At 59.9% G+C, this 54501-nt stretch carries 58 protein-coding genes (2 of these 58 only partly in view); 24 read left to right on the top strand and 34 right to left on the bottom strand.

What is annotated here, in order from left to right:
- The 3 genes from Q1A44_RS11480 to Q1A44_RS11470 form a co-directional block, all read right to left on the bottom strand.
- Positions 1 to 960, bottom strand: the 5' portion of a protein-coding gene (locus Q1A44_RS11480) for a 5-(carboxyamino)imidazole ribonucleotide synthase (RefSeq protein WP_299624715.1). It extends 108 nt beyond the left edge of the window; only the first 960 of its 1068 coding nucleotides appear in the window; the start codon lies at positions 958 to 960; the stop codon falls past the left edge of the window.
- Positions 953 to 1438, bottom strand: coding sequence for a 5-(carboxyamino)imidazole ribonucleotide mutase (purE, locus tag Q1A44_RS11475; protein WP_299624713.1), 486 nt, complete (start codon positions 1436 to 1438; stop codon positions 953 to 955). Before purE ends, Q1A44_RS11480 begins: the two co-directional genes overlap by 8 nt.
- A 93-nt stretch (positions 1439 to 1531) precedes the next feature.
- The gene (locus Q1A44_RS11470; protein WP_299624711.1) at positions 1532 to 1756 is read right to left on the bottom strand and encodes a DUF465 domain-containing protein; all 225 of its coding nucleotides are present in this window, start codon (positions 1754 to 1756) and stop codon (positions 1532 to 1534) included.
- 156 nt (positions 1757 to 1912) lie between these two features.
- Between Q1A44_RS11470 and Q1A44_RS11465 the strand changes: the two genes are divergently transcribed.
- Both Q1A44_RS11465 and Q1A44_RS11460 read left to right on the top strand, forming a co-directional pair.
- Positions 1913 to 2323, top strand: a complete 411-nt coding sequence (locus Q1A44_RS11465; RefSeq protein WP_299624709.1) for an Hsp20 family protein — start codon at positions 1913 to 1915, stop codon at positions 2321 to 2323.
- Between the two features lie 3 nt (positions 2324 to 2326).
- Complete coding sequence (locus Q1A44_RS11460; RefSeq protein ID WP_299624707.1) at positions 2327 to 2551, top strand: DUF1150 family protein; 225 nt, start codon at positions 2327 to 2329, stop codon at positions 2549 to 2551.
- A 178-nt stretch (positions 2552 to 2729) separates the two neighbouring features.
- Here the strand turns inward: Q1A44_RS11460 and Q1A44_RS11455 are convergent, their stop codons facing one another.
- From Q1A44_RS11455 to trxB, 3 genes are all read right to left on the bottom strand, one after another.
- The gene (locus Q1A44_RS11455) at positions 2730 to 4793 is read right to left on the bottom strand and encodes a bifunctional sulfate adenylyltransferase/adenylylsulfate kinase (protein ID WP_299624705.1); all 2064 of its coding nucleotides are present in this window, start codon (positions 4791 to 4793) and stop codon (positions 2730 to 2732) included.
- 127 nt (positions 4794 to 4920) lie between these two features.
- The gene (locus Q1A44_RS11450) at positions 4921 to 6609 is read right to left on the bottom strand and encodes an adenylate/guanylate cyclase domain-containing protein (RefSeq protein WP_299624702.1); all 1689 of its coding nucleotides are present in this window, start codon (positions 6607 to 6609) and stop codon (positions 4921 to 4923) included.
- Between the two features lie 164 nt (positions 6610 to 6773).
- The gene (trxB, locus tag Q1A44_RS11445; RefSeq protein WP_299624699.1) at positions 6774 to 7748 is read right to left on the bottom strand and encodes a thioredoxin-disulfide reductase; all 975 of its coding nucleotides are present in this window, start codon (positions 7746 to 7748) and stop codon (positions 6774 to 6776) included.
- Between the two features lie 200 nt (positions 7749 to 7948).
- Between trxB and Q1A44_RS11440 the strand changes: the two genes are divergently transcribed.
- Positions 7949 to 8449, top strand: a complete 501-nt coding sequence (locus Q1A44_RS11440; RefSeq protein WP_299624696.1) for an Lrp/AsnC family transcriptional regulator — start codon at positions 7949 to 7951, stop codon at positions 8447 to 8449.
- Here Q1A44_RS11440 and Q1A44_RS11435 read toward each other — a convergent pair.
- The 5 genes from Q1A44_RS11435 to lgt all read right to left on the bottom strand — a co-directional run bounded on the left by Q1A44_RS11435 (position 8446) and on the right by lgt (position 12508).
- Positions 8446 to 9195 carry a Hint domain-containing protein gene (locus Q1A44_RS11435; RefSeq protein ID WP_299624694.1) on the bottom strand — a complete coding sequence of 250 codons (750 nt, stop codon included), beginning with the start codon at positions 9193 to 9195 and terminating at the stop codon, positions 8446 to 8448. The two genes, Q1A44_RS11440 and Q1A44_RS11435, sit on opposite strands and share 4 nt — an antisense overlap.
- Positions 9196 to 9422: 227 nt before the next feature.
- Complete coding sequence (locus tag Q1A44_RS11430) at positions 9423 to 9563, bottom strand: hypothetical protein (protein ID WP_299624690.1); 141 nt, start codon at positions 9561 to 9563, stop codon at positions 9423 to 9425.
- A gap of 247 nt (positions 9564 to 9810) precedes the next feature.
- On the bottom strand, positions 9811 to 10566 hold the full coding sequence (gene pgeF / locus Q1A44_RS11425) for a peptidoglycan editing factor PgeF (protein ID WP_299624687.1): 756 nt from the start codon (positions 10564 to 10566) through the stop codon (positions 9811 to 9813).
- Positions 10563 to 11624, bottom strand: coding sequence for an SAM-dependent methyltransferase (locus Q1A44_RS11420; protein ID WP_299624684.1), 1062 nt, complete (start codon positions 11622 to 11624; stop codon positions 10563 to 10565). Before Q1A44_RS11420 ends, pgeF begins: the two co-directional genes overlap by 4 nt.
- Positions 11621 to 12508: a prolipoprotein diacylglyceryl transferase gene (gene lgt, locus Q1A44_RS11415; RefSeq protein WP_299624681.1), complete on the bottom strand. Its 888-nt coding sequence runs from the start codon at positions 12506 to 12508 to the stop codon at positions 11621 to 11623. The genes Q1A44_RS11420 and lgt overlap by 4 nt, the downstream gene beginning before the upstream one ends.
- A gap of 96 nt (positions 12509 to 12604) precedes the next feature.
- Between lgt and Q1A44_RS11410 the strand changes: the two genes are divergently transcribed.
- The 5 genes from Q1A44_RS11410 (at position 12605) to Q1A44_RS11390 (ending at position 15818) form a co-directional block, all read left to right on the top strand.
- A complete protein-coding gene (locus Q1A44_RS11410) occupies positions 12605 to 12844 on the top strand; it encodes an accessory factor UbiK family protein (protein WP_299624678.1) in 240 nt (79 codons plus the stop codon).
- A 345-nt stretch (positions 12845 to 13189) separates the two neighbouring features.
- The gene (locus Q1A44_RS11405; protein ID WP_299624675.1) at positions 13190 to 13690 is read left to right on the top strand and encodes a YbjN domain-containing protein; all 501 of its coding nucleotides are present in this window, start codon (positions 13190 to 13192) and stop codon (positions 13688 to 13690) included.
- A gap of 31 nt (positions 13691 to 13721) precedes the next feature.
- The gene (gene proC / locus Q1A44_RS11400) at positions 13722 to 14534 is read left to right on the top strand and encodes a pyrroline-5-carboxylate reductase (RefSeq protein ID WP_299624672.1); all 813 of its coding nucleotides are present in this window, start codon (positions 13722 to 13724) and stop codon (positions 14532 to 14534) included.
- A complete protein-coding gene (locus Q1A44_RS11395) occupies positions 14527 to 14865 on the top strand; it encodes a tRNA-binding protein (protein WP_299624669.1) in 339 nt (112 codons plus the stop codon). The genes proC and Q1A44_RS11395 overlap by 8 nt, the downstream gene beginning before the upstream one ends.
- Positions 14862 to 15818, top strand: a complete 957-nt coding sequence (locus tag Q1A44_RS11390) for a D-glycerate dehydrogenase (protein WP_299624666.1) — start codon at positions 14862 to 14864, stop codon at positions 15816 to 15818. Before Q1A44_RS11395 ends, Q1A44_RS11390 begins: the two co-directional genes overlap by 4 nt.
- A 137-nt stretch (positions 15819 to 15955) precedes the next feature.
- Here the strand turns inward: Q1A44_RS11390 and Q1A44_RS11385 are convergent, their stop codons facing one another.
- On the bottom strand, positions 15956 to 16534 hold the full coding sequence (locus Q1A44_RS11385) for a thymidine kinase (protein WP_299624663.1): 579 nt from the start codon (positions 16532 to 16534) through the stop codon (positions 15956 to 15958).
- A 409-nt stretch (positions 16535 to 16943) separates the two neighbouring features.
- On the opposite strand from Q1A44_RS11385, the gene Q1A44_RS11380 reads away from it, so the two are divergent.
- Both Q1A44_RS11380 and arsH read left to right on the top strand, forming a co-directional pair.
- Positions 16944 to 17402 (top strand): hypothetical protein, encoded by a 459-nt coding sequence (locus Q1A44_RS11380; protein ID WP_299625235.1) that lies wholly within the window; start codon positions 16944 to 16946, stop codon positions 17400 to 17402.
- Positions 17395 to 18117, top strand: a complete 723-nt coding sequence (gene arsH, locus Q1A44_RS11375) for an arsenical resistance protein ArsH (RefSeq protein ID WP_299624660.1) — start codon at positions 17395 to 17397, stop codon at positions 18115 to 18117. The genes Q1A44_RS11380 and arsH overlap by 8 nt, the downstream gene beginning before the upstream one ends.
- 69 nt (positions 18118 to 18186) lie before the next feature.
- Here the strand turns inward: arsH and Q1A44_RS11370 are convergent, their stop codons facing one another.
- The 3 genes from Q1A44_RS11370 to Q1A44_RS11360 form a co-directional block, all read right to left on the bottom strand.
- A complete protein-coding gene (locus tag Q1A44_RS11370; RefSeq protein WP_299624657.1) occupies positions 18187 to 19314 on the bottom strand; it encodes a beta-ketoacyl-ACP synthase III in 1128 nt (375 codons plus the stop codon).
- Between the two features lie 120 nt (positions 19315 to 19434).
- Positions 19435 to 19896 (bottom strand): ribose 5-phosphate isomerase B, encoded by a 462-nt coding sequence (rpiB, locus tag Q1A44_RS11365; RefSeq protein ID WP_299624654.1) that lies wholly within the window; start codon positions 19894 to 19896, stop codon positions 19435 to 19437.
- Positions 19897 to 19969: 73 nt separating this feature from the next.
- Positions 19970 to 20737 carry an SDR family oxidoreductase gene (locus Q1A44_RS11360; protein WP_299624651.1) on the bottom strand — a complete coding sequence of 256 codons (768 nt, stop codon included), beginning with the start codon at positions 20735 to 20737 and terminating at the stop codon, positions 19970 to 19972.
- Between the two features lie 153 nt (positions 20738 to 20890).
- Here Q1A44_RS11360 and Q1A44_RS11355 point away from each other — a divergent pair, with 153 nt between their 5' ends.
- From Q1A44_RS11355 to Q1A44_RS11340, 4 genes are read left to right on the top strand one after another with little or no spacing between them, the layout of a single operon-like run.
- Positions 20891 to 21919, top strand: coding sequence for an L-idonate 5-dehydrogenase (locus Q1A44_RS11355; protein WP_299624648.1), 1029 nt, complete (start codon positions 20891 to 20893; stop codon positions 21917 to 21919).
- Positions 21920 to 21971: 52 nt separating this feature from the next.
- Complete coding sequence (locus Q1A44_RS11350; protein WP_299624645.1) at positions 21972 to 23018, top strand: pyridoxal-phosphate dependent enzyme; 1047 nt, start codon at positions 21972 to 21974, stop codon at positions 23016 to 23018.
- The gene (locus Q1A44_RS11345) at positions 23015 to 24163 is read left to right on the top strand and encodes a Xaa-Pro peptidase family protein (RefSeq protein WP_299624642.1); all 1149 of its coding nucleotides are present in this window, start codon (positions 23015 to 23017) and stop codon (positions 24161 to 24163) included. The genes Q1A44_RS11350 and Q1A44_RS11345 overlap by 4 nt, the downstream gene beginning before the upstream one ends.
- Positions 24164 to 24880 carry an Asp/Glu racemase gene (locus tag Q1A44_RS11340; protein ID WP_299624639.1) on the top strand — a complete coding sequence of 239 codons (717 nt, stop codon included), beginning with the start codon at positions 24164 to 24166 and terminating at the stop codon, positions 24878 to 24880.
- Here the strand turns inward: Q1A44_RS11340 and Q1A44_RS11335 are convergent.
- From Q1A44_RS11335 to Q1A44_RS11315, 5 genes are read right to left on the bottom strand one after another with little or no spacing between them, the layout of a single operon-like run.
- Positions 24877 to 26355 carry an aldehyde dehydrogenase gene (locus tag Q1A44_RS11335; protein ID WP_299624636.1) on the bottom strand — a complete coding sequence of 493 codons (1479 nt, stop codon included), beginning with the start codon at positions 26353 to 26355 and terminating at the stop codon, positions 24877 to 24879. The two genes, Q1A44_RS11340 and Q1A44_RS11335, sit on opposite strands and share 4 nt — an antisense overlap.
- Positions 26356 to 26372: 17 nt before the next feature.
- A complete protein-coding gene (locus Q1A44_RS11330; protein ID WP_299624634.1) occupies positions 26373 to 27407 on the bottom strand; it encodes an LLM class flavin-dependent oxidoreductase in 1035 nt (344 codons plus the stop codon).
- 2 nt (positions 27408 to 27409) lie between these two features.
- Positions 27410 to 28303 carry a flavin reductase family protein gene (locus Q1A44_RS11325; protein ID WP_299624631.1) on the bottom strand — a complete coding sequence of 298 codons (894 nt, stop codon included), beginning with the start codon at positions 28301 to 28303 and terminating at the stop codon, positions 27410 to 27412.
- The gene (locus Q1A44_RS11320) at positions 28300 to 29091 is read right to left on the bottom strand and encodes an alpha/beta fold hydrolase (RefSeq protein ID WP_299624628.1); all 792 of its coding nucleotides are present in this window, start codon (positions 29089 to 29091) and stop codon (positions 28300 to 28302) included. The genes Q1A44_RS11325 and Q1A44_RS11320 overlap by 4 nt, the downstream gene beginning before the upstream one ends.
- On the bottom strand, positions 29063 to 29662 hold the full coding sequence (locus tag Q1A44_RS11315) for an amino acid synthesis family protein (protein WP_299624625.1): 600 nt from the start codon (positions 29660 to 29662) through the stop codon (positions 29063 to 29065). Before Q1A44_RS11315 ends, Q1A44_RS11320 begins: the two co-directional genes overlap by 29 nt.
- Before the next feature lie 101 nt (positions 29663 to 29763).
- Between Q1A44_RS11315 and Q1A44_RS11310 the strand changes: the two genes are divergently transcribed.
- The 3 genes from Q1A44_RS11310 (at position 29764) to Q1A44_RS11300 (ending at position 32603) form a co-directional block, all read left to right on the top strand.
- Positions 29764 to 30627: a LysR family transcriptional regulator gene (locus Q1A44_RS11310; RefSeq protein ID WP_299624622.1), complete on the top strand. Its 864-nt coding sequence runs from the start codon at positions 29764 to 29766 to the stop codon at positions 30625 to 30627.
- Between the two features lie 93 nt (positions 30628 to 30720).
- Positions 30721 to 31956 (top strand): 3-oxo-tetronate kinase, encoded by a 1236-nt coding sequence (gene otnK / locus Q1A44_RS11305; protein ID WP_299624619.1) that lies wholly within the window; start codon positions 30721 to 30723, stop codon positions 31954 to 31956.
- A complete protein-coding gene (locus Q1A44_RS11300; RefSeq protein WP_299624616.1) occupies positions 31953 to 32603 on the top strand; it encodes an aldolase in 651 nt (216 codons plus the stop codon). Before otnK ends, Q1A44_RS11300 begins: the two co-directional genes overlap by 4 nt.
- A 94-nt stretch (positions 32604 to 32697) precedes the next feature.
- Here the strand turns inward: Q1A44_RS11300 and ugpC are convergent, their stop codons facing one another.
- The 5 genes from ugpC to Q1A44_RS11275 form a co-directional block, all read right to left on the bottom strand.
- Positions 32698 to 33756 (bottom strand): sn-glycerol-3-phosphate ABC transporter ATP-binding protein UgpC, encoded by a 1059-nt coding sequence (ugpC, locus tag Q1A44_RS11295; protein WP_299624613.1) that lies wholly within the window; start codon positions 33754 to 33756, stop codon positions 32698 to 32700.
- Positions 33757 to 33758: 2 nt separating this feature from the next.
- Complete coding sequence (locus Q1A44_RS11290; RefSeq protein ID WP_366942604.1) at positions 33759 to 35027, bottom strand: hypothetical protein; 1269 nt, start codon at positions 35025 to 35027, stop codon at positions 33759 to 33761.
- Entirely contained in the window at positions 35024 to 36238 is a 1215-nt protein-coding gene (locus tag Q1A44_RS11285; protein WP_299624610.1) for a carbohydrate ABC transporter permease, read from the bottom strand. The genes Q1A44_RS11290 and Q1A44_RS11285 overlap by 4 nt, the downstream gene beginning before the upstream one ends.
- 118 nt (positions 36239 to 36356) lie before the next feature.
- On the bottom strand, positions 36357 to 37589 hold the full coding sequence (locus tag Q1A44_RS11280) for a carbohydrate ABC transporter permease (RefSeq protein ID WP_299624607.1): 1233 nt from the start codon (positions 37587 to 37589) through the stop codon (positions 36357 to 36359).
- Positions 37590 to 37649: 60 nt separating this feature from the next.
- A complete protein-coding gene (locus Q1A44_RS11275) occupies positions 37650 to 39008 on the bottom strand; it encodes an extracellular solute-binding protein (protein ID WP_299624604.1) in 1359 nt (452 codons plus the stop codon).
- Between the two features lie 289 nt (positions 39009 to 39297).
- Here Q1A44_RS11275 and Q1A44_RS11270 point away from each other — a divergent pair, with 289 nt between their 5' ends.
- Positions 39298 to 40314 (top strand): LacI family transcriptional regulator, encoded by a 1017-nt coding sequence (locus Q1A44_RS11270; RefSeq protein WP_299624602.1) that lies wholly within the window; start codon positions 39298 to 39300, stop codon positions 40312 to 40314.
- Here the strand turns inward: Q1A44_RS11270 and Q1A44_RS11265 are convergent.
- The gene (locus tag Q1A44_RS11265) at positions 40311 to 41906 is read right to left on the bottom strand and encodes a choline dehydrogenase (RefSeq protein ID WP_299624599.1); all 1596 of its coding nucleotides are present in this window, start codon (positions 41904 to 41906) and stop codon (positions 40311 to 40313) included. The two genes, Q1A44_RS11270 and Q1A44_RS11265, sit on opposite strands and share 4 nt — an antisense overlap.
- Positions 41907 to 42025: 119 nt before the next feature.
- Here Q1A44_RS11265 and Q1A44_RS11260 point away from each other — a divergent pair, with 119 nt between their 5' ends.
- The 4 genes from Q1A44_RS11260 (at position 42026) to Q1A44_RS11245 (ending at position 46190) form a co-directional block, all read left to right on the top strand.
- Positions 42026 to 43258, top strand: a complete 1233-nt coding sequence (locus Q1A44_RS11260; RefSeq protein WP_299624596.1) for a TRAP transporter substrate-binding protein — start codon at positions 42026 to 42028, stop codon at positions 43256 to 43258.
- Positions 43259 to 43369: 111 nt separating this feature from the next.
- Positions 43370 to 44041: a TRAP transporter small permease subunit gene (locus tag Q1A44_RS11255; RefSeq protein ID WP_299624593.1), complete on the top strand. Its 672-nt coding sequence runs from the start codon at positions 43370 to 43372 to the stop codon at positions 44039 to 44041.
- Complete coding sequence (locus tag Q1A44_RS11250; protein WP_299624590.1) at positions 44041 to 45396, top strand: TRAP transporter large permease; 1356 nt, start codon at positions 44041 to 44043, stop codon at positions 45394 to 45396. Before Q1A44_RS11255 ends, Q1A44_RS11250 begins: the two co-directional genes overlap by 1 nt.
- 8 nt (positions 45397 to 45404) lie before the next feature.
- Positions 45405 to 46190, top strand: coding sequence for an IclR family transcriptional regulator (locus tag Q1A44_RS11245; RefSeq protein ID WP_299624586.1), 786 nt, complete (start codon positions 45405 to 45407; stop codon positions 46188 to 46190).
- Here the strand turns inward: Q1A44_RS11245 and Q1A44_RS11240 are convergent.
- The 8 genes from Q1A44_RS11240 to Q1A44_RS11205 are packed head-to-tail and all read right to left on the bottom strand — an operon-like array spanning position 46187 to position 53964.
- A complete protein-coding gene (locus Q1A44_RS11240) occupies positions 46187 to 46837 on the bottom strand; it encodes a hypothetical protein (protein ID WP_299624583.1) in 651 nt (216 codons plus the stop codon). The two genes, Q1A44_RS11245 and Q1A44_RS11240, sit on opposite strands and share 4 nt — an antisense overlap.
- The gene (locus tag Q1A44_RS11235; RefSeq protein ID WP_299624580.1) at positions 46834 to 48141 is read right to left on the bottom strand and encodes a TRAP transporter large permease subunit; all 1308 of its coding nucleotides are present in this window, start codon (positions 48139 to 48141) and stop codon (positions 46834 to 46836) included. Before Q1A44_RS11235 ends, Q1A44_RS11240 begins: the two co-directional genes overlap by 4 nt.
- The gene (locus Q1A44_RS11230) at positions 48138 to 48851 is read right to left on the bottom strand and encodes a TRAP transporter small permease subunit (RefSeq protein WP_299624577.1); all 714 of its coding nucleotides are present in this window, start codon (positions 48849 to 48851) and stop codon (positions 48138 to 48140) included. The genes Q1A44_RS11235 and Q1A44_RS11230 overlap by 4 nt, the downstream gene beginning before the upstream one ends.
- A gap of 57 nt (positions 48852 to 48908) precedes the next feature.
- On the bottom strand, positions 48909 to 49886 hold the full coding sequence (locus Q1A44_RS11225) for a TRAP transporter substrate-binding protein (protein ID WP_299624574.1): 978 nt from the start codon (positions 49884 to 49886) through the stop codon (positions 48909 to 48911).
- 25 nt (positions 49887 to 49911) lie between these two features.
- Positions 49912 to 51162: an FAD-dependent oxidoreductase gene (locus Q1A44_RS11220; RefSeq protein ID WP_299624571.1), complete on the bottom strand. Its 1251-nt coding sequence runs from the start codon at positions 51160 to 51162 to the stop codon at positions 49912 to 49914.
- 41 nt (positions 51163 to 51203) lie between these two features.
- Positions 51204 to 51869: a GntR family transcriptional regulator gene (locus Q1A44_RS11215; RefSeq protein ID WP_299624568.1), complete on the bottom strand. Its 666-nt coding sequence runs from the start codon at positions 51867 to 51869 to the stop codon at positions 51204 to 51206.
- Positions 51869 to 52885: a Gfo/Idh/MocA family oxidoreductase gene (locus Q1A44_RS11210; RefSeq protein WP_299624565.1), complete on the bottom strand. Its 1017-nt coding sequence runs from the start codon at positions 52883 to 52885 to the stop codon at positions 51869 to 51871. Before Q1A44_RS11210 ends, Q1A44_RS11215 begins: the two co-directional genes overlap by 1 nt.
- Positions 52882 to 53964, bottom strand: a complete 1083-nt coding sequence (locus tag Q1A44_RS11205; RefSeq protein WP_299624561.1) for an isocitrate/isopropylmalate family dehydrogenase — start codon at positions 53962 to 53964, stop codon at positions 52882 to 52884. Before Q1A44_RS11205 ends, Q1A44_RS11210 begins: the two co-directional genes overlap by 4 nt.
- A 135-nt stretch (positions 53965 to 54099) precedes the next feature.
- On the opposite strand from Q1A44_RS11205, the gene Q1A44_RS11200 reads away from it, so the two are divergent.
- Together Q1A44_RS11200 and Q1A44_RS11195 are read left to right on the top strand one after the other, a co-directional pair.
- On the top strand, positions 54100 to 54393 hold the full coding sequence (locus Q1A44_RS11200) for a putative quinol monooxygenase (RefSeq protein ID WP_299624558.1): 294 nt from the start codon (positions 54100 to 54102) through the stop codon (positions 54391 to 54393).
- A protein-coding gene (locus Q1A44_RS11195) for an N-acyl homoserine lactonase family protein (RefSeq protein ID WP_299624555.1) crosses the window boundary here: on the top strand, positions 54390 to 54501 show its 5' portion. The gene runs 686 nt beyond the window's last position; 112 of the gene's 798 nt are visible here — the first part of the coding sequence; the start codon lies at positions 54390 to 54392; its stop codon lies beyond the right edge, outside the window. The genes Q1A44_RS11200 and Q1A44_RS11195 overlap by 4 nt, the downstream gene beginning before the upstream one ends.

Here is a 54501-nt window from a genome sequence, read left to right as displayed (position 1 = left end):
GTCGATATCGTCACCGATCAGGTTTTCCATCACCACATCCGTATGCCGTTTGCCGTCGCCCAAGGGCCAACCAGCCACTGCCCGAATATGCTGTTCAAACTGATCCACGGCGCAGCCATTCTGCGTCCAGTGCCCAGAATTGTGCACCCGCGGTGCAATCTCGTTCACGATCAAACCTTGGGGCGTGACGAAAAGCTCGACCCCCATCACGCCCACATAATCCAAGGCGTTCAGGATGTTGGCGGCGATCAAAATCGCATCGGTGCGCTGGCTCGCGCTGAGCCGCGCGGGCAGGGTGGTCGTGTGCAAGATGCCATTTTTGTGCACGTTTTCACCGGGATCATAGCAGGCGACCGAGCCATCCGGTCCGCGCGCTGCAATCACGGAAACTTCGTGGCTGAACTCCACGAAACCTTCAAGGATGGCGGGGGCGTCTTTCATGTCGGCGAGAGCGCGACCTGCCTCTGACGCATTCATGATCCGGGCCTGGCCCTTGCCGTCATAGCCAAAGCGGCGTGTTTTCAGGATCGCGGGCGCGCCGATTTGGGCAAGGGCTGTGGCCAGCGCAGGCATGTCCGGTACATCAGCATAGGGAGCCGTTTTCAGGCCAAGCCCGGCGAGGAAATCCTTTTCGACCAAGCGGTCCTGGCTGACTCTCAGCGCTTCGCGGCCCGGGCGGATCGGTGCGTGATCCTCAAGCGCATCCAGCGTCAGGGTCGGGATATTCTCGAATTCATAGGTAATCACGTCAACAGTGGTGGCAAAGGCAAACAGCGCGTCGTTGTCCTCGTAGGCGGCCGTCGTCACCATGTGGGCCACGTCACCGGCAGGGGGCATGGCGCCGGGCTCAAAAATGTGGGTTTTGAAGCCTAGACGGGCCGCCGCAACCGCCAGCATCCGGCCCAATTGACCGCCGCCAAGAATGCCTATGGTCGCGCCTTGGGCCAGCGGTTCAGTCATCACGGGGCTCCTCTGGGATCGAGGCTGAAAGATCGGCGCGCCATGTGTCCAGGCGAGCGGCCAGATCAGGATCGTTCAGGGCCAGAATGCCCGCCGCCATTAGCCCCGCATTTGCGGCCCCAGCGGCCCCGATGGCCATGGTCGCCACCGGAAAACCGCGCGGCATCTGAAGGATGGAGTAGAGCGAGTCGACGCCCGAAAGCGCCCTGGTCTGAACCGGTACGCCAATCACCGGCACCCGGGTTTTCGACGCCATCATGCCGGGCAGATGCGCGGCCCCGCCCGCCCCCGCGATGATGACCTGCAATCCGCGATCCACGGCCGTCTTGCCATAGTCCCAAAGCCGGTCGGGGGTGCGGTGCGCGGACACGATCCGCGCCTCGTAGGGGACGTTCAATGCGTCAAGTATTTCAGCGGCTTCGCGCATGGTCGGCCAGTCGGATTGACTGCCCATGATTATCCCCACCCGTACCGTCATGTCGCGTTCCCCGCCCAACAGAAAGCGCGAAATATAGGGGGTTTGGGATCAAGTGCAATCGTTTCCGAAATCGCCACAGCGCAGCGCACACAATCAGGCGATGATGTCGGGGGTCAACCGGTCTTCGATGTTGGAAATCATGTCCTTCAGGCGCAGTTTTTTCTTTTTCAGCCGCTGAATGGTGAGCTGATCCGCAGTGCTGCGTTCCTGCAGGGCGCGGATGGCATCATCCAGGTCGCGATGTTCGCGGCGAAACACCTCCAATTCGACGCGCAGCACTTCGTCAGCTTTCATAGACAGATCAGAAGGAGCGTTCATTGTATGATTCCAAGCCGTTGCAGAGCCCTTAATATAATCACGCCACTGCGATGCGCCTAGACCTTGTTCCGAACATGCTTTCCACCCATATTAAAATTGTTCGTCGCCAAAACGGGGCGGACAAATGACTGTCGCTTGCATCAAAGGACGTGTCTTATGACGAAAATGACTCTCGCCTCTTACCCACATATGCTTGGGTTCGAGCAACTTGAACGGCTACTGGAACGCACTGCCAAGGGCAGCGAAGGCTATCCGCCGTTTAACATCGAACAAACCTCCGACTACTCTTACCGCATCACGCTTGCGGTTGCCGGTTTCGCGGAATCTGACCTGTCCATCACCGTTGAGGATCGCCAGTTGGTCATCCGGGGCCGACAGAGCGATGACACTGAAGGGCGCGTATTTTTGCATCGCGGCATCGCCGGACGGCAGTTTCAACGCAGTTTTGTGTTGGCGGACGGCGTGGACGTGGGTGAAGCTGTGATGGAGAACGGTCTGCTGCACGTGGATCTGACCCGCTCCAAGCCTGAAACGATTGTGCAGACCATCAACATACGGAAAGGATAAGTCATGAATACGCCATATGATTTGAACGCGGATGTGGGTCGGATGGTCTATGTCAAACCGATCTCGGTCGATGCTTTGCCTCAGGATGTGCGCGCTCAGGCGGGTGAGTTGGAACAGCTCTTTGCCGTGCATGACGCGGAAGGCCAGCAATTGGCCCTGGTGGCTGACCGCAAACTGGCCTTTGCCTTGGCGGTGCAGAACGACTACGCGCCACAACCGTTGCATTGATCCCTGATTGGCCCCAACTCGGCCAGGGCCTTGCGCTTGAGCCAGGCTGTTCTGTTACTGGCCGCACAAGCAATTCTGTAACGCCAGCTGCGATTGAGGAAAAAAAGGGGCCCGCCTGAACAGCGGACCCCTTTTGTGTTTTAACGGTAATGCGCTTTTCGATGCGCCATACTCTGGCTTAGATCAAGCCCATCGATTCCAGTTTGAGCAGAACCTGGTGGGCGCAATTGTCGACGTCCACATTCTCGGTCTCAACGCTCAGCTCAGGGTTCGCAGGGACGTCATAAGGGTCTGAAATGCCTGTGAATTCCTTGATCTTGCCTTCTCGTGCCAGCTTGTAAAGGCCCTTGCGGTCCCGGCGCTCACATTCCTCGATGGATGTAGCCACGTGCACTTCGACGAAGGCGCCAAAGGCTTCGATGTCTTCACGTACGGCCCGACGAGTGGTCGCATAAGGTGCGATAGGCGCACAGATGGCAATGCCACCGTTCTTAGTAATCTCTGAGGCCACGTATCCGATGCGACGGATGTTGAGGTCACGGTGCTCTTTGCTGAACCCCAGTTCGGAGGACAGGTTTTTGCGCACGATGTCGCCATCCAGAAGCGTCACAGGGCGGCCACCCATTTCCATCAACTTGACCATCAAGGCGTTGGCGATGGTGGATTTGCCCGAGCCGGAAAAACCAGTGAAGAACACGGTAAAGCCCTGCTGTGCCCGTGGCGGTTTCGTGCGGCGCAGTTCCTTGACCACTTCGGGGAAGGAGAACCACTCGGGGATCTCAAGACCCTCTTGCAGACGTCGGCGCAGTTCGGTGCCCGAGATATTGAGGATGGTGATGTCATCCTTGTCCTTGATCTCGTCGATGGCCTCGTATTGCGCGCGTTCCTGGACCCAAACCATGTGTTTGAAGTCGACCATTTCGATGCCCATCTCTTCCTGATGCTCGCGAAAGAGGTCTTGGGCGTCATAGGGGCCGTAGAAATCTTCGCCCGCTGAGTTCTTGCCAGGGCCCGCGTGGTCGCGACCGACGATAAAGTGGGTGCAGCCGTGGTTTTTACGGATCAGGCCGTGCCAGACCGCCTCGCGGGGGCCCGCCATGCGCATCGCCAGGTTCAGCAGGGACATGGAAGTTGTTGCTTGGGGGTACTTGTCCAGAACAGCCTCGTAGCAGCGTACGCGGGTGAAGTGATCGACGTCGCCCGGTTTGGTCAGGCCGACAACGGGGTGGATCAGCAGGTTGGCCTGCGCCTCGCGCGCGGCGCGGAACGTCAGTTCCTGGTGCGCACGGTGCAGCGGGTTGCGGGTCTGGAAAGCAACAACCTTGCGCCAGCCCATTTTGCGGAAATAGGCGCGCAATTCGTTGGGTGTGTCGCGGCGCCCCCGGAAGTCATAGTGTACCGGCTGTTGGATGCCTGTGACGGGACCGCCGAGGTAAATTTTGCCAGCTTGGTTGTGCAGGTAGTTCACCGCAGGGTGCGCGTCGTCATCGGCGCCAAAGACTTTTTCGGCCTCGTGTGCCTTGTTGGGCTCCCAACGGTCGGTCACGGTCATGGTTGCGAGGATCACGCCTTCCTGATCGCGCAGGGCGATATCCTGGCCGATCTCAAGGCTTTCGGCGAAGGCGTCATTGACATCCAGCGTGATTGGCATGGGCCAGAGAGCGCCATCGGTGGTGCGCATGTTGTCAACGACACCATTGTAATCGGCCTCGGACATGAACCCTTTGAGCGGGTTGAAGCCGCCGTTCATCAGCAGCTCAAGATCGCAGATCTGGCGCGGTGTCAGGTCCCAGCTGGTCAGGTTGCCGGCTTCGGTTTTCAGCTTTTGTGCGCTGTCATATGACACGTAAAGCTCGGGGATCGGAGCGAGGTTGTTTTCCATCAATTTGTTCCTGTGGGTAATAGGGTTAAAGCCGGAGGTAGTGCCCGTCAGTTCGGCGTAGATCGCGTCATATTCGGCAAACTTGCGGGCAAGAAACTGGTCGGTGAGGCGGTTTTTTTCTGCGGCACCGCGGGTTGTGAGCGAATAGGCATAGCGCTGGCGCTTGTCAGGGCCGTCCAGATCACCGACAGAGACAAAGCCCGCCTGCGTCGCCTCGCGCAACAGCGCGTTGAACCGGCCAAGCGATACACCAATGGCCTGCGCCGTGGCGCGTTGCGAGCCTTGCGGCCCCTGATCAAGCTGACGCAGCAGCCGAAACAGCTGGTCTTCATGCTCTGGGTTGGCCTTTGGGGGTGTCATTGGGTCGCTCGGGGTTACTGGCAATCGTTCACGCGTGAACACATGTCAGAAAAAGTGTGTTCAACCAAGAACAATCTTTGGAGCGCGCCAGTTTTCTGCCACCGTGGTTAATTGGCAACGGCCGAAATCAGACCGCAGGTGCAGATTGCGAGAGATGATCGCGCAACGTGGTGGCATCCTTGATGGGCAAGGCTGCCAGGGCCGTGTCACGCCCGCGCAGTTCGAGCGAAACGAGGGCATCCGGCGCGGCCTGCAGGTCCGCCGCCTTCAGCACGTCTTGAGACAGGATGACCTGCACGCCCAGGTCCTTGGTCTGGCCTTCGAGTCGCGAAGCGGTGTTGACCGTGTCCCCGATCAGTGTGCGGGGGGCCTGGCCGCGTGCGCCGATCTCGCCAAGCACGACATTTCCCAGATGCACCCCCATGCCGATGGCGACAGTATCGCTGCCCTCATCCGAAAGGGTCTTGTTGAACGCGGCAAGCGCAGTGGCGATCCCCTTGACCGCCTTGAGAGCGGCCCGCGCCGATGCGCGGGGCGTGTCGGTTTCAAACACCGCCATCAGACCGTCGCCGAGATATTTGTCGACCGTCCCGCCTGCGGCGGTGATCGGCGGCACAATCTCGTCAAAAAAACGGTTGAGCAGAAACACCACGTCATAGGGCAGCTGGCCATGGGTCCGCGCAGTAAAGCCGCGCATGTCGAGAAAGAGGATCGCCAATTGCGCCTCCTTGCCCTGGCTTGCGTGGGCCCGGCTGCGCTTGCCGTCTTCGCGAAAAACGCGAAAAACGGTCGTGGGCCCCGTAGGTCGCACCTGACAGGCCAGCCGCGCATTGGGCGGCGCGCCCACCGCGGCAAGCGTGCGCGCCTCGGCGGTAGAAGGCGGCGGCAGATCGTCCAAACCATCCTCGACAATCACCCGGCAGGTCGTGCAACGCCCGCGCCCACCGCAAAGCGCGGTATGATCCACGCCGGAAGCCCGAGACGTTTCCAGAATTGTCTGGCCCCGCGCCGCGCGCACGGATGGCCCGTCTACATAGGTGATCCGCACGGGTTTGCGCACGGCGGCCACGATCTGGCGCAGCGCTACAGCGGCGATCAAGACCGCAAGGGCGACCCACATCACCTGATCCGCCCGATCATCGATGGCAGCCAACAGGTCAAAGCCTTGCCGGTCGGGGAAATTCCAGGCTTCAAAGGCCATGGCGCGCGTCTCGGGGTCTTGTAACACTTCAGTCAGCAGCCGTCCGGCACTGACAAAGCCGAGGGTGGCCAAGGTCGGGATCAGGACGGCAACAGCCAACAACCACGGCATGGAACGTTGCCACCATGCCGTGATCCGCAGCCACATATGCAGGCCAATGACGCCGTGGATCCACGTGATGGCCATCAGCACAATCTGCATCCACCCATCGGCCGTGTTCCAGATCAGCGTCGTCAGATAACCCAGCCGCGTCTCGACGCCCAAGGCTTCGGCGGCGATATGGGTATAGATCACATGGCTGGCGAGGATCAGCGGAATGGTCACGCCAAAGACGATCTGGATCGCATCGGTGGCCGACATCCTGAGCGACCGGCGCGCGATGATCTTGTAAAGCGCCAGCACGAGATGCGCCAAAAGGGCCAGCCCAACAACAGCTTCGCCTGCATCGCTACGCGTGAGGGCAAGCCGCGCATCCTGAAAGGCATTGGCAAATTCCGGTGAAATCAGAACGGAGGCCACATTCAACAGATGCAGCGTCACATAGAGCATTAGAATGAGACCTGAACCGATCCGTATCCGCGCGGCCCAACTGCCGCGCCAAAGCGCGCTTGCCATACTGCTTCCTAGCCTGTTGACGCTACGCGGGCAGGGTGGCCGCTGGGATGTGAGGCGTCAACAGGTCATTGCTGCACTTTATCTGTGCATTTGAATGGGGGTTTGCCCCACGGGTCGTGCTGGTTTTCCCGAAGGCTTTTGAACAGAGGACGGCCGGCCCGGGTTTACTCTGCCACGGCGGGCATCGGATCGGCCTCGGTTTCGTTTTCAGCGATGAACCGTTCTGCCTCCAACGCGGCCATACAGCCCATGCCGGCAGACGTCACCGCCTGACGGTATTTATGGTCTGTTAGGTCACCCGCGGCAAATACGCCAGGGATCGAGGTTTCGGTGCTGTCTGGTTTGGTGACCACATAGCCGCCCATGTGGGTCTCAAGCACGTCCTTGACCAACTCGTTGGCGGGCGCGTGTCCGATCGCGACGAATACGCCCTTGGCCGGGATGTCGGTAATCTCGCCTGTCTTGATGTGCTTGACCTTGATCCCTTCAACGCCCAACGGGCTGTCGGTGCCATAGACCTCGTCCAACTCATGAAACCACAGTGGTTCGATCTTGGGGTTTTTCATAAGCCGGTCGATCAGGATTTTTTCCGCGCGCAATTCGTCGCGGCGGTGGATAAGCGTCACTTTGGACGCGAAATTGGTCAAAAACAGAGCCTCTTCCACGGCCGTGTTGCCACCACCGATCACGACGATTTCCTGTCCGCGATAGAAAAACCCATCGCAGGTGGCACAGGCACTCACGCCAAAGCCCTTGAACTTTTCCTCAGACGGCAGGCCCAGCCATTTCGCCCGCGCACCCGTCGCCAGGATGATCGCATCGGCCACATATTCGGTGCCGCTGTCGGATTGTGCCACGAAAGGTCGTTTCGAAAAATCGACGGATGTGATGATGTCGCCGATAATCTCACAGCCCATGGCCTTGGCGTGATCCTGCATGCGGACCATCAGATCCGGGCCTTGCACCTCTGTGTCGCCCGGCCAGTTTTCGACCTCGGTCGTCGTGGTAAGTTGACCGCCCGGTTCGATGCCTTGGACCAGGATCGGGTTCAGCATGGCGCGGCTGGCATAAACGCCTGCCGTATAGCCCGCAGGGCCAGAGCCGATGATCAGAACTTTGGTGCGTTTCGTCTCGGCCATGTGGTAACCCCCGGTCCATTGGTGTGCAGCCCGGTTGATATAGACGCAGGTGCGCGTGGTTTGAACCCCGATTTTGGCAGGCCGGTTTGCGCGCCTTGCATGGGTTTTGAGCGGTCTGATTTCCAAAAGTTGCGCTTTGACGAAATAATATTGCGCGCAATTCGGGCGGTGCTATAAGAACCGCAAATTCAGGGGGACCTATGGCCAGCACGCGACTCGATCCGATTGATCGCAAGATTCTCGCAGAACTTCAGGCAGATGGCCGCATGACCAATGTGGAATTGGCCAAGCGGGTGGGCATTTCCGCGCCCCCTTGTCTGCGCCGCGTTCGGACCCTTGAGGAAAGCGGATATATCAAAGGCTACCACGCTGACGTCGACGCGCACGAGTTGGGGTTCGAGGTGCAGGTTTTTGCCAACGTGGGGCTGGCGAGCCAGGCGGAGGCTGATCTGAGCGCTTTTGAAGATCGTTGCAGGGCCTGGCCGTTGGTTCGAGAATGCCACATGCTGAACGGCGAGGTGGATTTCATCCTCAAATGCGTCGCCCCTGATCTGTCAAGCTTTCAGAGCTTTTTGACCGGCGAACTGCTGACGACGCCGAATGTGGCCTCGGTCAAGACATCGCTTGTGATCCGGCAGGCCAAGGATGCCCCCGGCGTGCCGTTTGGTGTGCTTGAAGCGCGGCTGAGCAAAGAGGCTTAGGCCACTTCCTCTTCCAACTCTGGTGCGCGCGGGTGTGCGAGCGGCCCGAAATCCGTGATATGGGCGATATGCGGAAACATCGAGAGGAACAGATCGCGCTGGGCGTGGGTCACCTGACGGGTGGCCGCCATGCCAGGGTGGAAGGTCTCCATTGCAATTCCGCCCACATCCACAGCCGCGTGCCGGGACAAGCAGATGTGAAACAGCCGGATGGGCGTCGGCGGAATCACTTCGATCACGTTCACATTGTCGACAAAAGCGCTGGCCGGGGTCAGTAGTTCAGTGCCGCCGGTGGTGCCGCGCAGGCTGGGCGGTGTTTGCAATAGCCGCGCCGCCGGACCGACAGTGACGAATGAACTGGGGCGCGCAGGCCCGAAACTGTCTGCCATGATACGGATCAGTGGCACGCGTCTGCCAGTGTCGGCGGGCACAAAGCTTGACGATCCAATCCAGAGCACTTGGGCCGGCTGGCCGGTCGTGGTGTTCAGCCAGTCACCCGGTTGCAGGTCTTCGACCGCAATGCCGCCATCCGGGCTGCCGAGCACAACGCCACGGGCGAAGGCCGAAAAGGCCGACTCAAAGAGCGGGATGGCTGGCGCCTTACAGGTCGCGATTGTGCGGCTGTTATCAGCGCGCAGGGCGGTAACTTCGAAAGTGCGCAAGGGCGGAAGATCGGGGCGGGCCATAGGCGCGGCGTAACGATCATATCCCACACGCGACGCGCGCAGAGCAGCAGAGTTCAGCATGTGTAACCTCATCGTTTTGGGTCACATCTGCGTCGGCCCCCACCGACGACGACAGATGGAACAGGTCCATGTGTCAAAGTAATGAGGGATAATTTGTGGATTTACCTCAAATTGTCAAAAAATGGATGACATTAAGCGCAAGTGGCGCACCAATGGCGCGCCCATGCAGGGATTGTTGCAGCTGCCCTTCGCCCGATTGCCACAATTTGATTCGTATTGCCTTTTGTTCAGGCTGATTTGGCGAGGGCTACCGGCGCTTTGCGTTTTGCGATGAAGGCGGCACGCCGCGCACCACGGGTCCAGGGCATCTGGGTGGTGGTTGCCTGTGCGGTTTTGATCACCGATTGGGTAAAGCGTGCGTTGGTCATGATCTGCGTCCTCGTCGTCATTGCATTGGGTCTGATGCCCGGTTGAGAACGATTATGGTGGATCAATCGGGCAGGTTTTTGACGTTGGTTCAAAAAACGCGCCGAATTTTTCCAAGGTACGGACACAATTGTGGCGGGCATGACACGTCTGAACGCCAAGGTTTTAAGGTGCCTGCCCCTCCTAATGATTTTGATCTGGAAACAAAGTGGCAGTGATGTGGCCTGAGCTGCCCGAATTGCGCCGGGATTACAGCCGGATCGTCGCGATCAAGCGACCATAGTCGGGGTCTTTGTCATGGACGGAACGCCGATAGGAATAAAACCGGTCCGGGTCATAATATGTGCAATGGCGAGTCCATTCCGCCGATCCAACGCCGGCCGCCCGCAATCGTGATAGCCCGTAACCCGGCAGGTCAAAATGCATCCGGTCACCATCACCACCGGCAAAAAACCGGGTATTGTGAGGGTCTTCATCTAGAAAGACGTCAAAAAACTCAGGCCCGACTTCATAGGCACGTTGGCTGATGGTGGGCCCGATCACGGCGTGTATGTTGTTGCGCGACGCACCAAGGTGGACCATCGCGTCAACCGTCGCCTCTAGCACGCCGGCCTGTGCACCTTTCCAACCGGCGTGTGCAGCACCGATGACACCGGCTGTGGCGTCGGCCATCAGGACAGGTTGGCAATCGGCGGTCAGCACCGACAGCGCAATGCCCGGCGTGGCAGTCACGAGGCCATCGGCCTTGGGTTTGTCGCCTTGAGGGCCAATGACATGCACGGCCTCGGCGGAATGGATCTGGTGCACGCCCACAAGGTGGTCTGAGGCCACGTCCATGGCCTCGGCCACGCGGTTGCGGTTGATCTCGACAATTTCGGTCTGGTCCGTGCTGCCGGTGCCACAATTCAACCCGGCAAAGATGCCTGACGACGCGCCACCCGCCCGGGTGAAAAAGCCGTGGCGCACGGGGGCCAGGGCGTCAGCAGTCAGGATTTCCAGCGTCATGTGTTCAATCCGGGTGGCGGGGCAGCGTCGGCCGGGAACAGCCCCAGCACTTTGAACAGGTTTCCCATTTCCTCAGGGTGCGTCAACCGTCGATGTGCCGCGATATGCGCGTCGAGCGCTTCGCCGTTCAGGTTCTGGGCAAGGGCCTGGGCCCGGGCGGTGATCCCGAGCCGTTCCAAAAACACGCCTTGTGGTGTAACGCGGCTGTGGGCGGCAGGCGCGGCTGCCCCGGCGAGGGCCTCGAAATCCACATGAGCGGTAAGATCGGCCTGTCCAGGGGTCGCAAACGGATCGACGGGCGTGTGATCCTGAACCGCCTGCAACGTGTCGCCGAGGCTGCGCCAATCGCCGTAATCAATGATCAGCGCGGCACCGCCGTGGATGGCAATCCGGCCGCTGACTTCCTGCAAGACTGATATCGCTGCAGGACAGGTTTCGACAATGTCGCCGTCATTTGTGTCGTCCATGCGGCGCGCGAGGGCAGCTTGGGGCGCGGGCGCACCAAGGCCCAGGGTCAATGCGCCGTCATTCACACCAACGTAGCGTTCGCGCCACCCGTGCCCTGCGCGCGCGAACTGATGGATGGGCAGGGCGTCAAAAAACTCATTTGCCACAAGCCAAAGGGGGCCGTCTGGCAAGTCAGTGACAGACCGGTGCCATGCGGGGTTGGAGCCCGCCAAAGTCGCGGCCTGCTGGGCCCGCAAGACGGGGGATGCTTCGAGCAGTGTGACGTGGGCGGCTGCGTGAAACCCGGGTACGCTGCGTGTCGCGCGCAGGATATCGGCCATGAGCGTGCCGCGCCCCGGTCCCAGTTCGGCCAATGTGAAGCGGTCTGGAGCGCCTTGATCCAGCCAAGTTTGTGCCAGGCACAGGCCGATCAGCTCGCCGAACATCTGGCTGATCTCGGGGGCGGTTGTGAAATCGCCGGATGTCCCCAGCGGGTCGCGTGTGGTGTAATACCCCTTGGTGGGATGCAAAAGCGCCTCTGCCATATAAGTGGCCAGTGAGATCGGACCGCTTTGGCTGATGCGGGCGATCAGGTCGTCACGCAGGCTCATGCCGCGCGGGCGCGGGCGCGCCGGATTAGCCACAGGCCCAGCAGAATCATCGGTACGGACAAAAGTTGGCCCATGGTCAAACCATAGCCGCCCAGATGCCAGGCCAGTCCCATTGGATTGCCGGGACCAATGAACTGAGCGTCGGGTTGGCGCACGAATTCGACAACAAAGCGGGCCAACCCGTAACCTGCGAGGAACGTGCCGCAGATCAATCCGGGCTTGTGGAACGCACCTCGCCGCCAGACCATCCACAACAAGAGGAAGAGAAGGACAAAGCCCTCTAGCGCTGCCTCGTAAAGTTGGGAGGGGTGGCGCGCACAGATGCCAATGATTTCGCCACAGCTTTGGGCTGCCTGGCCCGGAAAGGCCACGCCCCATGGCAGATCGGTGGGCCGCCCCCAAAGTTCCGCGTTGATGAAATTGGCGATCCGGCCCAGCAGAAGCCCGGGCGGAACGCCAAGCGCAATGGCATCCGCCGCACTCAGCCGGTTGACCTTGTGCCGCCCGGTATAGACCCACGCGGCAACGACCACGCCCAGCATACCGCCGTGAAAGGCCATGCCGCCTTCCCAGATGGCCAGGATGAGGGCGGGGTTCTCCAGGTAAAAGCCGGGCTGATAGAACAGGACATAGCCCAGACGACCGCCCAGAAGGACGCCGAGGATAATCCACGTCAGCATATCCTCGATCTGGGCCGGGGTCATGACGGGCGTATTGTTTGGCCAGAGCCGGGGCGATTTGACCGTCATCACCACCAGCCGCCAGCCGATCACAATGCCCACGATATAGGCCAGCGCATACCAGCGCAGCGCCAGTTCAAAGCCAAAAAGCGAGACCGAAAAGATCTCGGGCGCGATATCGGGGAAGGGGATCATGGCCTGCATCTGCGTCTGAATGCCTCTGTCATAGGGTGAGGTCAACCTTGCGAGAGGCCCCTTTGCGCTCCATATAGAGGGCAGCCATGAACGGGAGTAGAGACCATGCAGGCACGCGGCAAGATTTTTGACGACATTTCGCAGTTGATGACCAATGCTATGGGCGTGGCCCAGGGTGCGCGCGAAGAGGCAGAAACAGCGATGAAATCGATGATGGACCGCTGGCTGGCCGATCGTGATTTCGTGACCCGCGAGGAATTTGATGCGGTGCGCGCCATGGCCCAGAAGGCCCGCGAAGAGAACGAGGCCCTCAAGGCCCGTCTGGATGCGCTGGACGCCAAGTAATCCAGCGGTGGCGCTGCCGCGCCATTCCATAGTCTGCCAGTTTTGAATGATCGCCCGGTGTTCAGCCGGGCGTTTTGCGTTGCGGGCCGACCCATCGCGGAGAAATTTCTGGAACGCAGAAGGGAACGATGTGTGCTTCGCCGGAAACGTCCGCATTTTGCGCCCTTTGTCGGTTTGTCCCCAACTTATTGCGGTTATCCCCAAATAAAGGGTTGCCAGATCGCTGCGGCACATCCACCATATCTGGTATGAGGTTCGGGGGATCGCCCCGACATCTCAGAGCAGGCACCTAGCGCTTGGGGCGCTGCCAGCCCCTTTCGCTACAAGCGAATAAGAGGTGGCACAATGGCACTTTCCGAGCAGTTCCTGGAAGAAGACATCCATCCGATTGATATCGTCGAGCACTTGGCCGAGCATCACGAATGGGATTTCGACCGTATCGCCGATGATCAGATCGCAATGGCCGTTGAGGGCCAGTGGCGGACCTATTCCATTACTCTGGCCTGGTCCGGCTATGACGAGACCTTGCGCATGGTCTGTACCTTTGAGATGGAACCCCCGGCCGAAAAGTTGCCCGCGCTTTACGAATTGTTGAACCATGTGAATGATCAGTGTTGGGCGGGTTCCTTTACCTATTGGGAAGAGCAAAAGCTGATGGTCTACCGCTATGGATTGGTGCTGAGCGGGGGGCAGATGGCTAGCCCTGAACAGATCGACACCATGATCGGTGCCGCCGTCATGAGTGCCGAGCGGTATTATCCGGCGCTGCAACTGCTGGTTTGGGGGGATCGAACACCCAAGGATGCGATGCAAGTGGCCATTGCAGAGGCCTATGGCCGGGCGTAACCTGACCTCCTGATTTGTCGGGGGGATCTTTATGCAAGACACACGGATCGCAGCACAAGGCATCGTGCTTTTGGGCTGTGGCAAGATGGGGTCGGCCATGTTGGCCGGATGGCTGTCGCGCGGCTTGCCGACCGACAAGGTTTGGGTTCTGGACCCTGCGCCGTCGGAATGGGTGCGCGGCACTGGTGTTCAAGTGAATACCAACCTGCCCGCAGCCCCTGCCATTGTCTTGATTGCAGTGAAACCGCAGATGATGGGCGATGCTTTGCCCGCCATTACTGCGCTGGCGGGCGGCGATACTGTATTCGTCTCAGTGGCAGCCGGTACGTCGATCGCTGCGTTCGAGACCGCCTTTGGCGCGCAGACGCCAATTGTACGCGCGATGCCCAATACTCCCGCAGCGGTTGGGCAGGGGATTACAGCTCTATGCGCCAATGCTGCTGGGCTCTCTGCGCTGGATGAGGCCGCTTTGCTGATGTCTGCTGTCGGTGACGTCGTGCTGCTCGACGGCGAGGGGCAGATGGACGCTGTCACGGGCGTCAGCGGGTCTGGCCCGGCATATGTGTTTCACCTGATTGAAACCTTGGCTGCTGGGGGGGAGGCGCAAGGCCTGCCCGCTGATCTGGCGCTGCAGTTGGCCAAAGCGACAGTGGCGGGTGCTGGTGCTTTGGCGATGCAGGCGACAGAGGACCCAGGCCAGTTGCGCGTGAATGTCACCAGCCCAAATGGAACGACACAGGCCGCCCTTGAGGTACTAATGGACGCGGAAAACGGGTTTCCTGCCTTGTTGCCGCGCGCTGTGGCTGCGGCCACAAACCGGTCAAAGGAGTTGGCCAATGGATGAGATCAGCTTTGACGATTTTTTGAAGGTGGATGTACGTGTGGGCCGTGTGGTGCGCGCCGAACCTTTCCCAGAAGCGCGCAAACCCGCCATCAAGATGTGGATCGATTTTGGCCCTGAACTGGGAGAGAAGAAAACATCGGCACAGATCACGGTCCATTATACACCTGAGGCATTGGTGGGACAGCAAGTCATGGCGGTCGTGAACTTTCCTGCGCGCCAGATCGGACCGTTCATGTCCGAAGTGTTGGTACTAGGCTTTCCCGATACGGAAGGTGCAATTGTGCTGGCCAAACCGGATCTGGATGTACCTGCCGGGGGGCGATTGCATTGAGCCGGGTCCTGATTGCCCGGCCTTTGCCGGATGAGGTGATTGCAGCGGCAAGGGCCTGTTGCGATCACGTCGATGTGCGATCCGAGACATTGCCGATGACAGATGCAGAGTTGCGGTTAAGCTTGTCGGAGTATGATGCGGTATTGCCCACTTTGGGGGACATGTATTCGGCCGCGGTGTTTGCTGGTGTTCCTGAGATGCGCTGCCGGATGCTGGCAAACTTTGGCGTCGGATTTAACCACATCGACGTGGTGGCGGCCAAGGCCGCGGGCATTGTTGTCACAAATACGCCCGGTGCTGTGACCGACGCGACGGCAGATATTGGCGTGATGCTGATGCTTATGTCTGCGCGCCGGGCGGCGGAAGGGGAACGTCTGATCCGTGCAGGCGCTTGGCCCGGATGGCATCCGACGCAGATGCTGGGTCTGCATATGTCGGGCAAGCGCGTGGGCATTGTGGGAATGGGCCGGATTGGTCAGGCCATTGCGCAGCGCTGTCATTTCGGGTTCGGGATGCAGGTGGCCTACTTCAATCGTTCAGAAAAGGCACTGGCCTTTCCTGCGCACCGGGTCGCGACCCTCGCAGAACTTGCGGGCAGTGTTGATTTTCTGGTGGCTGCTGTACCGGGAGGTGGCGAAACCCGCCATTTGATTGATGCGGCTGTGTTTGAGGCGATGCAGAGCCATGCCCATTTCGTGAACATCGCGCGCGGGGATGTTGTGGAGGAAAGCGCCTTGATCGACGCCTTGCAGTCGCGTGCCATCGGCGGTGCAGGCTTGGATGTATACGAGTATGAACCACGAGTGCCGGAGGCCTTCCTCGGTTTGGATAACGTGACACTGCTTCCGCATTTGGGCACTGCTGCACTGGAAGTGCGAACGGCAATGGGACTGATGGCGGTCGACAATTTGCGGGCGTTTTTTGGGGGTGAGGCCGTGCCGAACCCCGTTTAGATCGGAAACCGACACGGTTTCCGGCTGCACTCCGGCGCGGAGTGCGTCGCTAATCCTGCTGGAACACGACATTTGCAATCGGTGCGCCGTGGACATCGCGCCGATGTCCTGCCGAGATCCGTGTCGGATCGCGGCTGTCAGGTGCCCACGGCTTCGCGCCAATGGCGGCGGCATAGCGAGACATAAGTTTCGTTCCCACCAATCTGGACTTGGGCGCCATCGGTGATTGCCATGCCATCGGGCCCCTGCCGGATCACCATTGTCGCCTTCTTTCCGCAATGGCAGATCGTGCGAACCTCTCGCATTTCATCCGCCAAGGCCAAAAGCGTTGACGAACCCGGGAAAAGCTTCCCCTGAAAATCGACCCGCAAGCCGTAACACATGACGGGCAGGTTCAGATCATCCACGGCACGGGCCAATTGCCAGACCTGGGTCTCGGACAGAAACTGCGCCTCGTCCACAAAGACGCAGGCCACCGGGCCATTGGCCTGACGCGCGACCAGCCTTTGAAAAAGGTCATCCTGTGGGCCGAACGTTTCGGCAGGTGCGTCAATACCGATGCGTGACGCAATATGCCCGGTGCCGGCCCTGTGATCGAGTTGCGCCGTCAACAGATAAGGTACCATCCCGCGTTCACGGTAGTTATGCGCCGCTTGCAGCAGAACCGTCGACTTGCCGGCATTCATCGTCGAGTAGTGAAAGTAGAGCTTGGCCATGGGCGCGATGCATAATTCCCCGCACGCAATGGGGCAAGAGGCGGGCGGGCCCGATATTCCCTGTAGCCGGGACTATCGGACCGCATCGGCACTTGCGCACACTGGGAACCGCGGGACGAACGCTTGTGCGTTCTTTTGGGGATGGTGCGGTCCCTGTTCACATAAACCTCCGACGGATCCACCACACCGACTGCCACCCAAGGCTGGCCTGTCGCCCCCACGCGACAGAGGTATTTGGCGGACCCCACCCGGTACCGACGCTGGGGGCGCCGGTTACTCGTTACATCCCGAAAACCGTTGGGACGATTAACAAATGACATTTCCCCCGTGGCCTATTAATGGGAAAAGACGGTGGTCATTCCCCAAACCTATGAGGGAATGCCGGGACATGATTGTTGGGGGTGGGCGCATGGTCGCAGCTGGTCGTTATCTGAAGAAGCATACCGAAGCCTTGGTCAAAGCCGTCGGGATCGAGCCCGCTTGCGAATTGACCGGAAAATCCAAGGCGACCCTAGGCCGCTATTACTCCGACAATCCCGAACATGCGGACCGCTTTATGCCCATCGACGCTGTCGTGGCCCTAGAGCGGGCAAGCAGCTACCCTCATGTCACCAGTGCGCTGGCCGAATTGCAGGGCATCACCCTCAGCCATGATGACCGCCTGCCCAACGCCGAACGCTCCGGCGGCGTGAATGCCGACGTGATCGCCCTCAGCCAGCGCTTTGCCATGTTGATGAGCGAATACCAGCAATCCATCGAAGACGGCGTGATTTCGGTCAATGAGGCCAAGCGTCTGTTGAAAGAGACAACAATGCTGCAACAGGTTTTGATCGACATGAAGCTGCATCTTGAGGATGAGCATGGCTGAGGCCGATCTGAGCGACCTGCCAGCCCTTGTTGCCCAGGCGCTGCCCCGGATCGACGTTGACGCCTTGTGTGCGCCGGATGATCCCGACCATCCGCCGCGGATATTGCTGCTCTATGGCTCTCTGCGCGATGTTAGCTACTCCCGCCGCGCGGCCGAAGAAGCTGCGCGTATCCTGCGCCATCTAGGCTGCGAGACGCGGATGTTTGACCCTTCGGGCCTGCCCTTGGTTGACGATGGCGAGGCGACCCATCCCAAGGTCGTGGAATTGCGCGATTTGGCGGTTTGGGCCGAGGGTATGGTGTGGTCGAGCCCGGAGCGCCATGGCGCTATGACCGGCCTGATGAAAACCCAGATTGATTGGCTGCCGCTGTCCATGACCGGCGGCATTCGCCCGACCCAAGGCAAGACCCTTGCGGTGATGCAGGTGTCAGGAGGCTCGCAAAGCTTTAATGCGGTGAACCAGATGCGCATTCTTGGCCGCTGGATGCGCATGGTCACCATTCCCAACCAGTCCAGCATCGCAAAGGCGTGGCTGGAGTTCGAAGGCGATCGTTTGCCAGCAGGCCCGTTTTATGCGCGCGTGGTTGATGTGATGGAAGAACTGGTCAAGTTCACTTGGATGGTGCGTGGACGCAGTGATTACCTTGTAGACCGCTACTCCGAGCGGGTGGAAAGTGTGGCTGAGGTCCACAACCGCGTATCCAGGAAAGACTGAGATCGCCGCGCGGCTCTGTTCCGGGCCATACGGCCCGAAATGCGCCCGCCCGCCGACCCCGGGCATCGCCTAGCTGTGCCGTTTCAAGATCACCGAACCCACGGAGTAGCCCGCGCCAAAGGAGCAGATCAGCCCGATATCGCCGTCGCTGAGGTCCTCGGAATATTTTGAAAAGGCGATGATCGACCCAGCCGACGACGTATTGGCATAGTCTTGCAGGATGTTGGGCTGTTCGCCGGGTTCCGGTGTTCGCCCCAGAACCTTTTTGCCGATGAAATCATTCATCGTCTTGTTGGCCTGGTGCAACCAGACCCGCTTGAGGTCATCAGATGTCACACCGTCATCCGCCATGTGATTGGCAATATGCCGGCTGACCATCGGCAGCACTTCCTTGAACACCTTGCGTCCGTTCTGCATGAACTGCATATCGCGCCGGTCGGCCACACCATCCGGGCGCGAGCGGCGCAGATAGCCATTGTTGTTGCGGATATTGTTGGAAAATTCAGTAGCGCAGCGGGTCGATTTGATTTCAAAATGGGGGCCGATAGCAGCCTCTTGTCGTTCAATCAGGATCGCCGTGGCCACATCACCAAATATGAAGTGACAATCCCGATCCCGCCACTCCAAGTGGGCTGAGCAAATCTCTGGGTTCACCACAAGCGCGGACCGGATGGAGCCGGATCTGACCATGTCGGCCGCCGCCTGGATGCCGAAGGTGGCTGACGAACAGGCCACGTTCATGTCAAATGCAAAACCCTGGATGCCCAAGAGGTCCTGAATTTCAATGGCCACGGCTGGATAAGCCCGTTCGAGGTTTGAGGCGGCACAGATGACCGCATCCACATCAGCGGCCGTCTTGCCCGCGGCAGCGAGCGCTTTCTGCGCGGCGTCCAGCGCCATTTCGGCCATGATCGAGGGTTCATCGTCGCTGCGCTGGCGCAAAAGCGGGTGCATCACGTCGGGGTCCAGAACACCGGATTTATCCATAACATAACGCCGTTCAATACCGGAGGCCTTGACGATGAATTCCTCGGAGGAATGCGCTTTGGCCTCAATGGTGCCAGCAGCGATGGCCTCGGCGTTTTTGGCATTGAACTTGTCGGCATAGGCGTTGAACGCCACAACCAGTTCCGCGTTCGAGATGGACAGTTCTGGCGTAAAAACGCCGGTTCCGGTGATGGCGGGTGTGAAGGTCAAGATGCGCCCCTTAGGCTTGTCGGATTGCGCGGCAACCTACAGGGGGCCTTGCGCACTCGCAAGGTTGCGCGCCCGCGCTGTGCCGAGCCTGACCTAGCGTCATGTGACGCTGAGCGCGATCTATCCGTGCGTTTGCGCGTCGCCGCCTTCGATCATGGCGACACGGGGGGCATGGCGCCCCCCCTCAAATTCGGTGCTCAGGAACGCATCCACGATGTCGAGTGCGAGCGCCTCGCCGATGACGCGTGCGCCCAGCGCCAGCATGTTGGCATCGTTATGGGCCCGGATCATGCGGGCGGAAAATGTGTCGCCGCACGCGCCGCAACGGATGCCGGGTACTTTGTTCGCGGACATCATGATCCCCTGACCGGTGCCGCACAGGATGATACCCATCGCGCATTCACCACTCGCAACCATCTCAGCGGCCTCGCGGCCGTGTTTTGGGTAGGGCGTGCTTTCCGTGGTGACAGGGCCGATATCGACAACGTCCCACCCCTTGGCACCGATATGGGCCGCAACCGATTGGCGCAGTGCAACGGCGCCGTGGTCGCTGGACAGGACAATACGTTTGGCGTTGGTCATGAGGGCAGCTTTCCGAATCCTAAGTGCAGATGCTGGATATGGATCAGATGCCCGGGCGCGGGTCAATCGCGGGTCAAAGCGATGCGGTGATCCCACCATCCACATAAAGCGTGTGCCCGTTTACGAAACTGGCCCCATCGGAGGACAGGAACACCGCCGCCCCCACCAATTCGTCCACCTGGCCCCAACGCCCGGCGGGGGTGCGCTTTTCCAGCCATGTGGTGAATTCCGGGTCTGCCACCAAGGCGGCGTTCAGCGGGGTGTCGAAATAACCGGGTGCAATCGCGTTGCAGTTCAGCCCATGTTTCGCCCAGTCTGTCGCCATGCCTTTGGTGAGGTTGGTGACGGCCCCCTTGGTTGCGGTATAGGGCGCGATGCCGGGGCGGGCGAGCGCGCTTTGCACGCTGGCGATGTTGATGATCTTGCCGGTACCGCGCTTGATCATGTGCCGGGCACAGGCCTGGCCCACGTGGAACACGGACGCGATGTTGGTTTGCAAAAGCCGCTCGAACGCGTCGGGGGGGAAATCCTCCAACGGGGTGCGATGCTGCATGCCGGCATTGTTGATCAGAATGTCGATGGGGCCGATGTCGGCCTCAAACCCGTCGACGGCTGTGCGGGCGGAGTCGTGATCGGTGACGTCAAAAGGCAGGGCATAAACGGTCGCACCGGTATCTTGCAATTCGGCCACGGCGGCCTCCAGTTTCCCCTCGTCGCGCCCGTTCAGCACTATTTCGGCCCCAGCGGCGGCCATTCCCTTGGCAAGGGCAAAGCCGATCCCCTGTGAAGAACCGGTGATCAGGGCGCGCCGCCCGGTGAGCGAGAAAAGTGCGTTGCTCATGACGGGAGGAGCCTTTCGTTCGAATGCTGATGTTTGCGGGAACGGTAGGGATGGGGCCGGGGGGCGTCAAGGCAAGGTGCCGCTTCCATCCGGGCCTTGTCTGACAGGCGACGCCAGCGCATGGTGTGTCAACCGCGCATAAAGGACACCGCCATGAAAGCCATCGTTGCCCATGCCGCCAAGGATCTTCGGATCGAAGAGCGGGACATGCCCAAGCCTGGCCCAGATCAGGTTCTGATCAAGCTGGCAGCCGGGGGCATCTGTGGCTCGGACCTTCATTATTACAACCACGGCGGATTTGGTGCGGTGCGCCTGCGCGAACCGATGATCTTGGGGCATGAAGTCTCGGGTCATGTGACCGAGCTCGGTGCGCAGGTGAGCGGTCTGGCCAAGGGCCAGCTGGTGGCGATTTCGCCATCGCGCCCATGCCGTACGTGCACATATTGCCATGATGGCCAGCCGCATCACTGTCTCAACATGCGGTTTTATGGATCGGCGATGCCCTTTCCGCACATTCAGGGCGCGTTTCGTGAATATGTCGTGGCGGATGTGGCCCAATGTGCTCTGGCGGACGGATTGACGGCGGCGCAGGCGGCGGTTGCCGAACCACTGGCAGTGTGCCTGCATGCGGCCCATCAGGCGGGCGATCTGGTGGGCAAGCGGGTCTTGGTCACGGGCTGTGGGCCTATCGGGATGCTGTGCATTCTGGTGGCCCGGGCCGCTGGCGCAACCGAGGTGGTAGCAACAGATATGACGCCTTTTACTCTCGACATGGCGCGCCGTTTGGGGGTCGATCTGGCCCTCAACGTCAAGGATGATCCCGAAGGATTGAACCGCTTTGCCGACAACAAGGGTCACTTTGATGTGCAGTTTGAGTGCAGCGGCGCCGCTGCGGCTCTGCGCGCCTCTATTCCGGCTTTGCGCCCAGGTGCTACACTGGTTCAGTTGGGGCTGGGCGGCGACATGAGCCTACCCGTGCAGGCCATGACGGCCAAGGAGATTGCCTTCAAGGGTTCGTTCCGCTTTCACGATGAATTCTTTACAGCCGTCAAACTGATGCAGAATGGCCAGATCGATGTGACCCCGTTGGTTACTCACGCCTTCGGCATCGACGATGCGGTGGCGGCCTTTGAAATGGCGGCGGACCGGACGCAAGCAATCAAGGCGCAAATTACCTTTTGATCTTGGTTTCTTGGGGGATTGACGCACCTGTCACACCCTTGCACGGTGCCTCATGGATATTTTGCACAACCCCTATCGCGGTGTCGGGCTCAGCGTGGATGCGCTGGCGGACATCCCTTTCCCAAGCAAGGATGCGCAGGCCCCGCTGGCCTTGTTGACGCGGTGCCCGCGTGCGGCCGAAACACCCTTGGTCGACGCGCTGGAATTGGCCGCCGAATGCGGTGTGGCCTCTATCTACCTCAAGGACGAACGGGGCCGTATGGGGCTGGGCAGCTTCAAGGCTCTGGGCGCGGCGTATGTCATTGCCCGTGATGCTGCGGAAGGCAAGGCGCGGGGACAGACCTATGTCACCGCCAGCGCGGGCAATCATGGGCTGTCGGTTGCAGCCGGGGCTGCCGCCTTTGGGGCCAGGGCGGTGATCTACATTGCTGATACCGTCCCCGAGACCTTTGCCGAACGATTGCGGGCCATGGGCGCAGATGTTGTACGCAGCGGCGCAGACTACGAGGCCAGCATGGCGGCCGCGATGGCAGCGGCAGACGCGCAAAGCGCAGTGCTTTTGTCGGACAGCTCCTGGGCAGAATATACCGACCGCCCTTATCGCGTGATGGAAGGGTATCTAGCGCTTATGGCCGAAGTGTTTACCCAAATGGAAACGGCCCCGACGCATCTGTTTCTGCAAGCTGGCGTCGGCGGATTGGCCGGCGCAGCGGCCGCGATTGCGCGCAGTGTTTGGGGCGATCAGACCCGCATGATCGTGGTTGAACCCGAAGCCGCCCCCGCCTTGATAGCTTCGATCAAGGCAGGGGCGCCGGTCGAAACATCCGGCCCCGTGTCGGCCATGGGTCGGCTTGATTGCAAAGTACCATCCTTGATCGCGCTCAAGGGGCTTGCGCGGGATGCGGACGATTTCGTGACCCTTTCCGAGGCCGAAGGAAACGATGGGGCTGCAAAGGCAGAGACCTTTGGGTTTGCCACAACGCCCTCTGGCGGTGCCGGCCTGTCGGCACTGTTGGCCAGCGAGCCCTATCGCGCGGCGCTGGGTCTGAAAGTGACGTCCCGCGTGCTCTGCATCCTGTCCGAGGGCCCCGAAGGGTGAGCGGCTTTGACGTATCGGAGTATCAGGCGCGCACTAGGCGCGCGCAGGCTTTGATGGGCAAGGCCGATCTTGACGCGCTGTTGCTGACCACCGAAGCGGAATTGCGTTATTTCACGGGCTACCTGACCCGGTTTTGGGAAAGCCCGACGCGCCCCTGGTTCCTGATCGTGCCTGCCAATGGCGATCCGATTGCGGTCATCCCATCCATCGGCGCGCCGTTGATGCAAGAGACGTGGCTTAGCGATATCCGAACTTGGCGTTCACCGGACTACGCTGATGATGGGGTGTCGTTAGTGATCGAAGCGCTGCGGGGTTGTGTAGCACTTGGCGGCCGCATTGGCGTGCCAAGCGGACGAGAGACCCACATTAGGCTGCCGCGCGACAGTTGGACCGCGATTGTAGCGGGCCTTGAGGGGCGGCACGTAACAAGCGACGCCCTGATCATTCAACAGCTGCGGATGGTGAAGTCGGGTGCCGAAGTGGCCAAGATCCGCGCTAGTTGCGCCATTGCCGACCGCGCTTTTGCCCGCGTGCCCGAGATCGCGGGCGTGGGTGCGCCTTTGGATCAGGTGTTTCGCAGGTTTCAGATGCTCTGCCTTGAGGAAGGGGCCGATTGGGTTTCTTACCTTGCGGGGGGGGCGGGACCGGGTGGCTACGGTGACATCATCGCGCCTGCAACGGCCCAGGCCTTGATGCCGGGCGACGTTCTGATGTTGGATACCGGCGCCGTGCACGACGGGTACTTCTGCGACTTTGACCGCAATTGGACGGTGGGGACGGCAGAGCCGAAAACCCGCGACGCTTATGCCCGCCTGATCGAGGCAAGCGATGCCGCCTTTGAAGCCGCAAGGCCCGGTATCACGGCGGCGGATCTGTTCCATGTGATGGACCGCGTCTTGACCGGCGGTGCGGGTGGTTCGGATGCGGTGCGATACGGCCATGGGTTGGGGATGCAGTTGACTGAATGGCCCTCGTTGATCCCGGATGATGATACTGTGCTTGCACCGGGCATGGTCCTGACGCTTGAGCCCAGCATCGAAGTGGGCGAAGGGCGCGGTCTGGTCCATGAGGAAAACATCGTTGTGACGGAAACCGGGGCCGAGTATCTGTCGACGCCCGCGCCGCGCAGTTTGCCGGTGATCTGAGTGACCCAAGTCTTTCCCTACACCAGCGCGCAGGACCGTCGTCGGAAACTGGGCCTTGTGGCGCTGCAATCGGATGAAAGCATCGAGGATGATATGCGCCGTCTGCTGCCTGCTGATGTGAGCTTTCTGGTGTCGCGGGTGCCCTCGGGCGAGGACGTCACGCCTGAAAGCTTGCGCGCGATGGAGGTACATCTGACCGGCGCCGCCGCACTTTTCCCGCGCGGTTTGCGCTTTGATGCCGTGGGTTATGGTTGCACCTCTGGCGCGTCGCAAATCGGGACGGCGCGCGTGGCGCAATTGGTTGGAGAAGGCACCGAAACCGCGCGGGTGACAGACCCGGTGTCTGCCCTCGTCGCCGCGTGCCGGGCGGCTGGTATCACGCGGCTTGCGATCTTGTCGCCTTACGTCGCCTCCGTCTCTGACCACTTGCGTGAGGTGCTGCGCGCGCATGGTATCGACACCCCAGTTTTCGGCACTTTCGCCGAACCGAACGAGGCCAAGGTTGTCAGTATTGATGGCCCGTCAATCATGGCGGCGGCAACGTCCATGATGGAGGGGGCCGAGGTGGATGGTCTCTTTTTGTCCTGCACCAATCTGCGAACGCTGGACGTGATCGCACCGCTTGAGGCAGGCTTGGCGCTGCCGGTTCTCTCGAGCAATCTGGTGCTGGCCTGGCACATGCTGGGCGGTCAGGGCGCGCCGCGCGATCTGCTTTAGCGCATCACAAACGGGTTGCTCATTGGCGCTTCTGAGGTGTTGATCCAAGTGGTTTTGGTCCGTGTATAGTCAAGGATTGCCTCCGCGCCCGCTTCGCGTCCGTATCCCGACTGGTTGAACCCGCCAAAGGGCGCGATGGGCGAAATGGCGCGATAGGTATTGACCCACGTGATCCCTGAGCGGATGCGCCGCGACACCCGATGGGCGCGGGCCACGTTTTGGGTGAACACGCCTGATCCGAGGCCGAAATCGCTGTCATTGGCCAGGGTTATTGCCTCTTCCTCGGAGTCGAAGGGCAGGAGTGACATGACAGGTCCAAACATCTCGACCTTGAGTGTCTCGACCTCGGGCGAATTGCACAGAATGAGGGTTGGTTGCATGTAATGTGCGCCCGCACTCGCTCGCGCCCCACCAAATGCAATCTGCGCACCCTGGGCTTTCGCCGTGGCGAGAGTTTTTTCGATGACCTCGACCTGCGCCCGGGTGCACAGTGGCCCCAGATGGGTGGCTGGATCATGCGGATCGCCCACTACCAGCCCTTGGGCCTTTTCAGTGATGGCGGCGACCAACTGGTCAAAAATGGGCCGGTGCACCAGCCCGCGCGTGCCTGCCACGCAAGACTGACCGGACGCCCCGAAATTGCCCGCAATCAGCCCGTTTGCCGCAGCGTCCAAATCGGCATCGTCAAAGACAAGAATGGGCGATTTGCCACCCAGTTCCAGCGTGGTCACGGCAAAGTTCTCGGCTGAATTGCGGACCACATGACGTGCGGTGTCTGGCCCGCCGGTAAATGCAATACGGTCTACGCCGGGGTGCCGGGTCAGCGGGATGGCGCAGTTCTCAGCGTTGCCTGTGACGACGGATACAACGCCCTTGGGAAAGCCGACTTTGTCCAGCAGACGCGCAAAGGCGATCATAGGGGCAGGTGCTATTTCCGATGCTTTGAGGATCACGCAGCAACCTGCGGCGAGGGCAGGTGCCAGCTTGGTCGCGGCCAAGAACATCTGGGCGTTCCATGGCACCACGGCGGCCACAACGCCGATTGGCAGTCGTTGGGTGAACACATGCATATCCGGTTTGTCGATGGGCAGCACAGCGCCCTCGACCTTGTCCGCGAGGCCCGCGTAATAGCGATAGTAGTCCGCCACATAGCCAGTTTGAGCTGTCGTCTCAGCGGCCAATTTGCCGCTATCTGTCGTTTCGATCCGACCCAGTTCGTCCGCGTTTTCTGCAATCAGATCGGCAAGACGATACAGCAGCCTGCCCCGCGCCGTGGCCGTCATGTCGCGCCATTCAGGTGCATCCAAGGCCGCTTGCGCTGCAGCAACAGCGCGGTCGATATCGGCGGCAGCGGCACAGTCGAATGTGGCCCACACATCGCCCGTGGCGGGGTTGATACTGTCCATCACTTGGCCCTTTGCGCCAGCCGTGAATTCACCTGCGATATAGAGCGGATAGTGGGGAAGGTCGGTCATATCTTTGGTCCTCTGCCTCACGTGAATGCGGGCATGACATCGTCAATGAAGCGGGCCAGTGAGGCGCGCTTGCGCTCCGTGCTCATCCCGCTGTCGATCCAGAACGAAAACTCGTCATAGCCCAGATCCTCATAGCGTTTCAGCCTGTCTATCACGTCTTGGGCCGTACCGATGGTCAAATCCCGGCGCAGGGTTTCGGCGGCCATCATCTTGTTGCCCGCAATGTCGTCGTCGCTGATCTCTTCCATCAGCCCTTGGCGCACGGGCCTCTTGTTTTGAAACCAGGCTCCGAAATAGTTGTAAAATCGGCTGAGTTCACGGGCGCCGCGATCCGCATCTTCGGCGTCTGCGGCCACATAGGTGTGGTGCAACAGCATGATCTTGGGCCGGGGCCCGTCATAGTCGTTGCAGGCGGTGTTGAACTTGGCCATCAAGTCGTCGATTTCCGCATCGCCTTGCCAGAGCGGGGTCACCTGCACGTTGAACCCATTTTGGACGGCAAAGGCGTGGCTGTTGGGATCGCGCGCGGCCACCCAAATGGGAGGGCCATCTTCCTGTTTCGGGCGCGGGGCGGTCGTGGTTGCGGGAAAGCTATAAAACTCCCCCTCATGCGCGCAGTCGCCGCCCCACAGGTCGCGCAACAAGGGCAGTGTTTCACGCATCCTTTGCCCGGCCTCCCAGGCATCCAGGCCCGGCATCATCCGCTCGTATTCATAGCTGTATGCGCCTCGTGCGGCCCCAATCTCCAGTCGACCGCCCGTGATCAGGTCGGTCATCGCGGCCTCACCAGCCAGCTTGATCGGATGCCAGAAGGGAACGACAACCGTACCGGTGCCCAGCCGCACATTCTTGGTGTGGTGGGCCAGGTCGGCAATCGTTGTAAATGGGTTGGGTGCGATGGTGAACTCCATCCCGTGATGCTCGCCCGTCCAGATCGCCCGCATCCCGCCGTCATCGGCCATTTTGCACAGTCCAATGAATTCATCATAAAGATCGCTGTGGTTTTGTTCCGGGCTCAGCCGTTCCATATGCGCAAAGAGCGAAAAATCCATGACTATCCCCTGGTATCTGCGCGCAGCACGTCGCCTGCGCGGTTGGAGCCGACATAAAGGCCAAAGGCCTGGGTTTTGTGTTCCTGGGCAAAGCGTTTGAGCAACGCGTCGAGCGCCGGATCGGCGGCGGTTGCCGTTGCAATGGGTGCTTGCGTCAATCCGGCGGGTGCTGTGGCAACGTGCCCCCGAAACACGATCTCGCGCCCGCCGTCGTCCTGATCGTACAGCGCATAGACGACGCCCAAATCCGCCTTGATGTGTTGCGTCGCCAGATGGGCTTCGATCCCTTGCAAAGGGCTGGCATCCGGCCCGATCTGGACGGATGGCAGATCGCCATGCGCAGTGAGGTAGATATGCTGCCCGTCATCTAGCAGAACGCATGCGCGGGTGTGCTTGGCCGCTGGAGCCTCGGCCCGGCGTTCTTGGCCCAGTGCAAAATAGCCGTCGGGCCCATAGCCCAATCCGGGTGCGTTATTTGCATCAAAATCGACAACGCGTCCGATCAAAACCGTATGATCTCCCGCAGGCACTCTTTCGAACACTTCGCAGACAAATCCGGCCGCCCGTCCGTCAATCAGGGGCATGTCCGCGTGCCCGGACGACCAGCCGCCTGGCCCAAATCGGTCCGCCTTGCTGCTCGCAAACCGGTTCGATACGTCCTCTTGCCCCTCGGCAAGGATGCTGACAGCGAAATGGTTTGTGGTCTGAAAATCGGGATAGCTGGACAGGTGCTGGCCTGGGCAGACCAGCAACAAAGGCGGATCAAGCGACACAGAGGTGAAGGAATTGGCCGTAAAGCCAATGGGCGCCCCGTCATCACGGCGGCTGGTCACGATGGTTACTCCGGTCATGAATCGGCCAAAAGCGACACGGAGGGCTTGGGCGTCGTGGGTCATGGCGTCATCAATGCCCGGATCGCGGTGGCGATGGATGGTGCGTGGGTCATTGGTGCCATATGCGCGGCATCTGCCTCGATCTGCGCCCGGCCGTTGGGGGTGAGGCGTGCCATCTCATGACTCATGGCGGGGGTGGAGTTTGGGTCCTGACTACCGGTCAGAAACAGAGTTGGTGTTTGCAACTCTGCGAGCGCAGCGCGGTTTGGCCCGTCGTGATGCGCAAATACACGATAGGCCTGCGCATAGCCTTCAGGGTCGACCGAGGTCAGCCACGTTCGGCAAGCTTTTGCCGCCGCTCCCACAGAGCCATGCGGCGATGCGCCGAACCAACGTTCCAGAGGGGCCAACGGATCTGCACCGCTGCCGCCGTCCAATGCCTTGGCGCGCGCTTGGACGGCCGATGCCGCGGCGTCTGAACGTTCAAAGACCGCGTTCAGAGCGGCGACGGCACGTAAGGCGTTGGCCCCGCGGGTCGCAAGATCAAGCGCGATGAACGCACCCATGGAATGACCTGCAACGATTGGGGCTGCGTCCAAACCATCGATGAAGACGGAAAAACGCGCGGTATAATCGCTCAGGCTGCGCGCCCTATCCAAAGGCGACGCGCCATGGCCCGGCATGTCCACCGCATATACGGTGAAATCCTTTGCCAAAAGAGGCGCGATGCCCCCCCACGCCTCAGCCCGCAGGCCAACACCGTGGATCAGGACAATCGGCGGCCCTGCCCCTTCCGTCCAATAGTAAAGGCCACCCGGCCCCTCAGATCGCGGCCGGATTGTCCAGGTCATGTCCCAGGTCCTTGAGGTCTTGATACCGGTCACCGATACGGTGATGCGGACGGCCCGAGGTCGCCGCACCCAAGGCCACCACAACCTCGTCCGCGCGCGGCGCGTCGGGAATCGAAAAATGGACGGTCAGGTAATGCGAACGGCGACCCGCATCGTGTTTGTCCATCAGCGGGATCTGAATCGGCGCATTCGCGGCGCCTCGTGTGTTGGTAAAGGCCAGATAGGACGTGGCCTGCACAGCTTCACGGAAGTGATTTCCGAACCGCAGGGTGTGGATCAGGCCGGAGGCGTGCTCGATCTCTCCATCTAGCCCGACAACAGCGGATTTGCCAAAGGCTTCGATCTGGTCGCCCCCACCGCATATTTCGGTAATGCGGGCGGTCAATTCGGCCCCGAGGATCGGCCCAAAGGCCATGATTTCGGGTTTGAGGTCCGAGACAAATCGGCCTGCCCACGGATTGGTCAGCACGGCGGCGACAGCACACATGCGCCAAGGTGTGGCGGCGGCTTTGAACCCTTCGATCAGGATATCCTCCTGATAGGTTACGATCTTGCGGATTTCGGGTGTCATCGGGGCTCCTTCCTCGGGGCAAGGATAAAAGCAGATAGGATTTTACCAAAGCGATAGAAAAGTATATGACTTCATAAGTTAATCTTATGTCTTAGTTCGCAATGCCCAAAAGCCTGCCCCCCCTGACCTGGTTTCGCGCCTTTGATGCGGCTGCCCGGCATCTGAGTTTTACCGCTGCAGCAGATGAGCTGGGCTTTACCCAATCCGCGATCAGCCAACATGTGCGCGCGTTGGAGCAACGGCTGGGAGCACCGCTGTTCATTCGGGGCAAACGAGCGTTGATCCTGACCGAGGCGGGGCGAGGCCTCGTACCTGATGTGGCTGCCGCCATGGCGCAATTGGCCCAAGCGACAGAGCGGTTTGTGCCGACGCAAGAGGTCCCAAAATTGACCATCGCCACCAGCGCCAGTGTGTCGCAATGGGTGCTGGCGCCGGGGCTGCGCCACTTTCACGCTGCGCATCCCGGTGTGGCCTTGCAATTGGTGTCCACGATTTGGCCTGATGACTTCAGCGCCACGCGTGCCGATATCGATATTCGCTTTGGCGCACAGGCGGTCGTGGGGAGGAACGCACAACTGCTTGAACCGTCAGAGCTGTGCGCCGTGGTCGCCGAGGGGCAGCCGATCGATTGGGATCGAGCGGTGCACTTGCCGATGATCCAGCCCGTTGGCCTTTCAACCGGCTGGCAAGACATCGGGCGCGCCATGGGGCGAAGGAACTGGCCCGCACCCCTGATTGAGGTGGACACCCATGGGCTGGCTGTTGATCTTGCATTGCAAGGTGCTGGTGTCGCGCTTACCCACAGCCTGATCGCCCGACGTGCCCTGCAAGACGGGCGGCTTGTGGCACTCGACATTCCCCAAACACGTGCCATTGAGGGCTACTATCTGGCTCAAAATGCCACGAACTTGCCCATCGCGCAGCAAGCCTTTGTCGATTGGTTTCGGCACTGGGTCCAACCCTGAAATCTCGAAATTTGGACCGCGACGGCAAAGCCGCTTGCGAAGGGGGGCACCAAAATGTTTGTCTGGCGCAACCAAATTTTAAGGACCTGACATATGAAACTGGGCTGCATCGGCGATGATTTCACGGGCTCCAGCGATCTGGCGAACACGCTGGCCAACGGCGGGATGCGGGTAACGCAATATACTGGCGTGCCAACGGGCCCGGCTGATTCAGGCGTTGAGGCCGGCGTCGTCGCGTTGAAGTCCCGGTCCATTGATCCGGCAGAGGCTGTTGCGAAGTCGTTGGAGGCGCTCAAATGGCTGCAAGCGCAGGGCTGCACGCAGTTTTTTTTCAAGTATTGCTCGACATTTGACAGCACGGCCGAAGGCAATATTGGCCCCGTGGCAGATGCCCTGGCCGATGCGCTGGGCGCTCACAAGGTGATCGTTTGCCCGGCCTTCCCGGGGACCGGGCGGTCGGTCTATCAGGGGCATCTGTTCGTGAATGATATGTTGCTGAGCGAAAGCGGGATGCAGAACCATCCTCTGACGCCTATGACAGACCCCGACCTGCGCCGCTGTATGGCGGCGCAATCGACTTATTCGGTGGGCCACGTCGCAGCAGGGGATGTGTTTGAAGGGGCAGGGGCCGTCGCCGCCGCACTGGACGCACAGCACAAGGCAGGGCACCGACACATCGTTTTGGACGCCATTCGCGATGCCGATTTGCGTGTGATCGGTGAGGCCGCGCGCGATTTGCCATTGATCACCGGGGGGTCCGGAGTGGCGCTGGGACTGCCCGCGAACTTTGGCTGCACTGCGGGCAAGGTCGCGTGGACGGGGCAATCAGGCAAGGCGGTGGCGCTTTCGGGCTCGTGCTCCAACGCGACGCGGGCGCAGGTCGCGCGCCATGGCAAAGGCAATCCCGTTCGGGAGATCGTGGCGGCTGATGTGATCGAAGGACGATTGCACGCCTCTGACATGGCATCGTGGTTGCTGGCCCAAGAGGGTCTGCCGCTGGCCTACAGTTCGGCGGATCCCGCTGTGGTGCGCGCGGTACAAGACACATACGGGCGCGAACGGTCCGCTGATGCGCTCGAAGGGTTCTTTGCAGACGTGGCACGGCTGTGCCGAGACGGCGGTGCGACCCGGATCATCACCGCGGGAGGCGAGACATCGGGCGCCGTGATCGAAGGATTGTCGCTCGATACGCTTGAGATCGGGCCAGAAATCGACCCGGGTGTGCCCGCCCTGCGGACCGGGCCTGACCTGGTGGTTGCGCTGAAATCCGGCAACTTCGGTGCCGACGACTTCTTTGATAAAGCAGACAGAGTACTGGCCGACCAATGAGCAACGAAAACGCCCTGCGCGAACAAATCTGCCTCTTGGCGCGGTCCTTGTTCGAGCGGGGATTGACCCATGGTAGTACAGGGAACATATCGGCGCGGACCGAGGATGGAGGCTTGCTTGTCTCGCCCACTGGCACGAGCTTTGGCCGCCTTGATCCTGCGCGCCTTAGCCGCTTTGACGCCGCAGGTCAGCTGATCCATGGCGACAAGCCGACCAAGGAAATGCCGTTGCACAGCGCGTTTTACGACACGCGCAGCACGGCGGGCGCGGTGGTGCATCTGCACAGCTGCCATTCGGTCGCCCTGTCGATGTTGCCCGGCGCCGATCCCGATAATTTTCTGCCGCCACTGACACCATACGGGATTATGAAATTGGGCAAGGTCACGCTCTTGCCGTTCTTCCTGCCCGGTGATCCCGCGATGGGGGACGCAGTACGCGGTCTGGCGGGTAAACGCAGCGCTGTGATGTTGGCCAATCACGGCCCTGTCGTTGCGGGTCAGGATGTCGAAGCGGCCTGCAATGCCATCGAAGAGTTGGAGGACACCGCCCGCCTCGCCCTCATGACGCGGGGCATGTCACCCCGGGCGCTGAGCGAAGAGCAGGTTCAAACCGTCGTGACCAAGTTTGATATTCCGTGGGGCGATTGAGACGGGATTGATCAGTGGTTTGGGAACACTGACGAAACAAAGCGCCTTGTAATTCTCCTGAAAAATACTCGATCCTAGGCGCTTGGCAAAGCGCCTAGGTTGGGCGCAGAGCGTCACCATTCGCATCAAAGAAATGTGTATGCTCGGGCTGAAAGTGCAGACCGAGCGCATCGCCAACGGCCAGATCAGCCTCACCCGAAATACGCACATTGATCCGGCCTGCCGCCCCACAATCAAAAAGCACGAAAGTGTCTGCGCCCAGGTATTCGATCACGTCAACCTTGCCATCGCACTGGCCGGTCCCGGCAGTATCTACGCCAATGTGCTCTGGCCGAATGCCGACTTGGGTGGCGCCGGGCGCGCCCGCCGAATAAGGGCCGCTGCGTCCACCCGGAACGACATAGCCGTCACCTGTTGTTTCGCAGGAAACAACGTTCATCTTGGGGCTGCCGATGAATTGTGCGACAAAAGTGTTTGCCGGGCGCGCGTAAAGTTCACGGGGCGAACCGACCTGAATGATGCGACCCGCATCCAAAACCACGATGCGGTCGGCCAGGGTCATCGCCTCGATCTGATCATGGGTCACGTAGATCATCGTGGCCCCAAGGGACTGATGCAATTTTGAAATCTCATAGCGCATCTCGACGCGAAGGGCGGCGTCGAGGTTGGACAAAGGTTCGTCAAAGAGGAATGCAGTAGGGTCGCGCACGATTGACCGGCCGATGGCCACGCGCTGGCGCTGCCCGCCCGACAGGTCTTTGGGCCGTCGGTCGAGATAGGTGTCAAGCTTCAGCGTCGCGGCGGCGGCATCCACCTTTTGCGCGATCTCACCCTTGGGCGCGCCTGCCGTTTTCAGGGAAAAGCCCATGTTGTCCCGTACGGACATATGCGGGTAAAGCGCGTAGGATTGAAACACCATCGACAGACCTCGCTTGCTCGGCGGCTGGTCTGTCACGTCCGATCCGTCGATGTCGAGAGATCCCCGGCTGATATCCTCCAACCCGCCGATCATGCGCAACAACGTTGACTTGCCGCAACCCGATGGGCCGACAAAAACGACGAATTCGCCGTCTTGGATGGCGAGGTCGACGCCCTTGATGACCTGCACATCACCAAACCATTTTTCGACGGCGTTGAGTGTAATTGCTCCCATCGTCAAACCCCTTGTGCATTGGGCGACGCCCAGCCAAGCCAGATGGCCGCCGTCCACGTGAAGGAACTGCCACCCGCCGGGCCGCCATCGCGCGGATCGAAATATTCAGCAAAGCCCTGTTGGGCGACCAGATCAGCGGTCGAGGCACGCAAAGCCTCTGCCTCGTCCGTCAGCCCCATATCGGCCAGCCCCAGTGCGATCATCAAGTTCATCACCCCCCAAACAGGACCGCGCCAATAGCGTTTGCCGTCAAAACGGTCATCACTGGGCGGCAGGGAGGGCACACCGTATTTCACCTGTGCCAAGACGTCCCGATAAAGGTCGCGCATCTCGGGCCGGTCAATCCCTGCGTACCAACACAGGAATGACGCGTTGGACACGGCGCCGGCCCATGTCCCACTGCGCACATCGCGCGAATCGTAGCAGCCCAGATCGTCGTTCCACAGCGTGGCGGCCCCGGCCTCCAGCACCTTGATCCAGCCTTCAATTTCGCCTGTGTCACGGCCCAAGGCGGCGCCCATGACCGCCAGGTCGCGCATGGCCCTCAAAAGCGTAAAGGTCATCGTCGGATCGGCCACCCGGAACGGTGTGCCATCCAGCATCGCCGCCTCATCCCAGCCCAACCGCGCCCCACGCTGTACCAGCCAGATATAGCGGTCATAGTCGTATTTGGTGGGCCGCATACTGCTGTCTACATGGGACGTGTCGCGACGTTTGTATTCGCCAACACCGTCGGGTGTTATGGCGGCCATGGCCACGTCCCAATCGGGTGCATTGTCACGGCCGGCTTCCCAAGGGTGGGTCACGCAGACTGCTCCCCGATCTAACCGCCACGCCATGAACCAGCGGTGCCATGCTACCATCTTGTCAAAAAGCATCTCCATGCGCGCCGCCCCAATTTCTGGGTCACGCTCATAGATCAGGCGTGCCATGGTCGCGGCCACGGGAGGTTGCGAAATGCCAGAGGACGGGATTGGTCCCGTGCCCTGCCATACCTCGTGGCTGGGGAAATACCCCTCGTCCGGCGCGTGAAACAGGATGTGAGGGACCATGCCATTGGTCCATTGCCCGGTGAACAGCGTCTCGATCTCGCACCACGCCCGGTCCAGATCAAACTGTGCAAACCCCAGTGCGGCAAAAGCGCTGTCCCAGTTCCATTGGTAAGGATAAAGTCCCGAGGTCGGAATCGTATAACCGCCCCGATCATTGCGGCGCAGGATCTCGCGCGCTTGTTCGTCAAAGCCGTCGGCCCAGGTCATATCTCGCATCATCCTTTTACCGACCCAGCGGTCAGCCCTTTTGTCATGAACCGCTCCAACCCCAGAAACAGGGCCATGATCGGCAGTGTCGCGATCACAGCACCCGCCATCAGGTGCTGGCGCGGAATTTCAGAAGAGTTCAACATCGCCACGCCGCGCGTGAGCGTGAATTTTGACGGATCGTCCAGCAGCATGAAGGCCAGAAGAAACTCATTCCAGGCGATCATGAAAACATAAAGCGATACCGACACCATTGCGGGCAGCGACAGGGGCAGGGTGATCTTGAGGATCACCTGAATACGGCTCAGGCCATCCATCAATCCAGCCTCTTCAACCTCGCCCGGCAGTCCCCGAAAATAGCCCTGCAACATGTAAAGCGCCACCGGGATCGTCGTGACCGGATAGATCATCAACAGGCCTGGAATGGTGTTGCGCAGGCCTGTCATCGAAAAGGCGATATAGATGGGCAATGCCAAAACGATCATCGGCACCATATAGATCAGCAGGATGGAGCGCGAGAACGCCGCCCGCCCCTTGAACCGCAGCCGCGCGACGGCATATGCCCCGGGCACACTGAACAGCAGCGTGATAAAAACGGTCAGGACAGAAACATAGAAACTGGTCCACAGGTAGCTGCCAAAATTGAACTGCGCAAAAAGCTCGAAGTAGCTGCGGAAAAGGTCCAGCCCCCGGCCCAGATCAATCGAAAAGTCCAAGGGATTGCGAAGCAAAGCCTGCTGAGATTTCAAGCTGGTCATGACCATGACGTAAAAGGGGATCAGCACGACGGCGGTAAAACCGATATAGCCAAAGCCGGTCAAGAACCGGATTACGGCATCTTCAAACGCATGACGGTTAAGAGGGCCGGGATGGGCCTCCACCAACATCCGGGCGAGGGGCCAGATCGTGAACAGCGCGAACAAGGCCACTGCCACCCCTTGCCAGAGCAAGGGAACACCATCAGCAAACAGGACCGGTGAGAGCGGCGTGAACAGCAACGCGAGGGCCGCCGCACCAAAGCCGCCCATCACCAGACGGAGATCACGTACGTAGATCAGGGCCAATCCTCCTGCGACCCCGAGGGTCGCACAGCCCAATATCCCGGGCCGAAACCCGAATCCGCTGGCAAATGACAGCCCGACACAAACGGTGGTCGCGATGACAAAGGCCCAGAACAGACCAATGATAGCTGCGGTCACGATACCCTGGCGCAAAATACTCATGCCGCCCTTCCGTTCTTCTCTTTGAAAATACTCCGGGGTGAGGCCAAAGGCCGAGGGGCAGCGCCCCTGACCACGCCCGCCGCAGGCGAGACGCAAACAAGTTTTGCGGTTCCCACGTTCACAGCCCTTCCTCCTGGCTGATATATTTGAAAAAGAAGAAGCTGAACAAAAGCAGCATGGCAAAGATCACTACCGCCACCGCAGCCCCTGCGCCAATATTGGAAATGGCAAAGGCCTGTTCATAGACATTCACGGTCAGTGTCCGCGTGCCTGCGTTCCCCCCGGTCAGCAGGAAAATGTCGTCGAATTTGTTGAAGGTCCAGATAAAGCGAAGCAAGAACAGGACCGACAAAATACCCAACAGCATCGGCATGCTCAGATACCAAAATTTCTGGAATGGTGACGCACCATCCATATCCGCGGCCTCATACATGTCTGTGTCGATGCTTTGCATGCGCGCCAGGATGAACAGGAAGGATAGGGGGAAATATCGCCAGATTTCGAACACCGTCACCATGATCAGCGCAAGAGGACGCTGACCAAAGAAGTTGATCGGCCCTTCGGTTACGCCCATCTGGATCAACAGCGCGTTCAGCGATCCGGAAAACGGATCCAGCAGCGTGACCCAGGTAAAGGCCACGGCGATAATCGGGGAGACGTAAGGAAAAAGGTACAAACCGCGCAGCAACCCCTTGCCGCGAAAGCTCTTGTTGAGCAGCAATGCGGCAAACAGGCCGACCACCAGCGCGCCGATTGTGCCAAAAACGGTATAAAAGATGGTCGCCCACATGACCTGCCAGAATTCCTTGCCGTCAAAGAGGCGGGCAAAATTCTCAAGTGTGAATTCGGAGTTTGTCATCACGCTGTCGCCGCGACCGGCAACGGTGGGTTCTGAGCCTTCGACGGCTTCCTCGAGGGCGTCGGCATCGCCGTCCAGTGTCACAGGAACGCGCAGGCGTTCGTTAAACCCGCCTTCAATATCGCCAAAAGCGCAGTTGAGGGTCGCGCCGTCAAGGACACAGGCTTCAGGCACCTCAAGCAATATCACCCCGTCCGGGATCACATCGACAAAGCTGACGCCGGTGACTGGTTTGGTTTGCGAAGAATTTCGGACCCGGTACTCGATCCGGTAGTCGCCACCTCGCTCACGCAGGCTCTCGCGGACAACCGGAGCCACGGGGCGCAAATCGGCGAGACCCACGGGTTTGAAGCTGATCCAGAAAATCGCCAAAAGGGGTAGGATGATCACCAGACTGACGATGGTGATGGTGGGCAAGAGCAGGCTCCAGGCCAGTCGCGCCTCGCGCTTTTCCAGCGCACCACGTGTTGTCGGTGGGGTGGGGGATGTCATGGCAACGCTCGTGACCAAAGGGGGAAACGAGGGGGCAAGCGCGCCCACCCCCTCGTGATCTTAGTTAACGGACGCCAATGCGTCATTCATCGCAGCCACGGCCGCTGCCGCGTCAATCTCGTCGTCAATGTACTGACGGACAACGCGGTTGATCGCTTGGCTGTTGATCATTTTGGAGGCCAGCGACAACTGTCCTTCCTCCACACCCCAGCGCTTGGCCACTTTCAGACCGCCCACGATCTCGTCCAGCATGTCCGCCGCATACAGGTCCTTGAGGGCCGCTTTGCGGTCAACACCGACAGGAATTTCAGACCAGGCGGCACTGAACTTGCCGGGCTCGTCCGCAGTGCCGGTGCGCACCGGGAACTTGCCTTCGGCTGCGATCGACAAGGTCTGCACATAACCGTCATTCATCGAGTATTCGACAAAAGCCTGAGCCGTGTCGGTGTCCGCATCGGTCGTGATACCAAAGTAACGCACGTCACCCCAGGCGGCGCCATCGGGGTTCGACGGGCCTGCAAAGTTGGTCACGATGCCAGTTTTTGCCGCCAGTTCCTGCGTTGTTGGATCGTCGTTGATGGTCGGTGCTGCGCTGTCACGCAAGCCCGCCAATTCGTCGAGAATAAAGGGCGACCAGATGATCATCGCGGCCTGACCTGCGAAATAGAGCTCGCGGGATTGCTTCCAGAACAGCTCACCCGGGGGGGATGCCTTGGCAATGGCCTTGTAGAAATCCAGGACTTCAGTGGTGGCCGCCTCATCCAGTGGGGCAAAACCATCATCATCGACAGGCGATACGCCATTGGCCAGGAACACGTGTTCCAGAACCTGGCTCATGAAGTTCTCGTCCACCTTGGTTGCAGCAACGAAGCCGTACATTTCCGGCGGATTATGCAGTGCATCAATGGCGGTCAGTACGTTGGCGTATGTGTTGGGCGGCTCCAGCCCCTTTTCGGCAAAGGCATCGGCGCGGTAGACGATCATCTGTGTCCAACCGTCCACGGGGACGGAAGCCACATCACCATCATAATCTGCCATTGCCAAAGGACCGGCGGCAAAGGTGCCGCGACCCAGATCTTCAACCACTTCCGTGGCGGCTTCGGTGTCCAGAATGCCGGCCTCTGCCCAAGGCAGGGCATATTGCAACGGGTGGTAGATCACATCAGGCAGGTCACCGGCCGCAAATGCAGCCGTCGCTCGCGTGCCCAGTTCGGTTTCCGAAACGGGAATCACCTCGACCGTGTTGCCTGTGGCCGCCGCAAATTCGGCAGCGAGTGCTTGCTGTTTGGCCAGCCGTTCGGGCTGTTCTTCGGTTGTCCAGAACCGGATGTTGTCGGCCATGGCTGCACTGGCGCCGAGCGCCAGGATCAGTGCCGATCCCATCAGCAAACGACCCGTTAAGCTCTTGGTGAATGTCATGAGTTTTTCCTCCCTCGTGGAAACGCATGTGATTGCCTCCGGGCACGTGGATACGTCACCGGATTGAAAACTCGGTCATCGTGGGCTGGAAATTGCAACGATGCAACAAAAACTTTCACAACGCTATTCTGGCCTGTTTTCAAGTTTATATGGCCAAAATTCCGCATCGCGGCATGAATTTCTGCGCCTGCATTGCAACGTTGCGAAAGTGATTCGATGTTGTCTGATGCGCGGAACTCTGTACCAATGAGAAGCTGAAACTAGGCATGATGTCTGGTAAGGCAATTGAATGGCAAACGACAAACCAAAGCCTCCAACGCTCAAGACGATCGCCGATTTGACAGGCCTCAGCCTGTCGACCGTTTCGCTGTCCTTGCGTGACGGGAGCCGCCTAAAGAAAGAAACACGCGAAAAGATTGCCCAGGCCGCCGCTGAAGTCGGCTATGTCCCCAATCGAGCGGGTGTCCGCCTGCGCACGGGGCAAACAAACGTCCTCAGCCTCGTTCTGTCACCCGCCCGCAATACCATCGACTACACCCGCCAGATCATCGAAGGGATCGGGGCGCATCTTATGGGCACGAAATACCACCTGAACGTCATCCCGGATTTTCAGCACGATACGCCCGAAGACTCAGTGCGCTACATCCTGCAGAACCGGGCGGCGGACGGCATCATCCTAACACACACCAGCGCGCGTGATCCGCGGGTCCAGATGCTGATGGATACCGGATTCCCTTTCGTGTCTCATGGTCGAACCGAGTTTTATGGTGCGCACGCCTTTCACGATTTTCATGCCGAGCGGTTTGTTCAGATGGCCGTGTCCCGGTTGCTTGACCTCAAGCGTAAACGCTTTCTTCTGGTGGCCGAAGATGACGGAACCACAAATTTCTCCAAGATCGTGGGGGGCTTTCACAGGGCGCTGGCGCAAAGCGGCATGACGGGCGAGGTTGCGACCGAAACCGGCATTCTGGTCTCGACTCAGACTGCGCGTACCTTTGGGCAGGCCCTTGCGGGGCGCGCAGATCCATTCGACGCCATTATCAGCAACAATGAACTGGCCACCCTAGCGCTGATGGGCGGGCTGTCTGACAGTGGTATGGTCGAAGGGCGAGATTATTCCCTGATCTGCCGTCAGACCACTGACATTTTGCCGATCTTGCATCCAGGAATTGATACGGTTGGCGAAGACCTTTCCCAGACGGGCCGCGAACTGGCGCGCCTTTTGATCGCACGGGTGCAGGGCGCGCCGATCGAGACATTGCAGACCTTGCACGAACCCAAGCCATTGTGGCGGGCCCAAGCCTAACCCGCTGCGCGGATCAGATCAGAGGCTTTTTCACCGATCATGATTGCAGGCGCATTGGTGTTGCCGCTGACGATTTCGGGCATGATCGAACAATCAGCGACGCGCAGACCCGCAATGCCATGGACGCGCAAGTCAGCATCTACCACAGCACTTTTGTCCTGACCCATCTTGCAGGTGCCCGTCGGATGATAAATCGACGCGGTGTTGTTGCGCGCCCAATCCAGGGTCGCATCATAGTCATCCATCGGCAGGTCCGCGTGGGGCCGGTACTCTTCGGAAATCTTGGACGTCAGTGGCGCATGCCGCGCAATTTTGCGGGCAATGTTGACGCCCGCCACGATGGTCCGGCAATCGGTTTCAGTGCTCAGATAGTTGGGGATGATCTTGGGATATGTCCGGCCACCCGGACCGGCCAGCCGGATTTCCCCTTTGGATTCAGGGCGCAGCTGACAGACCGACATTGTAAAGGCGGAAAACGGATCCGCGCCTTTGCCCGGGTTTTCGGCTGACAGGGGCTGCACGTGGAACTGAATGTCGGGTGTTTCCATATCCTCACGGGTTTTCATGAACCCGGTTGCAAGGCTGGCCGCCATGGTCATTGGACCCGCGCGGAACATCAGGTATTTCAGACCGATCTTGGCCTGACCAAAGAGGCTGCTGACCTCATCATTCAACGTTGGTTCGTTGCATTTATAGACCAACCGCGCTTGCAGGTGGTCTTGCATGTTCTTCCCTACGCCGGGCAAGTCTGCGATGACGTCGATCCCGTGTTCTTGCAATTGCGCGGCCTCGCCGATGCCCGACAGCATCAAAAGCTGCGGCGAATTGATGGCACCGCCGGACAGAATAACCTCCTGACGCGCCTTGACGGTTTGCAGATTTCCGCCCTTGTCGCGGTAGGTCACGCCGGTGGCACGTTTGTCGGTGATTTCGACTTTTTCGACTTGGGCGTGAGTGATAATTTGCAAATTTTCACGGCTTTTGACCGGGTTCAAGAACGCTACGGCGGATGAACAGCGCCGCCCATTTCGCGCAGTCAGCTGAAAAAAACCGACGCCTTCCTGACTTGCACCATTATAATCCGGGTTGAATGGATAACCCGCCGCCTGCGCGGCCGCGACCCAGGCGTCTGTGATCGGGCGCTGGATGCGCATATTGGACACAGACAAGTTGCCGCTGTCGCCGTGAAACTCATCCGCGCCCCGCTCGTTGCCTTCGGACCGTTTGAAAAGCGGCAAGACATCATCCCATGCCCATCCGCGATTGCCCATCTGGGCCCAGCGATCGTAGTCTTGGGGTTGCCCGCGCACATACAGCAAGCCGTTCAACGAGGACGAGCCGCCGAGCACCTTGCCTCGTGGCCATTCGATGGAGCGGCCATTCAGGCCCGGATCGGGCTCGGTCTTGTAGCACCAGTCGACGTTGGGATTGTGAATGGTTTTGAAGTATCCCACCGGAATGTGGATCCACGGATTCAGGTCGCGCCCGCCCGCCTCAAGCAGAATCACCTTCTTCGATGCGTCGGCACTCAGCCGGTTTGCGATCACACAGCCCGCCGAGCCTGCGCCCACGATGACATAATCGGCCTCCATGCGCGATCCTCCTTCAGATTCTCTGGAACTCGTTTGAAAAAAACCTATGCAGATTGTTTTTCTTAAGCTAGTCTTTTTTGAGATGAAACGTCTCAATAATATGCATCAGGGAGGATAGCATGGGAATTAGTGACAAAATCAACGGCATTTCCCGCCGCGATTTGTTTAAAGTGGCAGGCCGTTATGGCATGAGCTCCACGCTTTTGGCGGCAGGCGGTTTTGGCGGGGCTATGAGCCTTGCAAACCTCGCATCGGCGGCTGAATCCACTTACGAAAAGCGCTTTGCCAAAGAGCCAAAGTTCATGCTGAAGTTCGGGGCTGCGGGCTTTAACGCACGCAACCTGCTGATCGAACGTGCCGGTGCTCTGGAATTTGCCCGCGACCTGGAAAGCCGCACAGACGGCGAGATTCGCGTTGAATTCATTGGGGATAACCAGATTTGTGGTCAGGTTTCCTGCGTTGAGAAAGCACAGCAGGGCATCATCGACATCTATGCGGCCTCGACCCAGAACTCCGCTGGTGGCGCACCCTACCTGAACGTATTGGACTATGCGTATATGTTCCGTAACCGTGCGGACCAGTACCACTTCCTTTACTCGCCCAAGTCTCAGGAACTGCTGCGCGAGCCCTATGAGCGTCGCCACGGCCTGAAATTCCTGTTCAGCCACGCCGAACTGCGCGGCATTCAGTTGGGTCTGGCCTGGGAAGACAAGCCGACAGTCACCTCGGTCGAGCAACTCTTTGGCACCAAAAACCGTGTGACTGGCACACAATTGGGTCGAATCGCTATGACGGCGCTGAACCTGAACCCGGTTCCGGTGGCGTGGGAAGAAACCCTCGACGGTCTGAAACAGGGCCTGATCGACGGTGCGGAAACATGGGCGTCGGCTGTGGCATATGCCAACATGTCGCCTGTTGTGTCCCAATCGGTGCACCTGAACTTCTTCTGCGGCACAGAGCACACGGCGATGAACGCCTCCGTGTTCGACAGCCTTGGTGGCGAGTTGCAGGACGCGGTTATGGAGTCCTCGTACTGGGCGCAGACCCACGTGCAGGCCGCCAACGAAGTGGCACTGATCAACACAGTCGGCATGTCCGATCCGATGATGCCAAACTCGATCTTTGCGCAAAACAACGTGCGCAACGCTTTCCTGTCGGATGCAGAGATCAAGAAGGCCGAAGAAATGTGTTCGCCCGAGTACCAGCCCGCACTGTGGGAAGAGTGGCGCGAGCGCATCAACGGTTGGCAGGGTGGCGCAGACACCTACCAGGAAATCTACGACGAGGTCCGCACGATCCCGGGCGACACACTGCCCGAGAACGTCGAACCCCGCCGCTGGTGGAAAGCCTAATCGCCGCCTAGGCGTCAACAGGTCGGCCCCCGAAACGGGGCCGGCTTTTTTGTCCAAGATCGCGAAAATGCGACATAGTCGACAAACAAGAATCAAAGGGAGGGGCGCCAGATGTCGATCTGGGCGGACGCGACCACCATCGTCACTGCGACGTTGAGTGGCGATATAAATTTCAAAGTGACACAGGCCTATCGTTCTGATGCGGCCTGGTTGGTGTTTGCACCACTGACCGTGATCGGCGCCATTGCGGTGCACTACCTTTACAAGGCGGCGCCAGTGCTCGACCGGCATCTTGAGCGCACAATTGCTGTGACGGCCTATATCCTCATCGCCGTGATCATCTTTGTTGGTGTGATCCAGCGCTTCGTCTTTTCCAGCCAAGTGCCTTGGTCCACGACCATTCCGCCGCTGATCTTCATGATCATGTCCTGGTACGGCTGTTCCTATAACGTCAAGCTGCGTACCCATCTCAGCTTTAGCGAATTCCGGGCCAAGATGAGCCATCGCAACCAGTATTACTGCCTACTGATGGACAACATCCTGTGGTTCGCCTTCTGCATCATCTGCGTGACGACCATGTCCCGCATTACCGTCAACACCTATGACAATTTCCAGATCGTTCTGGGCACGGACGGCGTCATGCGCTGGTGGTTCATCATCACCATGCCGCTCTGTTTCATCATGATGGCGGGCCGCGTTCTTAGCAACGCGCTGATTGATATGTCAAAATACCGCAACAATGAGACGCTCATTGGCCAAGCCGTAATCGGGGGAGATACGTAATGACCGACGGAACCTGGATTACGCTGATCTCCATCGCGGTGACGATGCTGTTCATGTTGGGCACGCCCGTTCTACTGGTGATCTTTTACTGGTCGGTGGGCTGTAGCCTTGTCATTGGTCTCACGCTCGACAACGCTGGCAACGAATTGCTCAACGTATTCAAGGATGGCTTTGCCCTTTTGGCGATGCCCTTGTTCATCCTGACGGGGGACCTGATCAACAAATCAGGGATCGCCAAGCGACTGTCAGATTTTGCCTACGCGTGTCTGGGCTGGCTGCGCGGTGGTCTGGCCATGGCGGCCATTGGGGCCTGCGGCCTTTTCGCCGCGATCTCAGGCTCGAACTCGGCGACAACAGCCACCATCGGTTCGATGCTGCACCCTGAAATGACCAAAGGCGGCTACGACGAACGCTTCTCTGCTGCCACGGCGGCTGCGGGCGGTACGGTCGGGATCATCATTCCGCCCTCGATCATCTTTATCGTCTACGGCTTCCTGATGAACCTGCCGATCTCCGACCTGTTCATCGCAGGGATCATCCCGGGCTCCTTGATGGTTCTGGCTATGATGTCGATGTGTTTCATCGTCTCGACCATCAACAAGTGGGGCATCCTGATCAAGCTGTCGCCCTTCCGCGTGTTCAAAACAGCGATCGGCGCCTGGCTCGGCTTTTTCGCCATCGGCTTGGTGCTTTGGGGCATCTACACGGGCAAGTTCTCGCCGACTGAGGCGGCCGGTGTGACCGTGGGCTTTGGGATCATTGTCGGTGTGATCAGCTATCCGCTGAACAAACTGATGGGCACGGATCAAAGTGCACCTGTGGACGAAAAACCCTTTGCTTCCATGGTTGTGGTAGAGGGTTTCCGCCTCGTGGACGTGCCTTCGGTGGTTGTGCGCTCAGCGCAGATTGCGGGCATCCTGACGCCACTCATTGCCGTGTCTATCGTGATGCAGCAGGTACTGGGTGCGCTTGGTGCGTCCGAGGTCATCGGTGATCTCTTGCGCGGCATGGGCGGGTACTATCCGGTGCTATTCACAGCCATGGCCATCGTGTTCGTGTCGGGGATGATCCTTGAATCGCTGCCCGTCACCATCATTCTAGCGCCGATCCTGGCCCCGATTGCTGCATCTGTGGGCGTTGACCCGATCCACTTTGCGGTTGTCTTCCTCGTTGGGGCGTCCATCGGTTTCATCACGCCACCTTATGGGCTTAACCTTTATGTTGCATCGGGTGTCACCGGTGTTCCATATTTCCGGCTGCTTCGGTACTCCACCATGTATCTCTTCTCGCTCATCGCGATTTGGGTGCTGGTGGCGATGACGCCGAACCTTGCCCTGATGTTGCTGCCAACGTAAGTGGACCCATGCCAGACGATCACCGACCCCGCAAAGACGGCCAAATCCCCACCAACATGCGCTTGCTCATGGTGATGGAAGAGGTGGCGCGTCGCGGGGTCGCCGTCAAACCTTCGGCCCTGATTGCAGCACTTGGATTGCCCAAACCAACTGTGCACCGCTTGCTGCAAACCGCCGAGGCCGAAGGCTTACTGCAACGCGACATCGACGGCAGATCTTATGGGCCCGGGCCCCGTTTGCGGGCCCTGGCCATCAGTACCATGTCAGCCGAACACTTGCGCACCGGACGGCTGACCCTGATGCGGGGTTTAGCCGAGCAATTGGGCGAGACCTGCAACCTGGCCACGCCGGACCGAGAGGGGATGACATATCTTGACCGCGCCGAAACCGAATGGCCATTGCGCATCCAACTGCCTGTGGGCACCCAAGTGCCCTTTCACTGTACCGCCAGCGGCAAGATGTATCTGTCGACGCTGCGCCCCCATATTCTGCGCTCTATCCTGACGGCCCGGCCCTTGGCGGCCCAGACCGAGCAGACACTGACCGATTTCGACGCCCTTATGGCCGAATTGGAAACGACGCGCGCGCGCGGCTATTCCACGGACAACGAGGAATTCATGACTGGCATGGCCGCCATCGCCGTGCCGGTACTGGACGGTCAGGGCAAGCTCTTGGCGACGCTATCGGTGCATGCCCCGGTTCAGCGCCGCAAGCTGGTCGATATGATCGATTGGCTGCCTGCGCTGCGCAAATGTTCCGACGACATGACGCGGTTGCATCTGGGTACAGCCTAAAGGAAAGCGGGCTTTACCGTTCCGGGGCGTGCGCGCTCGATCTGAGTTAGAATGTCCACGATCCGCCCTGCGAACACGTCACGGATGGCCGGTTTATACGGGGGCAGGTTGGTGCACTCCAGCAGCAGAGTTGCGGTATCTCTGGGCACGGAGTGCGCGACCAAAGCCGCAACCTCTCTTCCGGCTACTGCTTGGTCAAGGGCATCCAAATCACCTTCGATCACGCGGCGCAGATGCATGTCAGGCCTCAATCCAATGACTTCATCCGCGTGGGCCAGAACCGCACCGTGCCCCGCGACCAGCTTGTCCGCGTCAAAGGTCAACACGGTCACTGGGCCGTCCAGATCGGGCAGGGCTGTCAAAGCGGAGGCAATGACGGGTCGGTCTGTCAGCGCCGCCAAATGCGTCTGCCAATGGGCCAGAAACCCGCAGGACGTTGTGATTACGTCGCCGCGCGCCGCCCGCAACGCGGCCTCAAATGGTGCGATATCCACAGCACCGGGATTGCCCGTGACGATCTGGCCCACGGATGCCGCAGGGATGCGAACGATCTCGACCTGCGCCGCATAACTGTCGGTGCTGGCCACATCCCCCGGCACGCGGGGGAAATGCGTGTCCAGCTGCAAAACCGTGACTGCAGGTCTCATCCCGAGCCGCGAATATTGTCCGGCAGCCACGTCGCCAGTTCCGGCCAAACCACGAGGATCACAACCATCAGCAACATCAGCCCAACCATGGGCAGCGCCACTTTCGAGATGTAGGAAATTTCGTGTTTGGTCATGCCTTGCAGCACAAAGAGGTTAAAGCCGATGGGCGGTGTGACCTGCGCCATCTCAACGACAACAACGATGAAGATACCGAACCAGATCACGTCGATGCCCGCCTGACGGATCATCGGTTCTACAATGGCCATGGTCAGGACGACGGACGAGATGCCGTCGAGGAACATGCCCAGTATGATGTAGAAGACCGTGAGCGCGGCGATCAGCGTGATGGGCGACAGGTTCATCTCGTCAATCGCCGCCGCCAGTGCACGGGGCAGGCCGGTAAAGCCCATGGCGAGCGACAAAAACGCCGCCCCCATCAGGATCAGCGCGATCATGGCCGATGTCCGCGTGGCCCCCATCAGCGAGGCAATGAAAGCCTGCGGAGTGAGCGAACGTTGGAACGCTGCCAGCAAGAGCGACCCCAGCACACCCACCGCCGCCGCCTCTGTCGCGGTGGCCCAGCCGAAATACATCGACCCGATGACCGCAAAGACGAGGCAGAGAACAGGAACCAGAAAGCGGCTTTCATAGATCATCGCACCAAGGGACATCCCCGGTTCCGGTGCGGGTCGTTCGTGACGACGCAGGAAGTGCCAACCGACGATATAGCTGGCAAAGAGGCTCGCCAGCACAAGGCCCGGAATGATCCCTGCCATGAACAGCTCGATGATGCTTTCGTTGATGGACACGCCGTAAACGATCAGGGTCAGCGAAGGCGGGATCATGAGGCCCAGCGTGGCGGCGCCTGCAAGCGTCCCGATGATCATGTATTCAGGGTATCCCCGCGCACGCAGTTCGGGGATCGACATCTTGCCCACAGTGGTCAGCGTAGCAGCAGAAGAGCCGGACACAGCAGCAAAAATTGTGCAGCCCGCGATGTTGGTATGCAAGAGCCCCCCGGGCAGCCAGCGCATCCAGGGGGCCAGACCCCGAAACATGTCCTGGGACAGGCGCGTGCGGTATAGGATTTCGCCCATCCAGATAAAGAGGGGCAAGGCGGTCAGCGTCCAACTGCTGGCTCCCGTCCAGATCGTAGTGATCATCGCGTCGCCCGCGGGGCGTGTGGTAAACAGTTCCATCCCGACCCAGGCGACACCCATCAGGGCAAGGCCGACCCAGATGGAAGAACCCAGCAGGGCAAAGAGGACAAAGAGGAAGACAACGGTCGCGTAGGCTTCGGTCATTCCACCGCCTCCCCTTGGATCGGGTTTTCACCGGTGGCGAGCATCCGGCACAGCGTGTCCCAAAGTGCGATGGCCAAGAGGATTGTTCCGATGGACATGGCCAGTTGTGGCACCCAGACGGGGGTATAGACCAGCTCGGATGACGTGTCGGCCATGGCCGTACCCCATTCGACGGGCGCGCGCGATGGCAACGACAGCAGGGTCACCACCCATTCGGGGATTTGGTCTTGCCCTTGGGTCCGGTCATTCAACATCTCGGAAAAGACATTGGTTTTGACTGCGTAGCGCGCGAAGTAGGTGGCGATGACAGCCGCGCCAAAAACGGCAAATACGTCAAGCCATCGGTTCAGGAACCGGTTGGCATTGAGCAGGATCGACACCCTGATGTGCGCGCCCCGCGTCATTGCGTGTGACAGCGCAAAAAACGATGTGGCCGCCATGGCGTAGCCCGCGAATTCCGTTGTCCCGGGCAGGGCAACGCCGATCCAGCGGGCCACCATGCCTGCCACAATGAGGCCAAGGATGGTGACCATGAACAGAGCCGCCATCGCGCCCGAGGCAAGGTAAAGCCCATCCAGAAGCTTCCAGACAGGCCGCAAGGCCCGCGCCGCGCGCGGCCCCAACCACCAGCAGATCAGCGCAATCACGCTGGGAAAAACAAACAGCCACACCCAAAGAGGCAGGCCCAGAATTGGGGACCAATCACGCATGTTGGTGGCTCCTGAACATGAAAAGAGCGGCCCTGTCGGGGGCCGCCCATCGCCGACTTACTCGGCTTTGTAAGCGTCGATGATCGCTTGACCTGCGTCACCGGCACTGGCCAGCCACTCTTCGGTCATCTTGGCACCGATCACTTCCAGCTCTGCCAGAAAATCGGGGCCTGCATCGGCCACGGTCATACCGTTCTTGGCCAGCTCATCGAAATAGAAGTTGGCCAGTTCCTCGGACTTTGCAGCACAAGAGGCAGCGGTTTCATCGGCTGCTTTTTGGATGCCCGCTTGCGTTTCGGCGTCCAGCGCTTCCCAGACTTGCGTGTTGACCATCACATAGTTTCGCGGCAACCAGGCGTTGACCTTGTAGTAATGGCTCAGATGCTCCCACACTTTGCGGTCATAGCCGGTGGACCCCGACGAAATGAACGAAGACGCGACGCCGGTGGCCAGAGCCTGGCTTAGTTCGGCGGCTTCGATCTGCACGGGGATCATGCCCAGCTCTTCGGCAAAGGTGGCCGTGGCCGAGTTATAGCTGCGGAACTTGATGCCCTGGGTATCGGCAGAGGACGCAACCTCTTTGTTGAAGTAAAACCCCTGGCCCGGCCACGGGCACGTATACAGCGCCACGAGGTTCAGATCGGCCAATTGGGCATTCACGCTGTCGCGGGCAGCTTCCCACAGCTTGGCATTTTCGGCATAGCTTGTCGCGATGAACGGCAGGTTGTCCCACCCCAGCAGCGGGGCCTCGTTTGCGTGCGCGGACATAAAGCGTTCGCCAATTGGCACCTGACCGGTCTGGATCGCACGTTTAATGTCGCCGCCGCCAAAGAGCGAACCGCCCGGGTGTACGGTGATGTTGATCGCGCCATCGGTATATTCCGCGACCCGCTCGGCAAACAGAACGCCCTGTTCAGAGTGGTAGTTGGTTGCCGCATAGGCCATCGGCATGTCCCAGTTTTGGGCATGGCCATCGGCCAGGGCCGTCGTGGCCGTCAGCGCCAACGCGACGCCCACTTTCAAAGCATATGTCATGATATCTCCCAGTTGTTTTTCCCGTTTAACGGGCTTGGTGTTTTGAAGGATCAAAAGGGGTTAAGTCGATATTCGGCTGCGCCCCCGATATGAGGTCCGCGATCAGACGACCTGTTTTGGGGCCACCTGTCAAGCCAACGTGTTGATGGCCAAAGGCGCTGTAACTGAGGCCGGAGGTATCATTCGCCCCGATCACCGGCAGACTGTCAGCCGGAGCCGGACGGTGGCCCATCCACTCGTTCACGCTGTCATAGGTAACGTTTGGCAAGAGGGCCGCGACCTGCCGTTTCAGCAATGCAAAAGGGGCAGCACTTGGCCCGTTCTCCAGCCCGCCGAACTCCACTACACCCGCGGCTCTGATCCGCCCCTCCATCGGGGTGATCACGAATTTGCCGGCCGCCACCATCATCGCCGCGCGCGGCGTGGCGGAGGGGTTCACCAACTCGATGTGATAGCCCCGCTCGCTTTCCAGCGGAACTTTGACGCCCAACTTATGGGCAATTTTCTTGGACCAGGGACCAAGGGCAAAGACGATGTGATCCGCGCGCATCGGCCCATCGGTAGTTTCAAGGGCCGCGATCTGGCCGTCTTTCATTTGCAGATCGGTAATGGCTGCGATGTGCAACGTTCCGCCCTGTTCCACAAAATGATCCGACAGCGCCTTGACGTAAGCGCCAGGGTCGCTGATCCGGCCATGATCCTTGCAGCGCACGACCGTCTCGAAGGCCTTGCCATAGATCGGATCAAATGCGGCATATTCCGCCCCGCTGACCACCTCATAACGCACGCCAACCGCATCACGTTTGCCCCAGCCATAACGATCGGCGTCAAAATCGGCACGCTTGGCGTAGCCAAAGCAATAGTCCTCATCCGACACGAACCGCTCGGCAGGCGTGCCTGCGGCCAAAGCGCGATGCTGGGCTGCTGAATCGAGCAAGAGCGTACTCATGGCCTGCGCATAGTGATCCACATGGGCGTCAGTCGCATAGCCCATGTAGCGGGTCAAAAAGGGCAACAGCTTGGGCAAGTAAGACCAGCGCAGAAACAGCGGCGCATCGCGGTCCATCAGCATCCCCGGCGCTTTGCGCATCAGCCCCGGAACAGTGACCGGCACCACGGCCCCAGCGGCCAAAACACCGGCATTGCCGTGGCTGGTGCCCGACGCGGGCCCCGCACGGTCCACGACCGTGACGTGATAGCCCGCCCGTTGCAGCCAGATCGCACAAGAGATGCCTACAATGCCGGCACCCGCCACAAGAATATGTTTATCTGTCATGCGCGCAGCCAACGCCATTTGCGGTCATCGCGCAAGGCTTGTTAAAGCCCGTGAAACTGATGCTTTTCCAAGAGGCTGACCAGCATATCGCGCGCGTGCAGCCGATGGGCGTGATGGATGTCGTGGGCGGTCTTGGGATCGCCCTCCGCAATGGCCTGATAGACAGCGCGGTGGTCGTCGTTGGATTGGGTGGGCTTGGGCCGGATGAAAAGGGTGGTGGCGCGCGCCCGGCGCACCTGGTCGCGCATCACCGACACGATCATAGACAGCCGCGCATTTCCACCCAAACGTACCAATTCCCGGTGAAATCGGTCATCGGCATTGGCCCAGGCCCGCAGATCATCCTGGGCCAGTGCCTCGGTCATGTCGCCAATGGCGGTGGCCAACGTCGCAAGGTCTGCGCGGGAATAGCGGGCCTCGGCGGCGCGTGCGGCGGCGAGGCTCTCAAGCTCGGTCAGAATGTCATAGATGTCTGCCATGTCCTTGGCTGAGACCGGATTGATCCGCAGGCCGCGGCGCGGGCGCAGCTCGACCAGCCCCTGGGCGCGCAGGGTCAATGCCGCCTCGCGCACAGGTGTGCGGGACATGCCCAGCTTTTCGGCCAGTTCCGTCTCAAGGTGATCCGAGCCGGGGGGCAGAGCACCGGAAAAGATCATCTCGCGCAACTCGGTTGTGGCCCGTTCCGAGTTGGATCTGGTGTCTTGCATCACATGTCCTCCAACTGAATTTTGCGGCCCGCGTGGTCCGAGGCATAGATGGCGTCCCTGACGCGGATCACATCCAGGTAATCGCGCGCGGTATTTTCCAGCGCGGTGTCATCGGTCATCGCGCGGATCACATGAGACTGCAGTGCATGCACGCAGTCGCCGCCAAAGCCTTTCCATGTGTCAGGGGGCATGACATCAACGGCATCGGCCGCGCCAAAGCTTCGGCGCGTCACTGACCCGTCACCCAAAAGGGTCAAAACGCCGACAGTCCCCTCGATCTGCGCCTCGCCCATGGTGCGCCTCAAATTGTCCGCCACATGATCGAGATGTCGATTCCCGTCAAACAGCGCGCGTACCGGCCCATGATCAAAGATCACATGGCCTGCGTCCTCGCCTGCGATGGTGGGATTGATCCGCCGCAGATCGGCATAGACGGCATGTGCAGGGCCAAAGAGATAGCGGAACGTATCCACCCAATGCACGGCCGTTTCGTGAATGAGAAAACGGGGCATTTTCTGAAAATACGGCTGCCGATCAAGGTAGGCATCGGGCCCTTGGCCATCGCCGGGGCGCAGGCGAAAGGTCGCGTTCAGGACGTCACCAATACGGCCTGCTTCCAGTTCGGATTTGATCGCACGGTACCAGGGCTGAAAGCGAAAATTCTCATGCACGATCAGGGTTGCCCCTGCGGCCTCGGCCTCTGTCACGATCTGCCGCGCTTCGGCGAGGTCGAGGCAGAACGGTTTTTGGCAGATGATCCAGCGAATGCCCGCGCGCAGCGCTGTGCGAATGGCCTGTGCATGGGCGGGTGGCGGCAGGATGATGTCCAAGAGGTCCGGCGTGGTGGCGTCCAGCATCGCCTCCAGCGTCGCAAAGGCGGGCAGGCCGGTGGCCTCTGCCCGGCCCAGATCGCTGTCACAGGATCCGACGAGCGTGACGCCATCCATGCGGGCCCAGCTGCCATAGTGGAACTGGCTGAAGTATCCCGCACCCAGGCATGCCACGCGGACTGTCATTTGAGGTCCGCCCGGATCGCATCCGCGACCTCTGCGGTGCCCGCTTGGCCGCCCAGATCGCGGGTCAAAATTGCACCTTCGGCCACCACTGCATCAACCGCGGCGCGCAACCGATCCCCATCGGCCTGCATCGGGGCAAAGTCATGGCGCTGCCCGAGCCAATCCAGCATCATCGCGGCCGACAGGATCATGGCCATCGGGTTTGCAACGCCTTGGCCCGCAATGTCAGGGGCTGAGCCATGACAAGGTTGGAAGACCGCGTGGTCATGCCCAATATCGGCAGAGGGCGCGAGGCCAAGGCCTCCCATCAGGCCCGCGCCCAGATCGGACAGGATGTCGCCAAACATGTTCTCGGTCACCATCACATCAAATTCCCATGGCTTTTCCACCATCCATAGGGCGGTGGCGTCGACATAAGTGTGGTTGGCCGAAAGCTCGGGGTGTTTGGCCGCCTCGGCATCGAACATCTCGCGGAAAAAAGCAAAGGCGCGGAAGACGTTGGCCTTGTCGACGCATGTGACCTTGCCCGGCCCACGCCCGGCGGCCTTGCGCGATTTGGCCAGCTCAAAGGCAAAGCGGAACAGCGGCTCGGAAATGGCGCGGGTGATGCGCAGGGTCTCGCGGGCTTCATCGGCCTCAACCTCGCCACGCCCTTGAGTATAAAATAGTCCCTCCGTGCTTTCGCGGATGAGGACAAAGTCGATGCTTTGCCCCCCTCTCAAAGCCAGCGGTGTCGGCTGGCCGGGACGGACGGTTACGGGGCGCACCCCGGCAAAGAGGGTTAGCGCCTTGCGCAGATCAATCTGGGGCGAGATTTCCGTGCCATCAGGGTATCGCACATCCGGTAGCCCCATGGCTGACAGCAGGATGGCATCGGCTTGCCGCGCCGCCTCCATCGAGGCGCTCGGAAAGCTGTCGCCTGTCTGCGCATAATGCGCGGCCCCGGCCGGAGCGTCGATGAAGTTCAGGCTATAGCCGCCGCCTACCGCCAGATCGCTGAGTATTGCGAGGGTGGGTGCCATGATCTCGGGGCCAATGCCGTCCCCTTGAAAGACTGCGATATCGAATGAGTTTGGCATGGTCTGATCTTCCTTTGGTCGTAGGATATGTCAAAACGACTCGCCTAACGTATGATTTAATGTATACGTTAAAAAATGCACTTGTAAATTCCCCGTGCAAGTACGCTTGAGCATGGGCCAAAGGAGACCACCAAGATGCCCTATGCCGTGACTGTAACCTTTGCCATTCATCCGGGTAAGATGGACGACTTTATGACCCATATCCTGAACAATGCGCGGTCCTCGCTGCGAGACGAGCCGGGCTGCCAACAATTCGACGTCTGCACCGACCCCAGCCAGCCCAACACCGTATTCCTCTATGAAGTCTACGACGATCTGGCCGCCTTTGAGGCGCATCAGCAGATGCCGCATTACTTGGCGACCGGTCCCAAGGTGAAAGATCTGGTGGCGGACAAGACCCTGATCACCTTTGAGCGGATCGACAGATGAGCGATTGGGAAGTCTATGCGATAAAATACGCGGACCGAGACGCGCGGATCCGGGCGGACAGCTTTATCTTTGACGACAACCATGACGTACCGCACGCCATGGACTATT

The organism is uncultured Tateyamaria sp. (genome assembly GCF_947503705.1).
Classification (GTDB): Bacteria; Pseudomonadota; Alphaproteobacteria; order Rhodobacterales; family Rhodobacteraceae; genus Tateyamaria.
The sequence above is the reverse complement of the archived record's forward strand: the minus strand, read 5'-3'. Positions and strand labels throughout refer to the sequence as shown.

What these genes read in the sequence shown, in the direction of transcription:
- purE (WP_299624713.1), bottom strand. Translation starts at nt 1,438, where the DNA reads ATGACGGTACGGGTGGGGATAATCATGGGCAGTCAATCCGACTGGCCG.
- Q1A44_RS11470 (WP_299624711.1), bottom strand. Translation starts at nt 1,756, where the DNA reads ATGAACGCTCCTTCTGATCTGTCTATGAAAGCTGACGAAGTGCTGCGC.
- Q1A44_RS11465 (WP_299624709.1), top strand. Translation starts at nt 1,913, where the DNA reads ATGACGAAAATGACTCTCGCCTCTTACCCACATATGCTTGGGTTCGAG.
- Q1A44_RS11460 (WP_299624707.1), top strand. Translation starts at nt 2,327, where the DNA reads ATGAATACGCCATATGATTTGAACGCGGATGTGGGTCGGATGGTCTAT.
- Q1A44_RS11455 (WP_299624705.1), bottom strand. Translation starts at nt 4,793, where the DNA reads ATGACACCCCCAAAGGCCAACCCAGAGCATGAAGACCAGCTGTTTCGG.
- Q1A44_RS11450 (WP_299624702.1), bottom strand. Translation starts at nt 6,609, where the DNA reads ATGGCAAGCGCGCTTTGGCGCGGCAGTTGGGCCGCGCGGATACGGATC.
- trxB (WP_299624699.1), bottom strand. Translation starts at nt 7,748, where the DNA reads ATGGCCGAGACGAAACGCACCAAAGTTCTGATCATCGGCTCTGGCCCT.
- Q1A44_RS11440 (WP_299624696.1), top strand. Translation starts at nt 7,949, where the DNA reads ATGGCCAGCACGCGACTCGATCCGATTGATCGCAAGATTCTCGCAGAA.
- Q1A44_RS11435 (WP_299624694.1), bottom strand. Translation starts at nt 9,195, where the DNA reads ATGCTGAACTCTGCTGCTCTGCGCGCGTCGCGTGTGGGATATGATCGT.
- Q1A44_RS11430 (WP_299624690.1), bottom strand. Translation starts at nt 9,563, where the DNA reads ATGACCAACGCACGCTTTACCCAATCGGTGATCAAAACCGCACAGGCA.
- pgeF (WP_299624687.1), bottom strand. Translation starts at nt 10,566, where the DNA reads ATGACGCTGGAAATCCTGACTGCTGACGCCCTGGCCCCCGTGCGCCAC.
- Q1A44_RS11420 (WP_299624684.1), bottom strand. Translation starts at nt 11,624, where the DNA reads ATGAGCCTGCGTGACGACCTGATCGCCCGCATCAGCCAAAGCGGTCCG.
- lgt (WP_299624681.1), bottom strand. Translation starts at nt 12,508, where the DNA reads ATGCAGGCCATGATCCCCTTCCCCGATATCGCGCCCGAGATCTTTTCG.
- Q1A44_RS11410 (WP_299624678.1), top strand. Translation starts at nt 12,605, where the DNA reads ATGCAGGCACGCGGCAAGATTTTTGACGACATTTCGCAGTTGATGACC.
- Q1A44_RS11405 (WP_299624675.1), top strand. Translation starts at nt 13,190, where the DNA reads ATGGCACTTTCCGAGCAGTTCCTGGAAGAAGACATCCATCCGATTGAT.
- proC (WP_299624672.1), top strand. Translation starts at nt 13,722, where the DNA reads ATGCAAGACACACGGATCGCAGCACAAGGCATCGTGCTTTTGGGCTGT.
- Q1A44_RS11395 (WP_299624669.1), top strand. Translation starts at nt 14,527, where the DNA reads ATGGATGAGATCAGCTTTGACGATTTTTTGAAGGTGGATGTACGTGTG.
- Q1A44_RS11385 (WP_299624663.1), bottom strand. Translation starts at nt 16,534, where the DNA reads ATGGCCAAGCTCTACTTTCACTACTCGACGATGAATGCCGGCAAGTCG.
- Q1A44_RS11380 (WP_299625235.1), top strand. Translation starts at nt 16,944, where the DNA reads ATGGTCGCAGCTGGTCGTTATCTGAAGAAGCATACCGAAGCCTTGGTC.
- arsH (WP_299624660.1), top strand. Translation starts at nt 17,395, where the DNA reads ATGGCTGAGGCCGATCTGAGCGACCTGCCAGCCCTTGTTGCCCAGGCG.
- rpiB (WP_299624654.1), bottom strand. Translation starts at nt 19,896, where the DNA reads ATGACCAACGCCAAACGTATTGTCCTGTCCAGCGACCACGGCGCCGTT.
- Q1A44_RS11360 (WP_299624651.1), bottom strand. Translation starts at nt 20,737, where the DNA reads ATGAGCAACGCACTTTTCTCGCTCACCGGGCGGCGCGCCCTGATCACC.
- Q1A44_RS11355 (WP_299624648.1), top strand. Translation starts at nt 20,891, where the DNA reads ATGAAAGCCATCGTTGCCCATGCCGCCAAGGATCTTCGGATCGAAGAG.
- Q1A44_RS11350 (WP_299624645.1), top strand. Translation starts at nt 21,972, where the DNA reads ATGGATATTTTGCACAACCCCTATCGCGGTGTCGGGCTCAGCGTGGAT.
- Q1A44_RS11335 (WP_299624636.1), bottom strand. Translation starts at nt 26,355, where the DNA reads ATGACCGACCTTCCCCACTATCCGCTCTATATCGCAGGTGAATTCACG.
- Q1A44_RS11330 (WP_299624634.1), bottom strand. Translation starts at nt 27,407, where the DNA reads ATGGATTTTTCGCTCTTTGCGCATATGGAACGGCTGAGCCCGGAACAA.
- Q1A44_RS11325 (WP_299624631.1), bottom strand. Translation starts at nt 28,303, where the DNA reads ATGACCCACGACGCCCAAGCCCTCCGTGTCGCTTTTGGCCGATTCATG.
- Q1A44_RS11320 (WP_299624628.1), bottom strand. Translation starts at nt 29,091, where the DNA reads ATGACCTGGACAATCCGGCCGCGATCTGAGGGGCCGGGTGGCCTTTAC.
- Q1A44_RS11315 (WP_299624625.1), bottom strand. Translation starts at nt 29,662, where the DNA reads ATGACACCCGAAATCCGCAAGATCGTAACCTATCAGGAGGATATCCTG.
- Q1A44_RS11310 (WP_299624622.1), top strand. Translation starts at nt 29,764, where the DNA reads ATGCCCAAAAGCCTGCCCCCCCTGACCTGGTTTCGCGCCTTTGATGCG.
- otnK (WP_299624619.1), top strand. Translation starts at nt 30,721, where the DNA reads ATGAAACTGGGCTGCATCGGCGATGATTTCACGGGCTCCAGCGATCTG.
- Q1A44_RS11300 (WP_299624616.1), top strand. Translation starts at nt 31,953, where the DNA reads ATGAGCAACGAAAACGCCCTGCGCGAACAAATCTGCCTCTTGGCGCGG.
- ugpC (WP_299624613.1), bottom strand. Translation starts at nt 33,756, where the DNA reads ATGGGAGCAATTACACTCAACGCCGTCGAAAAATGGTTTGGTGATGTG.
- Q1A44_RS11290 (WP_366942604.1), bottom strand. Translation starts at nt 35,027, where the DNA reads ATGATGCGAGATATGACCTGGGCCGACGGCTTTGACGAACAAGCGCGC.
- Q1A44_RS11285 (WP_299624610.1), bottom strand. Translation starts at nt 36,238, where the DNA reads ATGAGTATTTTGCGCCAGGGTATCGTGACCGCAGCTATCATTGGTCTG.
- Q1A44_RS11280 (WP_299624607.1), bottom strand. Translation starts at nt 37,589, where the DNA reads ATGACATCCCCCACCCCACCGACAACACGTGGTGCGCTGGAAAAGCGC.
- Q1A44_RS11275 (WP_299624604.1), bottom strand. Translation starts at nt 39,008, where the DNA reads ATGACATTCACCAAGAGCTTAACGGGTCGTTTGCTGATGGGATCGGCA.
- Q1A44_RS11270 (WP_299624602.1), top strand. Translation starts at nt 39,298, where the DNA reads ATGGCAAACGACAAACCAAAGCCTCCAACGCTCAAGACGATCGCCGAT.
- Q1A44_RS11265 (WP_299624599.1), bottom strand. Translation starts at nt 41,906, where the DNA reads ATGGAGGCCGATTATGTCATCGTGGGCGCAGGCTCGGCGGGCTGTGTG.
- Q1A44_RS11260 (WP_299624596.1), top strand. Translation starts at nt 42,026, where the DNA reads ATGGGAATTAGTGACAAAATCAACGGCATTTCCCGCCGCGATTTGTTT.
- Q1A44_RS11255 (WP_299624593.1), top strand. Translation starts at nt 43,370, where the DNA reads ATGTCGATCTGGGCGGACGCGACCACCATCGTCACTGCGACGTTGAGT.
- Q1A44_RS11250 (WP_299624590.1), top strand. Translation starts at nt 44,041, where the DNA reads ATGACCGACGGAACCTGGATTACGCTGATCTCCATCGCGGTGACGATG.
- Q1A44_RS11245 (WP_299624586.1), top strand. Translation starts at nt 45,405, where the DNA reads ATGCCAGACGATCACCGACCCCGCAAAGACGGCCAAATCCCCACCAAC.
- Q1A44_RS11240 (WP_299624583.1), bottom strand. Translation starts at nt 46,837, where the DNA reads ATGAGACCTGCAGTCACGGTTTTGCAGCTGGACACGCATTTCCCCCGC.
- Q1A44_RS11235 (WP_299624580.1), bottom strand. Translation starts at nt 48,141, where the DNA reads ATGACCGAAGCCTACGCGACCGTTGTCTTCCTCTTTGTCCTCTTTGCC.
- Q1A44_RS11230 (WP_299624577.1), bottom strand. Translation starts at nt 48,851, where the DNA reads ATGCGTGATTGGTCCCCAATTCTGGGCCTGCCTCTTTGGGTGTGGCTG.
- Q1A44_RS11225 (WP_299624574.1), bottom strand. Translation starts at nt 49,886, where the DNA reads ATGACATATGCTTTGAAAGTGGGCGTCGCGTTGGCGCTGACGGCCACG.
- Q1A44_RS11220 (WP_299624571.1), bottom strand. Translation starts at nt 51,162, where the DNA reads ATGACAGATAAACATATTCTTGTGGCGGGTGCCGGCATTGTAGGCATC.
- Q1A44_RS11215 (WP_299624568.1), bottom strand. Translation starts at nt 51,869, where the DNA reads ATGCAAGACACCAGATCCAACTCGGAACGGGCCACAACCGAGTTGCGC.
- Q1A44_RS11210 (WP_299624565.1), bottom strand. Translation starts at nt 52,885, where the DNA reads ATGACAGTCCGCGTGGCATGCCTGGGTGCGGGATACTTCAGCCAGTTC.
- Q1A44_RS11205 (WP_299624561.1), bottom strand. Translation starts at nt 53,964, where the DNA reads ATGCCAAACTCATTCGATATCGCAGTCTTTCAAGGGGACGGCATTGGC.
- Q1A44_RS11200 (WP_299624558.1), top strand. Translation starts at nt 54,100, where the DNA reads ATGCCCTATGCCGTGACTGTAACCTTTGCCATTCATCCGGGTAAGATG.